Below are 56,659 nucleotides of genomic sequence, written 5' to 3'. Positions count from 1 at the left end.
GCCGACGGAAATATTCAGGATATTCGCCACGCGTTTCGCAATCAGCTCAATATCGAACGCGGCAGCGGACGCTGGGCTGAAATCATAAACGGACTGCTGTGAGGCGTTGGCTTCGGCCACGCTTTCGTCGCGATGCACCACGCCCAGCAGGCTATCGCCCAGACGCTGCTGCATAAAGGCGGTGACGTCGCGGCTGATATTGCGGCGGTTATCGCTCTGATTCAGCACAAAATAGTGCCCAAGCTGATGGTTGAGCGGCTGGCCAATCATGCGGTTATTTTCAATTTGCGGCAGCAGTGAGACCGAGGCGGTGTCGGCCAGCATCACCACCAGGTGCATTTCCGCCAGCGCACTCATCGCCTTCAGCGCCGGACCTGGGCCGGGGGGAAAGTCCGCGACGATCACCAGGCCGGGATAGTTCAGCACCGTGTCCAGCCCGCGCCGCAGGAAGTGGGGATCTTTCGCCAGATTCTCTTCGAAGCGCTCGCGCTGCGGTTCGCTCACCTCGCCGTAGGGCAGCACGAAGATATTGCCGCCGGTGGTGAGGATCGACTGGCTCCAGTCCGCCTGCTCTTCCGAGCGCGCGACAAAGCCGCGTCCATCGTTCAACGGCACGCCGAAATGGAGACGCAGCGCGTTCTGCACGTCAAAGTCGATCGCTAATACCTTGCTGCCCGCCCGCGCCAGACTCCAGGCCAGATTGGCCGCCAGCGTGGTCTTTCCGACTCCCCCTTTCGGCGAGCACACACAAACTAACGGCATAACGCGATCTTCTCCAGTAACGGTTTGAGTAAGGTTTCTTTCGGCAGGCTGGCCGGTTCGCTGTGGCGCGCGCGGAACAGGCCACTGAAGCGGCGTTCGGGCGCGGCGCGCGGCGCGGACGCGGAGGAAGGCGCGCTGACGGCCGGAGCGGGCAAGGCGGAAGCGGGCGCCGGTTCGACTGGCGCTAGCATGGGTTCAGGCGGCGGCGGGAAGAGCGACGGGCGAGCAGGTGCCGCCGCCGCAGGTGCGCTCCCTGTCAGGCTGTCAAGCAGGGTGCTGCGCGCGGCGGCCGGCGCCACGGCGAGCGGCTGACGCAGCGCCGGCGCGGCGGCGCGCGCGTGGAATTCATCGCCGCGCAAAGGCTGCGGCTGCGGCAGATCTATTCGCTGGCTGCCGCTGAAGGGCGTCGACGTCTCTTCGTTATTCGCCAGCTGGCGGATCAGCGTCCACTGGCTATTTTCGGCAGGTTCCTGCAGCTGGCCTGACATATCTTTAAAGGCGATATCGAGCGTTTGCGTTTTTTCCTTAAAACGCTGCAAATCGTCATAGTTTTTCATCGGGCCGTGGTCTGCATTCAGGGATAAATTTGCCGGAAATATATCACATCCATTTAGGCCCGGTGAGAAAAATCTGATTATAAAAAACGCACATTCAACAAAAGAGTTTTATCTTTAAGATTCATTTAAAGCCTTCATAAGCCTTTTTTGCCGGTTTTATCGATAAATTAATTAATTGGTCTTAAGTAAAATAGTTAAGGCGTCAATTAATAGCTTTACGCGCTACGCCTGGTTTAATCGCTGATGGCACAGCCAGTTATGGCTAAATGCTTTTATGCGTTTTTTCTTAACACCAGGCTGACGGGAGATTTACACATTAATGAAAGCGTGACGGCGATCGCTTACGTCAGCGGCGATAATCTATTGCGGCGGATTTTTTAGCAGCGGTGCGGAATGGTTCAGACGAGGTAAAGAGTGTCGCATAAAAAGGCTCCTGACGGAGCCTTTATACGTTAGCGTATTCCTTCCGCTTCTCCGACCGGCTGATTTTCATCCTGGTCGACGGCGAAGCAGGCGATCTGCTGGTCGCCATAGCGTTTTAGCTTCGGCTGGAGCTGGACGCAGGTGCCGAAGCGGCGGCGGCAGCGCGCGTTAAAGGCGCAGCCCGGCGGCGGATTCAGCGGGCTCGGCAGCTCGCCGGTCAGCTTGATGCGCTCGCGGCGGTCGTCCGGGTTGAGGCGCGGCGTGGCCGACAGCAGCGCCTGCGTATAGGGATGGCGCGGATTGTTAAAAATCGCCTCTTTGCTGCCCTTCTCCACGCAGCGGCCCAGATACATCACCATCACCTCGTCCGCAATGTGCTCCACCACTGAGAGGTCGTGCGAGATAAAGACGTAGGAGAGGCCCATCTCCTGCTGCAGATCCATCATCAGGTTCAGCACCTGGGCGCGCACCGAAACGTCGAGCGCCGAAACCGGTTCGTCGGCGATCAGCACATCGGGTTCGAGCATCAGCCCGCGCGCGATGGCGATGCGCTGCCGCTGGCCGCCGGAGAACATGTGCGGATAGCGATCGTAATGCTCGGTTTTCAGGCCAACCTTCGCCATCATCTCCAGCGTCTTCTCTTTACGCTCCGCCTTGCTCAGCGCGGTGTTGATCAGCAGCGGCTCTTCGAGGATCTGGCTGACTTTCTTGCGCGGATTGAGCGAGCCGTAGGGGTTCTGAAACACAATCTGGATTTTCTGACGGCGCAGCTTCTGCGCCTGCGGATCGTGCTTCAGCAGATCCTGACCGTGCCAGTAAAGCTGCCCTTCGGTCGGCGTTTCGATCATGGTCAGCAGGCGGCCAAGCGTCGATTTGCCGCAGCCGGACTCGCCCACCACCGCCAGGGTTTTGCCGCGCTCCAGATTAAAGGAGACGCCGTCCAGCGCTTTCACCAGACGCTGCTGGCCGAACATCCCCTTCTTCACCGGGTAGTGTTTTTTCAGGTCAATCGCCTGCAGCAGGTAATCCTGCCTGGTATTATCAAGACTCATAGGTCGGTCTCCCGGCATCATCCAGCGGATAGTGACATTTGGACTGACGCCCCGGAATGTCGCGTAAGGCAGGTTCTTCTTTGCGGCAGCGATCGGTGGCGTACGGACAGCGCGGATTCAGCAGGCAGCCGATCGGGCGGTCATACTTGCCCGGCACCACGCCCGGCAGCGACGCCAGACGCGCTTTGTCGGCGGCAAATTCCGGCAGCGCGCGCAGCAGCGCCTGGGTGTAGGGATGGCGCGGCGCTTTGAAAATATCGCCCGCCTTACCGCTCTCCACTACCTGACCGGCATACATCACGATGATGTGATGCGCGGCTTCCGCCACCAGCGCCAGATCGTGCGTAATCAGGATCAGCGCCATATTCTCCTGCTGCTGCAGCTCCAGCAGCAGCTCGATAATCTGCGCCTGAATGGTCACGTCGAGCGCCGTAGTCGGCTCATCGGCGATCAGCAGCTTAGGCCGACAGGCGATCGCCATGGCGATCATCACGCGCTGGCTCATGCCGCCCGACAGCTGGTGCGGATAGACATCGAGACGCGACGCCGGGTCGGGAATGCCTACCTGCGTCAGCAGATCGATAGCGCGTTGACGGCGCGTGCGCCGGTTGCCGCCCTGATGCACCTTAATCGCTTCCATAATCTGGTAGCCGACGGTGTAGCAGGGGTTCAGGCTGGTCATGGGATCCTGGAAAATCATCGCCACTTCCGCACCCACCAGCTGGCGGCGCTCTTTTTCAGAGATGCGCTTCAGGTCGCGCTGGTTGAACTCCAGCTTCTCCGCCATCACTTTGCCAGGAAAATCGATCAGGCCCATAATCGCCAGCGAGCTGACCGATTTGCCCGAGCCGGACTCGCCGACGATCCCCACGACTTGCCCCTGCTCAACCTGATAGCTGATGCGGTCGACCGCGCGGAACGGTGCCTTATCGTCGCCGAAATGCACCGATAATTTATCTACATTTAATAACGCCATCTCGGTGCCTCTTACTGCTTGAGTTTCGGGTCGAGGGCGTCGCGCAAGCCGTCGCCCATCAGGTTAAACGCCAGCACGGTGAGCAGAATAGTCAGACCGGGAAAGGTCACCACCCACCAGGCGCTTTGCGCATACTGCAACACGTCGGAGAGCATGGTGCCCCACTCCGGCGTCGGCGGCTGCGCACCCATACCGAGAAAGCCCAACGCCGCCATATCGAGAATGGCGTTGGAGAAGCCCAGCGACGCCTGTACGATCAGCGGTGCCAGACAGTTAGGCAGAATATTGACGAACATCTGACGCAGCATGCCCGCGCCCGCCACGCTGGACGCGGTAACGTAGTCGCGGTTGACCTCGACCAGCACCGCGGCGCGGGTGAGACGGATATAGTGCGGCAGCGCGACAAAGGTCAGCGCGATAGAGGCGTTCACGATCGACGGCCCGAATATCGCCACCAGCACCAGCGCCAGCAGCAGGCTCGGCAGCGCCAGCATAATATCCACCACGCGCATAATGGTGGCGTCCACCACGCCGCCGAGGTAGCCCGCCAGCAGGCCGAATACCACGCCGAGGATCAGCGACAGCACCACCACCATACAGCCCACCAGCAGCGACAGGCGCGCGCCGTACATCAGGCGCGACAGCACGTCGCGGCCCACGTCGTCGGTGCCGAGGATATAGCTCCAGCTGCCGCCTTCCTGCCAGACCGGCGGATGCAGCAGCGCGTCGCGGAACTGCTCTGCGGGCGCGTGCGGCGCCAGCGCGCCGGCGAAGATGGCGATCAGCAGCATCAGCACCACATAGACCAGACCAACGACCGCGCCTTTGTTACGTTTAAAATAGTGCCAGAACTCCTGGATGGGGGTCATCGGCTTGGGTGCAGCGGGTACGCTTGCGGGATCAACAACAGACATGACGCCCCCTTATTTCTTGTGTCGTATGCGCGGATTGACCACGCCGTACAGCAGATCAACCAGCAGGTTGACCAGGATAATCAGCACCGCAGTCAGCAGCACGCCGCCCTGCACCACCGGATAGTCGCGGCGCTGCAGCGCTTCAATCAGCCAGCGGCCGAGGCCCGGCCAGGAGAAGATGGTTTCCGTCAGGATGGCGCCCGCCAGCAGCGTGCCGACCTGCAAACCAATCACCGTGACCACCGGCAGCATGGCGTTGCGCAGCGCATGAACCACGATAACGCGCATGCGCGTCAGCCCTTTGGCGCGCGCGGTGCGGATATAATCCTCGCCCAGCACCTCCAGCATCGCCGAGCGCGTCATACGCACAATCACCGCCAGCGGAATGGTGCCGAGCACGATGGCCGGCAGGATCATATGCATCACCGCGTCTTTAAAGTCGCCCGCTTCGCCCCAGAAGAGGGTGTCGATCAGCATAAAGCCGGTGAGCGGATTGCTGTCGTCGAGGAACACGGTGTCGCTGACGCGGCCGGAAACCGGCGTCAGGTTAAGCTGCACCGACACCAGCATAATCAGCATGATGCCCCACCAGAAAATCGGCATCGAATAGCCGGTCAGGGAGATGCCGACCGCGGTGTGGTCGAAGATCGAACCGCGCTTCACCGCCGCGATCACACCGACCGGAATACCGACGGCGACGGCGAAAATCATGGCGCAGATGCCCAACTCCAGCGTGGCTTTAAAGCGCGGCACGAACTCATCCCATACCGGGATGCGGCTCTTGAGCGAAATGCCCAGATCGCCATGCAGCACGCCGTAAATGTAGTGAACGTACTGTTTCCACAGCGGCTGGTCGAGGCCGAAGGCCGCCATCAGCTGGGCGTGACGTTCCGGGGAGATCCCGCGTTCGCCCGCCATGATCAACACCGGATCGCCGGGGATCATATGCACGAACGCGAAGGTCAACAGGGTGATACCGATAAATGTCGGGATGACAAGTCCCAGACGTCGGAGTATGAACTGCAGCATAAGCCGGATTCTCAGTCGTTTCCCGCCGCAACGAGGCGCGGGATCTATTGCTCACAACTCGCGTTCAGGCAAGCGCCTGGACGCGACGCAAAGTGCGTTTCACCGTCATCTTTCACGGTACAGGCGCGGCGACCTCCACCCGACGCTTGCAGCCGCAAACGGCGAAGAGGAGTTGGCTCGCCGCTTTCCTGCAGCGCGAAGATGTTGGGTTTATTCGAAGAAGTTAGCCGAACAAGCGCGTCGTCTGAGCGGGCCAGCGCCCGCTCAGGGGCCGAACGGGCCGGCCCCTGACGCAGGAATTATTCCTGGATATCGACGTTTTCGAAGTGGTGTTTGCCTAACGGATCGACCACGTAGCCAGAGACTTTTTTGCTCACCGGCTCAAAGACGGTGGAGTGCGCGATAATCAGCGCCGGCGCCTGGTCATGCATCACCACCTGCGCCTGCTTATAAAGCTCGATACGTTTATTGTGGTCCGCTTCGGCGCGCGCCGGCTGGATCAGATCTTCAAACGGCTTGTAGCACCAGCGAGAGTAGTTGGAGCCATCTTTTGCCGCCGCGCAGCTAAACAGCGTGGCGAAGAAGTTGTCCGGATCCCCGTTGTCGCCGGTCCAGCCCATCATCACCGACTGATGCTCGCCCGCTTTGGCGCGCTTCAGGTATTCACCCCACTCGTAGGTGACGATTTTGGCTTTCACGCCGATCTTCGCCCAGTCAGCCTGAACCATCTCCGCCATGCGGCGCGCGTTCGGGTTGTAAGGACGCTGAACCGGCATCGCCCACAGGTCGATAGAGAAGCCGTCCGGCAGGCCTGCTTCTTTCAGCAGCGCTTTGGCTTTTTCCGGATCGTAGGCGTAGTCCTGGATCGCGTCGTTGTAGCCCCACATGGTCGGCGGGATCAGGTTTTTCGCGGCCTGGCCTGCGCCCTGATAGACGGCGTCGATAATCGCCTGCTTGTTCACCGCCATGGTCAGCGCCTGACGCACCTTGACGTTATCCATCGGCTTCTTCTCGGTGTTGAACGAGAGGTAGCCGACGTTCAGGCCAGGCTGTTCCATCAGGTTGATTTTGGTGTCTTTCTTCATGCTGGCGATGTCGGCCGGGTTTGGATACGGCATCACCTGGCACTCGCCTTTCTGCAGCTTGGCGTAGCGCACAGAGGCATCTGGGGTAATAGAGAAGACCAGACGATCGATTTTTGGCTTAGTGCCCCAGAAATCCGGGTTGGCCTTATACAGAATGCGGGAGTCTTTCTGATACTGCTGCAGCACGAACGGACCGGTGCCGACCGGGTTCAGATCCAGCTTCTCCGGCGTGCCGGCTTTCTGCATGTTGTCCGCATACTCTTTCGACAGGATCGACGCGAAGTCCATACCGAGGTCGGCGAGGAACGGCGCTTCCGGGCGTGTCAGCGTAAAGCGTACGGTATGGTCGTCAACTTTTTCGACCTTGCCGATCAGCTTCGGCATGTCCATGCCTTCGAAGTATTCGTAGCTGCCGCCAGAGACGCCGTGATAGCTGTTGTTTTTATCCAGCTGACGCTCGAAAGAGAACACCACGTCGTCGGCGTTGAACTCACGCGTCGGTTTGAAATCTTTGGTGGTCTGCCACTTCACGCCCTGACGCAGGTGGAACGTATAGGTTTTGCCGTCTGCGCTGACGTCCCATTTTTCCGCCAGGCCAGGCTGCAGCTCGGTGGTGCCGATTTTGAACTCAACCAGACGGTTATAGATCGGCACAGAGCTGGCGTCATAGGTGGTGCCAGAGGTGAACAGCTGCGGGTTGAAGCCTTCCGGCGAGCCTTCTGAACAGTAAACGAGGGTTTTTGCCTGAACACCTGCGGCGACGGTCATAGCAATCAGGCTCAGACCGACCTTCAGCATCCTGGATTTGGCCAGGGAGTTGATCATGCTTTTGCTCCATTGTGATGTGTTGTTGTGTGTATTGCCCGACCTCTGTTTTTTTTATGCGGTTCAGGCAGACCACTGACATGGTCGAAAGTGCGGAGCGTTCTTGTTGTGTTTTTCCGACGCCGTGGAAACTGCCGGATCACGCCGCTTCTGCAACTTTATTGACGCATCAATTTGTCAACAGTTGCAATGAACGTCAATACAGCCGCGAGTTATTTACACAGAGTGTGAGGAATAGCAAGCAACGGTAAAAAAAAGCCTTTACGCTTAATTGCCGGATATTGCACAGCGCTTTTCGCCGGCAAACCAGATATCCCACTAACCCAGGGGATAATTGACAGTGATTCTCACCGCTAAAAAACAGCGGCGCTTACCCGATAAATGTTGAATAACTGAACGATTTAGCGTGCGTTATCGCGTCCAGGCAGTGGAAAATGCTGGGATACAGGCATAAGCAATCAGCATGACGATAAAAAAGGTCATAAGAAAAACGTGATGCGAAATAAGCGTCTGGGCCTGATGCAGCGCGTGATAGCGCGCGAAAAAGGGGAATAATCGAAGGAAACGCGCTCAGGCGGCGGCAAAGAGGGATTTCGTTGGGTTTCTCATAAAACGGCAGAGAAAAGCAGAAATTATCACCGACGATATTTTGTCGAAAAAGAGGTAACGGAATGGTTCGATACTCGCTGTTAATGCCTCATAAAAACTTATGCGAATGACGCTTTTGGCCGCAACAGTTTTTGTCTAGCAGTAAATTAATGCCGGGCGAGAAAACGTGGAACAAGGGCAAATATAGATAACACGGATAGATGCTGCAGCAGTAATTCAAACAGGCCGCACCGGAGCTTAAACGCGGATGGCATGGACGGAAGAGCAAAGCGTCCCGCGACAAAGCGAAAGAACGCATCTCCAGCGCCGTCATTCAAACAGGCAGCTCTTTAGCTAAAACGCGAATGATATGGGCGGAAGAGCAAAGCGTCCCGCGACAAGGATGTCGCGGGCCGAGCGCGCAGGGATGCGTACAGCGACTTTGCGATCCGCTCATGTCATGCGCGTCGGCACACAGCTCGCAGCCCTCTTTTGCTACAGACGAAAAAAAACCTGCTTTTTCAAGCAGGTTTCTTAAATCTGGTCGGTGAGAGAGGATTCGAACCTCCGACCCCTTCGTCCCGAACGAAGTGCGCTACCAGGCTGCGCCACTCACCGATGGGGGCGCATGTTACTGCGCCCACCTTTCAGCGTCAACCGCTTTTTAGCGGTTTAGCCGCGTTCGCCTGGAAAGCAGCCTGCCCGCCAAAATTCTGGTGCTTCTCAGTCACATCCCGCGCGTCGCTGTGCGACGAAACCGGCGCCTGACACCAGTTATTCGCCGCCTTAATGCCGCCGTTCGGCGAGGTATACCCCAGACAACCGAGAATGGTATCGAACAGCTCAACGTGACGATGCGTCTTGCCGACGCGCTGCTGCGCCTGTAAACGCTCGAAATTCGCGCGGTTGTTGGCATCAGCCAGATACTTATCCGACGCCCACACCATCATCGGCACGCGGAACTGCTCCGGCGGCGCCAGCTCGCGCGGCGTGCCGTGCAGATGGGTATTCTCGCTGATCGACTCACCGTGGTCGGCGGCGTAAAACACAATCGCTTTCTTGTCGCGCAGCTGATCCAGCACGCTGTCCAGCATGGTGTCGACATAGAGAATCGAGTTATCGTAGGCGTTGATCAGCTGCGCCTTACTGCAGGTCTCATCCACGCCCATACACTCCGGCTGATAGCGCGCGAAACTGCGCGGATAGCGCTGCGAATAGAGATAGTGCGAGCCTTTGGTATGCAGCACCACCAGATGCTTGCCGTGCGGATAACGATCCAGCGACGCCTTCAGCTCCGGCACCAGCAGCATATCGTCCACCGACTTGCCTGCGTTGTGCGGCTCCGAGCCAATCTGCTCGCGGAAGGCAAAGTTATTCACTTCCGCGTTATCGTAAAACCACACCTCGCTCTGCATGGCGAACAGCTCGGACGAAAAGCCCAGCTCCTTCATCACGGCGAAAATATTCTTCTCTTTCAGCGTGCGGCCCGGACTCTCCTCGGTGCCGCCCTCGCGCACAAACATACAGCGCAGCGACAGCTTGGTGGCGGTGTCGCACGACTCGCCGCGGAACGCCACCAGATTCTTCTCTTTCGACAGCTTCGGCGTGGTATCGCGGCCGTAGCCCAGCATGCCCATATGATCCCAGCGCGTGGTCTCGCCGATGACGAACACCACGTAGGTGTCGTCGATGCCCGGCGGCGCGACATAGGTAAATTTCTTCGCCGGATCGAGCAGCTCCTGACTATCCAGCGTCTCGTCGATACGCGTCCAGGCAAACAGCCCTACCGCCGCCAGCCAGTTCGACGGCAGATAAGAGTGCGCCACCACGCCGCCGTAGCTCGGCAGATCGATATTGGTGATCTCTTCGTTGGCTTTTTGCAGCTTGTCGAAATAGCGGATCGGCAGCCACACCAGCGCCACGCAAAGCAGCATCATCAGCGCTGGCTTAAGACGCTGGCCGGGCGTACGCAGCTGCTCAATCAGCGTCTGGCTGAGATTGTTACGCCAGATCATCAGCAGCGGCAGCGCGCTGACGGCGACCATCCACAGCACAAAATGCAGGCCGACCACCTCTTTCGACAAATCGACGTCGGTGGTCATCACCGACGCGACGATGCCGTAGCCGATCACCACATTGAAAAAGGCCATGTAGTAGGCAGCAGCGACGGAAATCAGCACCAGCAGCGTCGCCAGCACACGATACAAACGTTTGCCACCCAGCGACAGCAAACGCATCAGGAAAAAGGTCAGCACCACAATGGCCATCACTTCGGTCACTGCGGTCAGCCAGTTGGTCACGGTCGATTTGGTTAAAAAGCCGTCAAAGCGACGGTAAAAAATCGGCAGGTTAAGCAAAATGCCGATGTATAACGCCAGCAGCAGCGACAGCTTTTGCTGGGTTATGGTCTTTATGTAATTCATCTTAAAGGGTTTTCCCGGGGCTGGAGCACGATGTTGAACGCTATTGTGACTACCGCAACGCAGAAGAGTTCGCTTAATTAGCGCAGAGACATGACGATTTCTTGACGAACAGGAAGAATCTGAACGGGATCGGACGGCTCTTTCACGAGGCGGCTCAGTAGAACACAAATTAACCAGACAGGCCAGAAAAGAGGGAGAGAGCGCAGGAAACAGGAGCGGGCCCGCATCGGGGCCCGTACAAACTTAGCGAATGATATTCAGCGTCACGTCGATGTTGTTGCGCGTGGCGTTGGAGTACGGACAAACGATATGCGCCGCGTCCACTAGCTTCTGCGCTTCCGCTTCATCCATCTCCGGCAGGTGAATATTCAGTTTGGCTTCGATGCCGAAACCGTCTGGGATCGGGCCGATGCCGACTTCGCCTTCGATCCACGCATCTTTCGGCATCGCGATTTTATCGCGGCCCGCCACAAACTTCATGGCGCCGAGGAAGCAGGCAGAGTAACCAGCCGCGAACAGCTGCTCCGGGTTGGTGACTTCGCCGCCTGCGCCGCCCATCTCTTTCGGCACGCCCAGCTTCACATCCAGCACGCCGTCAGAAGAGGTTGCACGACCATCACGGCCGCCGGTGGCTTTGGCTTTTGCGGTATAAACAACTTTCTCTAAAGACATAACTTCCTCTCTGTTTTAAACGATTTAATCGCACGCGATTAATATAAGTGTAGCAGCTGTTTTAGCGGGCGCGAGCGCCCGGTAAATCCTCAACGCGACCGGTTCAGATTGTCGCGCAGTAAATCGAGTTCGTTCTTCAGCGCCAGCAGCGTGGCGTCGTCGCAGGCCGTCGCGCACTGTACCGTCTCCGGAATGGCGCTCGCCTGGCTTTGCAGCGCCCGGCCCTGCTCCGTCAGCGTGACCACCACCTGACGCTCATCCTGGCGCGAACGCTGGCGGTTAATCAGCCCGGCGCTCTCCAGCCGCTTCAGCAGCGGCGTCAGCGTGGCGGAGTCGAGAAACAGCTGCTCCCCAATCTCCGACACGGTGAGATCGTCCTGCGCCCACAGCACCAGCATCACCAGATACTGCGGATAGGTGAGATCGAGCTGCGACAGCAGTTGCCGATAGACTTTATTCATCGCCAGATTGGCGGAATAGAGCGCGAAACAGAGCTGTTGATTGACCAACAGTGGCGCTGGCTTCGCTTTTTTGTCATTTTGGTTACTGTTCATGGCAGTAAATATAAATAGCGCGCTAGATAATTGCAAGCAACTTTTTATCACGAGGGCTTTTGCATGCTGGAATCTCTGGAAGAGCAGGCGCGACGCTATGCGACACGCGCCCATGCTGAAGCCGGTCAACGGCGCAAATATACCGACGAGCCTTATATCGTTCATCCCGCCGCTGTGGTTGAGCTGGTGCGCAGCGTCAGCGCGGACGAGGCGCTGCTGGCGGCGGCCTGGCTGCACGATACGGTAGAGGACACCGACACCACGCTGGCGGACATTGCGGCCCATTTTGGCCCGCGCGTGGCGCAGCTGGTAGAGATGCTCACCGACAGCGCCCAGCCGCAGGCGAAAAACCGCGCGGCGCGCAAGCTGGCGCATTTTCGCCACACCGCAGAGGCCTCGCCTGAGGCGCAAACCATCAAGCTGGCCGATATCATCGACAACACGCGCGCTATCGTGCGCTTCGATCCCCACTTCGCGCGGGTCTATCTGGTAGAGAAACGTATTCAGATTGACCTGCTGAAGCAGGGAGACGCGCAGCTATGGCGCCAGGCCAGCGCCAGCATCGAACAGGGCATCGCGCAGCTGGGCGCCCCGCCCTACAACGTGCCGCAAAGCTGGTTCGACAGGCAGGCGGCAAAATACAGTCGCCTGAGCTAAAAAAAAACCCGCCTCTGGCGGGTTCTCTTTTTTTCTTCTTTTTAGTCCAGTAACTGCCGTCCCAGATAGGGGTTGGCATGCAGCAATTTCATCAGTTTCTGCGCCGTGGCAGAAGGACGCGTCCGTCGCGCTTCCCAGCTTTTAACCGAGGAGACGCTGACGCCCATCACTTTGGCAAATTCATCTACTTTCATACCGGTTAATTCACGCAGGCGTTGCGGCTCTGGCATAGCGGGCTGAAGCTGAATTTCAGTTGTGGCAGGTGTTGCATCACGTGTCAGTACAATCTGCTCAAGGCTGCTGAGCAATTCAAAAACAGGATCTTTTACTTCCATAGAGAACTCCTTAAAACTCACTATGAATCACGTGAAAGTAGGGTAAAAACCAAATGGTTCACACACCGATTGTTGCAGGCTGTATCCCGCAAGGGTTTATCATTTTTGTTAGTGAAACCCTTACGGGACACAGCCTGATGCGCAGCGACTGAAAAAGCAGCCGAACACTGCGTCATCTCGTCGGGATTCTAAGTATGGATAGAGACCTGACGATTTGCTGCGTGAATATTGATTATTTTTTTAGCTAAACCTGTCCTTTTTGCTATATGCAAATCAAGCCCTTGATCACAAAAGGCAAACCCGCCGCGCCTCGCTTAAAAAAAGCGCAAAAAATGCAAAAAATGCGCAACGTTTACACTGCTACTGTAAGCCTTTCTGCCTAAAAATCAGGCAAAAATCGCGCCACAATGCAAAGCCTGTGATTTTTTCATATTTCATACCCTGTTCAGATGACGACAGAATGAACTCTGCACCGCGGCGATGCCCCTCTCTGGCGCAGCTGCACCCTGTTAAGGAAACGGAAATGGATTCACGGTTCGATTTTCACGCCAGCTATGCGTCGCATCGCGTGCCGATGATGGGCCGCAACGCCGTCGCCACCTCGCAGCCGCTGGCGGCACAGGCTGGTCTGCGCATCATCCAGCAGGGCGGCAACGCGGTAGACGCGGCGATCGCCAGCGCTATGGCGCTGACGGTGCTGGAGCCGACCGGCAACGGCATCGGCAGCGACGCCTTTGCCCTTGTCTGGGACGGCAGCCAGCTGCATGGCCTGAACGCCTCGGGCCGCGCGCCGGCAGCCTGGACGCCAGAGCGCTTCGTCGGCCGCAGCCGCATGCCGGAGATCGGCTGGGAAGCGGTGACCGTGCCGGGCGCGGTGTCGGCCTGGGTGGCGCTGGCGGCGCGCTTCGGCACGCTGCCGCTGACCACGCTGGCGCAGCCCGCCATCGACTACGCGCGCCACGGCTTTCCGGTTTCGCCGCTGATTGGCGAACTCTGGCAGCGCGGCTTCGATAAGCTTCAGCATCAGCCCGGCTTTCGCCAGTGCTTTGCGCCTGATGGCCGTCCGCCGCGCGTTGGCGAGCTGTTCCGCAACCCGGCGCAGGCCGACACGCTGCAGAAGATTGCCGAAAGCAACGGCGAGAGTTTTTATCGCGGCGAACTGGCGGAGAAAATCGCCGCCTGCGCGCGCCAGCACAACGCCGCCCTGACGCTGGCCGATCTCAACAACCACCGCGCCGACTGGGTTAGCGTGCTGTCGCAGCCGTTTGCCGGGGGTTCGGTGCAGGAGCTGCCGCCTAACGGCCAGGGGATCGCCACGCTGATTGCGCTGGGCATTCTCGAGCAGCTCGATATCGGCCGCTATGCGCCCGATTCCGTGCCCTGGCTGCACCTCTCTATCGAGGCGATGAAGCTGGCGCTGGTGGATCTTGAGCGCTACGTCAGCGATGAGGATCATCTGGAGTTCCCGGCGCAGCGGCTGCTGAGCGAGCCCTATCTGCGCCAGCGCGCGGCGCTGATCGATCCTGAGCGCGCAGGCGACTTCACCTTCGGCGCGCCGCAGCAGAGCGGCACCGTCTATCTCAGCACCGCAGACGCCAGCGGCATGATGGTCTCATTTATTCAGTCGAACTTTATGGGTTTTGGTTCCGGCGTGGTGGTGCCTGACACCGGCATCAGTTTACAGAATCGCGGCGCGGGCTTTTCGCTCGACCCGTCGCATCCCAACGTGGTAGCGGGCGGCAAGCGTCCGTTCCACACCATTATTCCCGCGTTCGCGCTCGACGCGCAGGGCGCGCCGCTGATGTCGTTCGGCGTGATGGGCGGGCCGATGCAGGCGCAGGGCCATCTGCAGCTGGCGCTGCGGATTATGCTGCACAAACAGAACCCGCAGGCGGCGATCGACGCGCCGCGCTGGCGTGTTGAACAGGGCCGACAGGTGGTGTTCGAAGCCGCGCTTGACCGCAACACGCTGGCGGCGCTGCGCCGGCTGGGCCATCAGGTCACGCTGGAGGATCCGCTACAGGGCTATCACTTCGGCGGCGCGCAGGCGATTGTGCGCGATCCGCAGGGGTTTTACATCGCGGCGACCGAGAGCCGCAAGGATGGTCAGGCGGTGGTGTTCTAGCGAAAACCAGGCCGCCTGGCAAACCGCATCAGGCGGCGATAACCGGCCGCACGCCCAGCGTATGGCAGATGGCGTAGCTCATTTCCGCGCGGTTCAGGGTATAGAAGTGGAAATCCTTCACCCCTTCGCGCGACAGGATTTTCACCATATCCATGGCGATATTGGCGCCAACCATTTTGCGCGTCTCAGCATCATCGTCCAGCCCGGCGAACATGGCGTTCATCCAGCCCGGCACGCGCACGTTGGTCATGGTGGCGAAGCGCGTCAGCTGTTTAAAGTTCGACACCGGCAAGATGCCCGGCACGATCTCGACGTCGATGCCGGTGGCGACGCAGCGGTCGCGGAAGCGCAGGTAGCTTTCCACATCAAAGAAGAACTGGGTGATGGCGCGGCTGGCGCCCGCGTCGATTTTGCGCTTCAGGTTAATCAGATCCGCCTGCGCGCTTTTCGCTTCCGGATGCACCTCGGGATAGGCGGCGACAGAGACGTCGAAATCGCCCACCTCTTTCAGCAGAGAAACCAGATCGCAGGCGAACATCTCGGGTTTGCCGCTGTTGGCCGGCAGATCGCCGCGCAGCGCCACGATATGCCGAATGCCGCTGTTCCAGTAATCCTGGGCAATGGCGCGCAGCTCGTCGCGTGAGGCGTCGATGCAGGTCAGATGCGGCGCCGCTTCCAGACCGGTGCGATCCTTAATGCCTTTGATGATGCTGTGGGTGCGGTCGCGCTCGCCGGAGTTGGCGCCGTAGGTGACGGAGACGAACTTCGGCTTCAGGCTGCTGAGACGATCGATGGAGTGCCACAGGGTCTCTTCCATTTCGCTGGTGCGGGGCGGAAAAAATTCGAATGAGACGTTAATGCGCCCGTTCAGCTCTGCCAGGCTCTGATTCAGCGCTTCGCGCTGGTTGGCATGAAAGAAACTCATCCTGCTTACCTCATCAAAAACGTCGGGTTAATTTTTTGCCTGCGAACATCCATACGTTTAGACGTCCAGATGCACAAAATGAACCAATCCAGCAGAGGCGTCAACAGAAAAGTAATAAACAGGTGTGACAAAAATTCAGGCAGGTTGAGGGAATTTCACGCGGGGGTGACAGGCGCCTGTCGCAGGACAGGCGCCTGAAAATTACAGCAGTTGGGCAAGTCGATGAATATCGGACTGAATGGCGCCCGCCGTGACGTCGCGCCCGGCGCCCGGACCGCGGATCACCAGCGGATTATCGCGATACCAGCGGCTTTCGATGGCGAAGACGTTATCGCACGGCAGCAGCGACGCCAGCGGATGCTCTGGCCGTACCGCTTCAACGCCGACGCGCGCTTTGCCGCTGGCGTCGAAACGCGCCACGTAGCGCAGCACCAGCCCCATCTCCTGCGCGGCCTCAAAACGCTGCAGCATCTGCTCGTTAAGCGCCTCGCCATGCTCGAAGAAGTCGTCAATCGATCCCGCCTCGCAGTTCGCGGGCACCAGCGACTCGACGCGCACCTGATCCGGCTCGATGTTGTAGCCCGCCTCGCGCGCGAGGATCACCAGCTTGCGCTTCACGTCCTGACCCGAGAGGTCGACGCGCGGATCTGGCTCGGTTAAGCCCTGCTGCCACGCCTGGTCCACCAGCTCGGTAAAGGGCACCGTGCCGTCAAACTGCAGGAACAGCCACGACAGCGTGCCGGAGAAGATGCCGCTGATCGCCAGAATGGTGTCGCCGCTGTCGCGCAGATCGCGCACCGTGTGGTTAATCGGCAGCCCGGCGCCCACCGTGGCGTTATAGAGCCAGTGTCGGCCGGTTTTGGCGAAGGCGTCGCGGATCTGACGCCAGGTCTGGCTGTCAGAGGCGCCCGCCACTTTATTGGCGCTGATCACGTGGAAACCGTGGCTGGCGAAGTCGAGATACTGCTGCGCCAGCGGCGTGCTGGCGGTGACGTCGAGCACCACCAGATCGTCGAACGGATGCGCGCGCATCCACAGAAACAGCGACTCTTCGTCGCGCGCTTCCGCTTCATCGTCAAAGAAGGCGAGCGCGCGGCTGGCGTCAAGACCTTCATAGCTCAGCAGGCTGCGCTGGCTGTCCGCCACGCCCGCCAGCACATATTCAAAACCGGTGCGCGCCGAGAGCGCTTCCTGCTCGCGCGCGAACAGCTCCAGCCAGCGCGAACCGATATTGCCTTTGCCGAACAGCATCAGGCCGATACGCTTTTCGGCGCGAAACAGCGACTGATGCAGCCCCTGGATCAGCGACTGCGTCGGGCCGACGCGCAGCACCGCCACCAGGCTAATGTGATCTTCCGACTGCCAGACGAACTCGACCGGCTGATCCTGAATCTCCTGCCAGAAGCGGTGGCTGTGCAGCGGATTGCGCGTGACGCCCGCGCCGACCAGCGCCACCAGCGCCAGCCCTTCGCGCAGCTGCAGATGGGCGGGCAGTCCCGCATCCTGCAGCAGCTGGAAGACGCTGTTGACCACTTCCGCGGTATAGCAAAGCTGCAGCAGCTGGCGATCCGGATGGACGCCGGTCGCCAGCGGGCGCAGCTGCGCGCGCTTGAGGTGCAGCTCTACCTCTTTATGCAGCGCCGCGAAGTCGTGCTCATCCGGCACCTGAACGTCAATCAAACAGACGTCGTCATGGCTGGTGACGATGCGCGCGCCGGTGCCGGAGGCGAGCACGCGCTCGATGCGCGTCGAGCCCTGCTCCGGCTGATAGCTGCAGCGCAGCTGAAGGTCGATATCGCTGCCGGAAACCGGCTGCAGCGTGCGGGTATGCAGCACCGGCGCGGCGAGGCGCGCCAGTTCGCTGGCTTCGTCGAGGCGCAGCAGCGGCAGCAGGCAGGCGTCGGAGACTTTGCGCGGATCGGCGCTGTAGACCCCGGCGACGTCGCTCCAGATAGTGACGCGATTGACGCCCGCTAGCGCGCCGATCTGCGTGGCGGAGTAGTCTGAGCCGTTACGGCCCAGCAGCACGGTTTCGCCAGCGTCGTTGCGGCTGATAAATCCGGTCACCACGATGCGCTGATGCGGATGCTGCGCCAGCAGCGTTTGCAGCAGCGGCCAGGATTTGCCTTCGTCTACCTGCGGCTGGGCGGCGCGCTCGGCGCGCAGAAAATCGCGCGCGTCGAGCCAGCAGGCGTCAATGTCGCGCTGGCTCAGCACCGCGGCCATCAGCCGCGCCGACCACACTTCGCCATGGCCGACCACTTCGGCGTAGACCGCGTCAGTGATCGCACCATCCAGCAGCGCGGCGAGCTTTTCCAGATCGCGGATAAAGCTGGCGCTGAGCGGTTCGGCATACTCAGCAGGCAGCAGCCCAGCGATCAGTTCGCTGTGATAACGCCGTAAAGCCTGTTGCACCTGATGCGCGGCCAGGCGATCGCTCTGGCTGAGTTTCAGCCAGCTAATCAGCTGGTTGGTGGTCGAGCCCGCCGCCGACACCACCATCAAATCGCCCGGCTGACTGTAATCCGCCATGATGCTGGCGACGCGCTGGTAACAGCGCGCATCGGCCAGGCTGCTGCCGCCAAATTTATGCAACTGCTTGATATTCGGCGTTGCCGCGCCGGCTGAAATCGTCATTTTTAACCCTCAGACGCCGTCCGGAACGCATTATCCAGATCGGCGATTAAATCTTCATGATCCTCAATGCCCACAGAGACGCGGAGCAAGGTTTCCGAAATGCCCGCCGCCGCGCGCGCTTCCGCCGACATGCCAGCGTGCGTCATGGTCGCGGTGTGGGAAATCAGGCTCTCGACGCCGCCCAGCGACTCCGCCAGCGTAAACAGCTGCAGCGCCTTGAGGAAACGGCGCAGTAGCGCTTCGTCGCCGTCCAGCTCGAAACTCAGCATCGCGCCGAAGCCGCGCTGTTGACGCGCCGCGTATTCGTGCCCGGCGTTTTCCGGCAGCGAAGGATGATACAACTTTTTCACCAGCGGCTGCTGTTGCAGATAGCTCACAATCGCCAGCGCGTTGCGCTGCGCCGCGGCCATGCGCGGCGCCAGGGTGCGCAGACCGCGCAGCAGCAGGTAGCTGTCGAAGGCCGCGCCGGTGACGCCGATATTGTTCGCCCACCAGGCTAGCTCGGTCACTAACGCCGGATCGTTGGCAATCACCGCGCCCGCCACCACGTCGGAGTGGCCGTTGAGGTATTTGGTGCAGGAGTGGATCACCAGATCCGCGCCCAGCGCCAGCGGGTTTTGCAGCGCCGGACTCAGGAACGTGTTGTCGACCACGCTAACGGCACCTGCTTCCCGCGCCGCCCCGCAGATGGCGGCGATATCCACCACGCGCAGCAGCGGATTGCTCGGGCTTTCCACCAGCACCAGCTTCGGTTTTTCCGCCAGCGCTGCATCCAGCGCCGCGCGGTCGCCCTGATCGACGAACTTCACGCGATACGCGCCGCGCTTCGCCATGCTGTCGAACAGGCGATAGCTGCCGCCGTAGCAGTCGTGCGGCGCGACCAGCAGATCGCCTGGCTTCAGGAACACCGTGGTCACCAGATGGATCGCGGACATGCCGGTATTGGTCAGCACCGCGCCCGCGCCGCCTTCCAGCTCTGCCAGCGCGCGCTGCACCACGTCGCGCGTCGGGTTGCCGCGACGCGAGTAGTCATGGGCGCGCGGCTCATTGAAATCGAGAAAGTTATAGGTGCTGGAGAGGTGGATCGGTGGGACAACGCAGCCATATTGCTCGTCATCATTCAAACCGCTGCGGACTGCGATGGTTGCCTGTTTACGCGTCATGGTGCTCTTTGTTCCTGAAGAGAGTAATAAAGAGGCAACAGGATAACATTCCACGATTGGACGTCAATACATCTGGACATCTAAATGTCTTTGCGTATAGATTGAGCGGAATGCCATAACCCGCTAAAATTACCCCTCATTGCCTGCGTTTTGCGTCCGCACCGGCGGCCAGGATGAAGAAACCCCGCAGTTCAAGAGGTCAGGCACGGTAAAATCGGGCATAATCCACGGATTTCCCCACTTTTAACTTTTATTGATTAAGGTAACCCATGGCTGAATGGAACGGCGAATATATCAGCCCCTACGCTGAACACGGTAAGAAGAGTGAGCAGGTTAAGAAAATCACAGTTTCTATCCCGTTGAGCGTGCTGAAGATTTTAACGGATGAGCGTACCCGTCGACAGGTGAACAACCTGCGTCACGCCACAAATAGCGAACTGCTGTGCGAAGCCTTTTTACACGCCTTTACCGGACAGCCGCTGCCGGATGATGTCGACCTGCGTAAAGAGCGCAGCGACGAGATCCCGGAAGAAGCGAAGAAAATTATGCGCGAGATGGGCATCGATCCCGACACCTGGGAATACTGATCCATCAGACATAAAAAAACCCAGCCTTGGCTGGGTTTTTTCTTGCCGTCGAACCCGAGAGGGTCGAATGCCTTTTTAATCTTATTTTTTCGCGCCTGGCACGCTGAAACGCTTGTTAAAGCGGTCAACACGGCCACCAGTTGCAACTTCACGCTGCTTACCGGTGTAGAACGGGTGGCATTTACCACACACGTCCAGGTTCAGATCGTGAGACATAGTAGAGCGAGTGTGGATCACGTTACCGCAGGTGCAAGTGATGGTCACAGCTTCGTATTTCGGGTGAATACCTTGTTTCATGGGAAACCTCATAAAAGGCCGTGTCGCTCTCCGTGCCAGGGAAAAAACCTGCACAGCACCACACGCGGTTGAACATTAATGTTTAGGCTCTGGCGAGAGCTTTCTCACCAAAGGCGGCATACTATACAGAAAATAACCGCTTTTAGCAAATCTTCTGCAAGATACCCGCTGCTCGCGCCAGCTGATACACTACCTCTCCCGCGATGAATCGTTGAACCGGAAAGAGATTGCCATGCCCGTTGTTCAGGTTGCCCTGCCCGTTCCGCTCCCCCGTCTGTTTGACTATCTGCCGCCGCACGGCGCGCAGCCGGTGCTGGGCGGACGCGTCAGCGTGCCGTTCGGCAACCGCAAAATGGTCGGCGTCGTGGTGGGCTTCCGCGAACAGAGCGACCTGCCGGAAGCGCAGCTTAAGCGCGTCGCCGAGGTGCTGGACAACGCGTCGCTCTATCCCCCCTCGCTCTGGCGCCTGCTTAACTGGGCGGCGGGCTACTATCACTCTCCCGTCGGCGAAGTCTTAAGCCATGCGCTACCGGTGCTGCTGCGCCAGGGCAAACCGGCGCAAGAGGCGCCGCTGTGGCAGTGGGTGATTACCGAACAGGGCCAGGCGACTACGCCGGAAAGCCTGAAGCGCGCGCCGAAACAGCAGCAGGCGCTGGCGGCGCTGCGTCATCAGCCGCTCTATCGCCATCAGGTCGCCGAGCAGGATCTCACCGAGACGGCGTTTCAGGCGCTGCGTGCGAAGGGCCTGTGCGACCTGCGCGAACATCAGCCGCAGCGGCGGGACTGGCGCGAACGCTATGCGGTGAAAGGCGAGCGCCTGCGCCTCAATACCGATCAGGCGATGGCGGTCGGCGCCATCCGCAGCGAGGATGAGCACTATGCCGCCTGGCTGCTGGCGGGCATCACTGGCTCTGGCAAAACCGAGGTCTATCTCAGCGTACTGGAGAACGTGCTGGCGCGCGGCAAGCAGGCGCTGGTGCTGGTGCCGGAGATCGGCCTGACGCCGCAAACCATCGCCCGCTTCCGCGAACGCTTCGACGCGCCCGTCGACGTGCTGCACTCTGCCCTTAACGACAGCGAGCGGCTCGCCGTCTGGCTGCGCGCGCGTCAGGGCGAAAACGCCATTATCATCGGCACGCGCTCGGCGCTGTTTACGCCGCTGGCGCGCCCTGGCGTGATCATTATCGATGAAGAGCACGACAGCTCCTATAAACAGCAGGAAGGCTGGCGCTATCAGGCGCGCGACCTGGCGGTGTTTCGCGCGCGCGAAGAGAATATCCCCATCGTGATGGGCTCGGCGACGCCAGCGCTGGAGACGCTGCACAACGTGCGCAGCGGCAAATATCGCCAGCTCGATCTGACCAAGCGCGCCGGCAACGCGAAGCCGGCGCTGCAGCAGCTGGCGGATCTCAAAGGCCAGCAGCTGATCGGCGGACTGGCGCCCGCGCTGATTGGCAAAATGCGCCAGCATCTGCAGGCGGACAATCAGGTGCTGCTGTTCCTTAACCGCCGCGGCTATTCCCCCGCGCTGCTCTGCCACGACTGCGGCTGGATTGCCGAATGCCAGCGCTGCGAGCGCTACTACACGCTGCATCAGCAGCAGCGCCAGCTGCGCTGCCACCACTGCGACAGCCAGCGCCCGCTGCCTAACCAGTGCCCGCAGTGCGGCTCGACGCATCTGCTGCCGGTGGGCGTCGGCACCGAACAGCTGGAGCAGCAGCTCGGCACGCTGTTCCCTGGCGTGCCGGTGTCGCGTATCGACCGCGACACCACCAGCCGCAAGGGCGCGCTGGAGCAGCATCTGGCTGATGTGCATCGCGGCGGCGCGCGCATTCTGGTGGGCACGCAGATGCTGGCGAAAGGCCATCACTTCCCGGACGTGACGCTGGTGTCGCTGCTGGATGTGGACGGCGCGCTCTTTTCCGCCGATTTCCGCGCCGCCGAGCGCTTCGCGCAGCTCTATACCCAGGTCGCCGGCCGCGCCGGCCGCGCCGGCAAGCAGGGCGAAGTGCTGTTACAGACCCATCATCCCGAGCATCCGCTGCTGCAGACGCTGCTGCATCAGGGCTATTTCGCCTTCGCTCAGCAGACACTGCTGGAGCGCCAGTCGGTGATGCTGCCGCCCTGGACCAGCCACGCGCTGTTTCGCGCTGAGGATCACGACAACCAGCAGGCGGCTGAATTTTTGCAGCAGCTGCGCAATCTGCTGGACGCCAGCCCGCTCAAAGACAGCGCCATGTGGCTGATGGGGCCGGTTCCGGCACTGCAGCCGAAGCGCGGCGGACGCTGGCGCTGGCAGCTGCTGGTGCAGCACGCCTCGCGCAAACGCCTGCAGCAGCTGCTCGACGGCTCGCTGCCGCTGATCGCCACGCTGCCCGCCGCGCGCAAAGTCAAATGGACGCTCGATATCGACCCCACCGAGAGCTGAGCCTGCGAGCCAGATCGAAAAAAGTCGCACAAGTCACAATTTTTATGCAAATTAAGTAACAACCCAGCCGCGCAATCGTTAACAATGTGCGCGGCGTGGCTTTTTTCGCCACAACTATCTCAGCAATGCGTCAGGAGTAGAGTGTTGGAGCAGAATCACCAGGCGCCCGCCGCCACCATGAAAGATGTGGCTGAAAAGGCAGGCGTCTCAACCGCAACCGTTTCACGCGCGCTGATGAATCCTGAAAAGGTCTCGGCGGCGACGCGGCAGAAAGTTGAACAGGCGGTGATTGCCGTCGGCTACGCGCCGCACGGCCTGACGCGCAACGCGCGACGCGGCGAGACGCAAACCATTCTGGTGGTTGTGCCCGACATCTGCGATCCCTTTTTTAGCGAAATCATCCGCGGCGTTGAGGTGACGGCGGCGCACGAGGGTTATCTGGTGCTGATTGGCGACTGCGCGCACCAGAATCAGCAGGAGAAGACCTTTCTGGATCTGCTGCTGACGCGCCAGATCGACGGCATGGTGCTGCTCGGCTCGCAGATCCCCTTCGATCCGGCAAACGACGAGCAGCGTAATCTGCCGCCGATGGTGATGGCGAATGAGTTCGCGCCGGAGATGTCGCTGCCTACCGTGCATATCGACAACCTTACCGCCGCCTTCGAGGCGGTGAATCACCTGCTGCAGCTTGGTCATCGCCAGATCGCCTGCATCGGCGGGCCGGAAGAGATGCCGCTGTGCCAGTACCGCACCCAGGGCTATATTCAGGCGCTGCGCCGCAGCAATATCGCCGTCGATCCCACCTATATCGTGCGCGGCGACTTCAGTTTCGAAGCGGGCGCGCAGGCGTTGAAGCAGCTGATGGCCCTGCCGCAGCCGCCGCGCGCCCTGTTCTGCCACAGCGATATGCTGGCGCTCGGCGCGATGAATCAGGCCAAACGCCTCGGCCTGCGCGTGCCGCAGGATCTGTCGATTGTCGGCTTCGACGATATCGAACTTGCCCGCTATTGCGAACCGCCGCTCACCACCGTGACGCAGCCGCGCTATCAGATTGGCCGCGAGGCGATGCTGCTGTTGCTGGATGAGCTGCAGGGCAAGCGCGTCAATAACGGTTCGCGCCTGCTCGACGCGGAACTCACCGTGCGCGGCAGCACGGCGCCAGAGAAGAAGCGCGAGAAATAACCGCTCTTTTCGGTTATTTTCAGTAGATTCTTAAGGCGAACACTGCTGGTCAAAGTTCCAACCCTTAAGTAACATGGCGGACTCCTTGCCGGGCGGTCTTTCCAGGCGTTTTCGCCCCGTTGGCACGATTTTTTGAAGGGTATCAGAACGAGAGTGGCACAGAGAGATTATGTAGGCCGCGGGCGTTCAACAGGGACGCGTCGCAAAAAAAGCAGCACCAGCCGTGGAAAAAAAAGCAAAGGCGGCTCCGGTGTCTCCAAACTGATGATCGGACTGGCCGTTGCGGTGCTGGTGACCTTTGCCGGTGGTTTATGGTTCCTTGCGCATCATAAAAAAGACGATGTGCCGGTGATCCCGGATCATAAAGCCAACGGCAACGGTTTGCCGCCGAAGCCTGAAGAGCGCTGGAAGTACATCAAAGAGCTGGAAAACCGTCAGGTGACGGTGCCGACGCCAACCGAACCTTCGGCGGGCGGCGAGGTGCAGTCGCACACGCAGCTCACCGACGAACAGCGTCAGCTGCTGGAGCAGATGCAGGCGGATATGCGTCAGTCGCCGACCCAGCTGAATGAAGTGCCGTGGAACGAACAGACCCCGGCGCAGCGTCAGCAGACGCTGCAGCTGCAGCGCCAGCAGCAGCAACAGCGCCAGCAGCAACAGCAGCAGCTGCAGATGCAGTCGCGCCAGCAGACGCAGCAAAGCGCCCCGGCGCGTCAGCCGACGCAGCCGAGCCAGCCGGCGCACCAGACGCAGCCGAGCGCGCGTCCGGCGCCGCAGCCGCGGCAGACGCAGCAGCCTGCGCCCGTCACGCGTGAACCCGCGCAGGAAACGGCGAAGAAACCGGCGGAAAAACCGGCCTCTTCCCAGCGCTGGATGGTGCAGTGCGGATCGTTCAAAGGCACCGACCAGGCGGAGTCCGTGCGCGCCGGTCTGGCGTTCGAAGGATTCGAAAGCCGCATCACCACCGGCGGCGGCTGGAATCGCGTGGTGATCGGTCCCTATAAGGATCGCAGCAGCGCCGACAGCACCCTGAAGCGGCTGCGCGGCAACGGCCATTCAAACTGTATTCCGCTCGCCGTCGGGGGTTGAAACCCGACAAACCTGCCCCATATCTGGTTGCATGATGCGCCGCGCCTTGCCGCGCGGCGCTTTTTTTCTACTGCAACAAGGGGTCTGCCCGTGACAACAATAGTAAGCGTACGACGCAACGGACGAGTCGTTATCGGCGGTGATGGCCAGGCAACTCTCGGCAATACCGTGATGAAGGGCAACGTAAAAAAAGTACGTCGTCTTTACAACGATAAGGTAATTGCCGGTTTCGCTGGCGGCACTGCAGATGCCTTCACCCTGTTTGAACTCTTCGAACGTAAACTGGAAATGCACCAAGGCCACCTGGTGAAAGCCGCCGTCGAGCTGGCGAAAGACTGGCGCACCGATCGTATGCTGCGTCGTCTTGAAGCGCTGCTGGCGGTCGCGGACGAAAACGCCTCGCTGATCATCAGCGGCAACGGCGATGTCATCCAGCCGGAAAACGATCTGATCGCCATTGGTTCGGGTGGCCCCTTCGCTCAGGCGGCGGCGCGTGCGCTGCTGGAAAACACTGAGCTGGGCGCGCATGAGATCGTCGCGAAATCCCTGAATATCGCGGGCGACATCTGCATCTACACCAACCACAATGTTAACTTCGAAGAACTGCCGTCCAGGGCGTAAGGATCAAACATGTCTGAGATGACCCCCCGCGAAATCGTCAGCGAACTGAATCGCTTTATCATTGGCCAGGACGGCGCAAAAAAAGCCGTCGCCATCGCGCTGCGTAACCGCTGGCGTCGTATGCAGCTCGACGAAGAGCTGCGCCACGAGGTGACGCCGAAAAACATTCTGATGATCGGCCCGACCGGCGTCGGTAAAACCGAAATCGCCCGTCGTCTGGCGAAGCTCGCCAACGCGCCGTTCATCAAGGTGGAAGCGACCAAATTCACCGAAGTGGGCTACGTCGGTAAAGAGGTGGACTCCATCATTCGCGACCTGACCGACGCCGCCGTGAAAATGGTGCGCAGCCAGGCGATCGAAAAGAACAAATACCGCGCCGAAGAGATGGCGGAAGAGCGCATCCTCGACGTGCTGATCCCGCCAGCCAAGAACAACTGGGGCCAGCCGGAGCAGAGCAGCGAGCCTTCCGCCGCGCGCCAGTCGTTCCGTAAGAAGCTGCGCGAAGGCCAGCTGGACGATAAAGAGATCGAAATCGACCTCGCCGCCGCGCCGGCCGGCGTCGAAATCATGGCGCCTCCGGGCATGGAAGAGATGACCAACCAGCTGCAGTCGATGTTCCAGAACCTGGGCGGTCAGAAGCAAAAGCCGCGCAAGCTGAAGATCAAAGACGCGATGAAGCTGCTGATTGAAGAAGAAGCGGCCAAGCTGGTGAACCCGGAAGAGCTGAAGCAGGATGCGATCGAAGCGGTAGAACAACACGGCATCGTGTTTATCGACGAAATCGACAAAATCTGTAAGCGCGGCCAGTCATCCGGTCCGGACGTCTCGCGCGAAGGCGTCCAGCGCGATCTGCTGCCGCTGGTAGAGGGCTGCACCGTCTCAACCAAGCACGGCATGGTGAAAACCGATCACATTCTGTTTATCGCCTCTGGCGCGTTCCAGGTCGCCAGCCCGTCAGATCTGATCCCGGAACTGCAGGGCCGTCTGCCGATCCGCGTCGAACTGCAGGCGCTGACCGTCAACGATTTCGAGCGCATTCTCACCGAGCCGAACGCGTCGGTGACCGTGCAGTACAAGGCGCTGATGGGCACCGAAGGCGTGAACGTCGAGTTTACCGACGACGGCATCCGTCGTATCGCCGAAGCGGCGTGGCAGGTGAATGAAACCACCGAGAATATCGGCGCGCGTCGTCTGCATACCGTGCTGGAGCGTCTGATGGAAGATATCTCCTATGACGCCAGCGATCGCCACGGCGACTCCGTCACCATTGATGCGGAGTATGTCAGCAAGCATCTGGATGAACTGGTGGCGGACGAAGATCTCAGCCGCTTTATTCTGTAATTCCATTTTTCTATGCGCTTGCGCAAAGCCCGGCCACTGCGCCGGGCTTTTTTTATCTGCATGCTGCTGATGCAGCGCCTTTTTTTCCGCTGATGATTTTGCCAACAATCCGTTTCTGGCGGTATACTTACCGCTCCTGTGGCAAACAGATGGACCCACCATGAAATACGATACTTCTGAACTCTGCGACATCTACCATGAAGAAGTGAACGTTGTTGAACCGCTTTTTTCCAACTTCGGCGGCCGCACCTCATTTGGTGGTCAGATAACCACAGTGAAATGTTTTGAAGACAACGGCCTGCTCTACGATCTGCTGGAAGAGAACGGTCGGGGTCGCGTGCTGGTGATCGACGGCGGCGGTTCGGTGCGGCGCGCGCTGGTTGACGCGCAGCTGGCTCGCCTGGCGATGGATAACGAATGGGAAGGGCTGGTGGTGTACGGCTCCGTGCGTCAGGTAGACGATCTGGAGGAGCTGGAGATCGGCATCCAGGCCATTGCCGCCATTCCGGTTGGCGCGGCGGGCGAAGGCATCGGCGAAAGCGACGTGCGCGTTAACTTCGGTGGCGTCACCTTCTTCTCCGGCGACCATCTCTACGCCGATAATACCGGCATTATCCTCTCTGAAGATCCGCTCGATATCGAGTAGCGCCAGAAACGAAAACGGGAGCACGCCGCTCCCGTTTGCTATTCGGCTGAGGCTGTTACACCTCTTCCATTTTTCCCAGCAGTGCACGCAGGCGATCCTGCCACAGATGCTGCTCTTCCTTTAACTGCTGATTTTCACGCACCAGCGACTCGTGGTTGCCCGCAGCCTGCTGCGCGTCGTTTTTCAGCGAATTGTTCTGCTCTTTCAGCTCTTCGATTTCCATCTGCAGCAGGGTGATGGTATCAATCGCCTGCTGTACTTTCGCTTCCAGTTTCTCGAATACTTCAAATGACATCTTTCTGACCTCTCCTAAATTCTCGCAGGGCGTTGATGATGCCAGCCTTAGCGCGTGACGCCCTGTATCAGCCAGGCCAGCAACAATGTTTCCGATTGTATGTAGCCTGATAGCGCAAGTCCAGCGACGCGGGCCTTGCGGGCGCAGTCTGTAACACTTTTCGGCTTATGCCTGGCGCCTCGACGCCTGAGGCGGCTCAGGCGAAAAACGAGGCGGCGAAGCGAGGCGCATGATGTTTCATGAAAGCCAAAAGGCGCGAAAACGCGCATTTATTTGACTCAGCACACAGATTTCGATTTCGCTATTTCTCGTTTATGCTCGTTAACGATAAATTTACACCAGCCCTACAAGAGAGCTGGGTGACTCATGGAATGAGAACAAAAACTGATAAAATTTAACCTCGCTTCAGGAATACCATTATGAGTCAGACATCGAACACACTGAAAGGTCAGTGCATCGCCGAATTCATCGGCACCGGCTTAATTATCTTTTTTGGCGCCGGCTGTGTGGCCGCGCTGAAAGTGGCTGGTGCCGCCTTCGGTCAATGGGAAATCTGCATTATCTGGGGACTTGCCGTCTCCATGGCCGTCTATCTCACCGCCGGCGTTTCTGGCGCTCACCTTAACCCTGCCGTCACGGTGGCGCTCTGCCTGTTCGCCAACTTTGAAGGGCGCAAGGTGTTGCCGTACGTGCTGGCGCAGGTTGCCGGTGCGTTCTGCGCCGCCGCGCTGGTTTACGGCCTTTATTACAATCTGTTCTTCGATTACGAGCAAAGCCATCAGATGGTGCGCGGCACGGTGCAAAGCCTGGACCTCGCCGGTATCTTCTCAACCTACCCTAACCCGCACATCAGCGTGGGACAGGCGTTCCTGGTGGAGATGGTGATTACTGCGGTGTTGATGGCGGTGATCATGGCGCTGACCGACGATGGCAACGGCGTGCCGCGCGGCCCGCTGGCGCCGCTGCTGATCGGCCTGCTGGTGGCGGTGATCGGCGGCTCTATGGGCCCGCTGACCGGCTTCGCCCTCAATCCGGCGCGTGATTTCGGACCTAAGCTATTCGCCTTCTTTGCCGGCTGGGGTAACGTTGCCTTCACGGGTGGTAAAGATATCCCTTACTTCCTGGTACCGATCTTTGGCCCGTTAGTGGGAGCCTGTCTGGGCGCCTTCGGCTATCGTGCGCTGATTGGTCGCCACCTGCCGGGCGCCGTACTGGCCAGCAGCAAAACAGAAAAACCGGTCGCACGCGCTGAGCAGCGTAAAGCGTAAGTTTCACTTTTTCATCGGGAATGCATTATGACGACTACCACTGATAAAAAATATATTGTTGCGCTCGACCAGGGCACCACCAGCTCGCGCGCCGTTGTGCTGGATCACGACGCCAACATCGTTGCGGTATCACAGCGCGAATTCACCCAGATCTACCCGAAAGCGGGCTGGGTAGAGCACGACCCGATGGATATCTGGGCATCGCAAAGCTCGACGCTGGTCGAAGTGCTGGCGCACGCCGACATCCGCTCTGACGAAATTGCCGCCATCGGCATCACCAACCAGCGCGAAACCGCGATTGTCTGGGACAAAGAGAGCGGCAAGCCGATCTACAACGCTATTGTCTGGCAGGATCCGCGCACCGCTGACTACTGTAACAAGCTGAAAAAAGAGGGGCTGGAAGAGTACATCCAGCACACCACCGGCCTGGTGATTAACCCCTACTTCTCCGGCACCAAGGTGAAGTGGATCCTCGACCATGTAGAAGGGGCGCGCGAACGCGCGAAGCGCGGCGAGCTGCTGTTCGGCACCGTGGACACCTGGCTAATCTGGAAAATGACCCAGGGCCGCGTGCACGTGACCGACCACACCAACGCCTCGCGCACCATGATGTACAACATTCACAAGCTGGAATGGGATCAGCGTATGCTGGAGATCCTCGACATTCCGCGTGAAATGCTGCCGGAAGTGAAAGGCTCTTCTGAGATTTACGGCCAGACCAACATCGGCGGTAAAGGCGGCACCCGTATTCCTATCGCCGGTATCGCAGGCGACCAGCAGGCGGCGCTCTACGGCCAGCTCTGCGTGCAGCCGGGCATGGCGAAAAACACCTACGGCACCGGCTGCTTTATGCTGATGAACACCGGCACCGAAGCGGTGACGTCGTCGCACGGCCTGCTGACCACCATCGCCTGCGGCCCGCGCGGCGAAGTGAACTACGCGCTGGAAGGCGCGGTGTTTATCGGCGGCGCCTCTATTCAGTGGCTGCGCGACGAGATGAAGCTGATCAGCGACTCCACCGACTCGGAATACTTCGCGCTTAAGGTGAAAGATACCAACGGCGTCTATATGGTTCCGGCCTTTACCGGCCTGGGCGCGCCCTACTGGGATCCCTATGCGCGCGGCGCGATTTTCGGCCTGACGCGCGGCGCCAACGCCAACCACATTATTCGCGCTACGCTGGAGTCTATCGCCTACCAGACGCGCGACGTGCTGGAAGCGATGCAGAACGACGCTGATACCCGTCTGCAGTCGCTGCGCGTGGATGGCGGCGCGGTGGCGAACAACTTCCTGATGCAGTTCCAGTCTGACATTCTCGGCACGCGCGTTGAGCGTCCGGAAGTGCGCGAAGTGACCGCGCTGGGCGCCGCCTATCTGGCGGGTCTGGCGGTCGGCTTCTGGAACGATCTGGAAGAGGTGCGCGCCAAGGCGGTAATCGAGCGTGAATTCCGTCCGAGCATCGAAACCACCGAGCGCAACGTTCGCTACGCCGGCTGGCGCAAAGCGGTGGCGCGCGCGCAGGCATGGGAAGATCACGACGAGTAATGGCTTCTCCCGCGCCCACCGGCGCGGGACCTTGTCTCTCTTCTCTGCGCCCGCGACCCTGTCGCGGGCTTTTTTTTGCCCTTCCCCGCTGTGCTACACTGCCCTTTTTGCATCAGGTGCAGGCCATGAAACGAGAACTCGCCATAGAATTTTCCCGCGTGACCGAGGCGGCAGCCTTAGCTGGCTATCGCTGGCTGGGTCGCGGCGACAAGAACAGCGCCGACGGCGCCGCCGTCCACGCCATGCGACACGTCCTTAACACCATCGATATCGACGGCCAGATTGTGATTGGCGAAGGGGAGATCGATGAGGCGCCGATGCTCTATATCGGCGAAAAGGTCGGCAGCGGTCGCGGCGACGCGGTCGATATCGCGGTCGATCCGATCGAGGGCACGCGCATGACCGCCATGGGCCAGGCCAACGCGCTGGCGGTGCTGGCGGTCGGCGACAAGGGCAGCTTTCTGCACGCGCCGGATATGTATATGGAGAAGCTGATTGTCGGTCCGGCGGCGCGCGGGCATATCGATCTCAACCTGCCGCTGGAAACTAACCTGCGTAATATCGCCGCGGCGCTGAATAAACCGCTGACGCAGCTGACGGTCTCTATTCTGGCGAAACCGCGCCACGACGCCGTTATTGCGCAGCTGCAGCAGCTTGGCGTGCGCGTCTTCGCCTTCCCCGACGGCGACGTGGCGGCCTCTATCCTTACCTGTATGCCCGACAGCGAAGTCGACGTGCTCTACGGCATCGGCGGCGCGCCGGAAGGCGTGGTGTCGGCGGCGGTGATCCGCGCGCTGGACGGCGATATGCAGGGCCGTCTGCTGCCGCGTCACGAAGTCAAAGGCGAGAGCGAAGAGAATCGCCGCATCGGCGAGCAGGAGCTGGCGCGCTGCCACGAGATGGGCATTAACGCGGGCGAGGTGCTGCCGCTGGCGCGTATGGCGCGCAACGACAACGTGATTTTCGCCGCCACCGGCATCACCAGCGGCGATTTGCTAAAGGGCATTACGCGTCAGGGCAATATCGCCACCAGCGAAACCCTGCTGATCCGCGGCAAGTCACGCACCATTCGCCGTATCCAGTCGATCCACTATCTGGATCGCAAAGACGCGGCGCTGCATCCGTTTATCCTGTAACCGTGCCGTTTTGCTCCTCTGGCTGGCGCGACAGCGGCAGCCAGCAGAGCAGCATCACCAGTGCGGTGGCGAACATCAGCATCCCCAGGCTGAACTGATCGCGCTGCGGCAGCAGCGCGGACGCCCAGGCGACCACGCCCGATCCCAGATTCTGCAATCCGCCAATCAGCGCGCCGGCGCTGCCTGCCAGCCAGGCGTAAGGCTCCATCGCGCCTGAGGTCGCCAGCGGAAACAGCATGCCCGCGCCGAAGAAGAAGAGCGCGGCGGGCACCAGCAGCGTCCAGATGTTCATCACGCCGAACCACGCCGGGAGCCACATCAGCGCGCCCGCCAGCAGGCAGCTGTTAACGCCGGTCCACATCAGGCTGTGCCACGAGCGCGTTTCGCGGCCGGCGAACCACGCGCCGAAAAAGGCGGCGGGGATCGGCAGAATAAACAGAATGCTCACGGTGAACGCATCCAGCCCGAGCACGCCGCCCAGCAGCACGCCGCAGCTCGCTTCAAACACCGCGATGCCCGCCAGCGCGCCGATCAGCAGCACGATAAAACGCACAAAGCTGGCGTCGCTCAGCAGGCGCTGATAGCGCCGGAAAAAAGGCGTTACCTCGCCACCCTGCGGGCGCGTCTCCGGCAGCCAGCGCGCCATCGCGCCGGTCACTGCGACGCAGAGCAGCAGCAGGAAGGCGAAACAGGCGTGCCAGCCGAACAGCTTCGTCAGCAGCGCGCCGATCACCGGCGCCAGCAGCGGGCTCACCAGCAATCCCATATTCAGCAGGCTGTTGGCCTGACGCAGCGCCACGCCCGCGTAGAGGTCGCGCGGCATGGTGCGCGCCATCACGCCCGCTACGCCAGTGCCTAACCCCTGAATGGCGCTGCCCAGCACCAGCACGTTCAGCGAGGGCGCCAGCATTGAGGTAACGGCGCCGATCATAAAGATCGTCATCCCGGCGAGGATCACCGGACGACGCCCGACGCTGTCGGAGAGCGGACCATAGATCAGCTGGGATCCGCCATAGGTCATCAGATAGGCCGCCATCACGCGCTGCAGCGTGCCGTCATGCACGTTAAGCGCGTCCGCCATCGCAGCCATCGCCGGCACGTAGATTGTCTGCGCCATCTGCCCTACCGCCAGCATTAAAATCAACATCAGCAGCAGCGGCTGATTTTCCATCTTCTTCATCGACATCTCAGTCTGGGAAATAACGTTAATTCAGCAGCAAAACGTGCTGCGTCGGGATAATGGCGGGAAAAATATCAGGAATCCGTGACAAATCGAGAGGCAGCGCCAAAGCTGTCGGCGCGGCGGCGTCAAGTTTTCGTACCACCTTGTCAACAGCGCGCAACGCGTGACGCGGCGTGCGGCACGTTTGTCGATTAGAGCCTAAAAACCGGTGGCCGGGTGGAAAATCCGCCGTGCAGCCGCGATGATATCCTTGTGCCTGAAAAATCAACGACCGGGAGAGTAACCATGGCCGAATGGGTCAATGCGCAAGTAAAGGAAGTGAAAAACTGGACGGACGCGCTGTTCAGCCTGCGGGTGCATGCGCCGATCGACGCGTTTACCGCCGGACAGTTCGCCAAGCTGGCGCTGGAGATTGACGGCGAACGGGTGCAGCGCGCCTACTCCTACGTCAACGCACCCAGCGATCCGCTGCTGGAGTTCTATCTGGTGACGGTACCGGAGGGCAAACTCAGCCCGCGTCTGCAGGCGCTTAAGCCCGGCGACAGCGTGATGGTCACCAAAGAGGCCGCCGGTTTTTTTGTGCTGGATGAGATCCCACCGTGCAACACCCTGTGGATGCTGGCGACCGGCACGGCGATTGGCCCCTACTTATCTATTCTGCAACAGGGCGAAGGCCTCGACCGCTTCGAGCATATCGTGCTGGTGCACGCGGTGCGCTACGCCGCCGATCTGAGCTACCTGCCGCTAATGCAGTCGCTGCAGCAAATCTACAACGGCAAACTGCGTATCCAGACGGTGGTGAGCCGCGAAACCGCCGCCGGCTCGCTGACCGGACGCGTGCCGGCGCTGATTGAGAGCGGCGAGCTGGAGCGTGCGGTGGGCCTACCGATAGAGGCGGAATCGGGCCATATTATGCTGTGCGGCAACCCGCAGATGGTACGCGACACCCAGCAGCTGCTGAAAGAGACGCGCGACATGCGCAAACATCTGAAGCGCAAACCCGGCCATATCACCAGCGAGCACTACTGGTAAGCCGCGCTGCGCGACGATAATTCTTAGCCCGACAAACATTTTGCCCGTCGCGCTTTTGACTTTCACCGGTAAAAACCGTTCTAATTTAGCGCAGAAATTACTGGTCAGAGCCTACAAAATGAAGAATTTGCCTGGCGCGCTGCTGCTGAGCCTTGCGCTGACGGCTCCGGCATTTGCCGCCGATCTCCCGCCGCGCGAGCGCAGCGAATCCGTGCCTGCCGCGCCCTATTTGCTGGCGGGCGCGCCGACGTTTGATATGACCATCGGCCAGTTCCGCGAGCAATACAACGCCGCGAATGCCGACCTGCCGCTGATGGAGTATCGCGCCATCGATAGCAAGAATGACAGCAGCCGCCTGACCCGCGCGGCGAGCAAAATCAGCGAAACGCTCTACGCCTCTACCGCGCTCGAGCAGGGAACCGGCAAGGTGAAAACGCTCCAGCTTACCTGGCTGCCGGTGCCGGGTCCGGATGAAAAGGCGTCGCAGGAGAAAGCGATGGCCTATATGACGGCGCTGCTGCGCTTTTTCGTCTCGGGCTTAACGCCGGATGAGGCGCGGCAAAAGCTCAACGCGCTGCTCAGCGAGGGCAAAGGCGCACGCTATTTTTCCCGCAACGAAGGCGCGCTGCGTTTCGTGGTGGCGGACAACGGCGACAAGGGGCTGACCTTCGCTATCGAGCCGTTAAAACTGACGCTGCCGCCCACCGATCAGGACGGCAAAAATGACGAAAAGCAAAGCCATTGACCAGAGAGATCTCTATACTGTCTGGCAGTCTACGCTGCCTGACGGCAGTGCAATTTAATGAATCGCGTAACGCGGAGGATAGAATGCGACATCCATTGGTTATGGGTAACTGGAAACTGAATGGCAGCAAGCAGATGACGAGCGAGCTGATCGAAGGCCTGCGCAAAGCGCTTTCCGGCGTCGACGGTTGCGGCGTCGCTATCGCCCCGCCCGCTATCTATCTCGACCAGGCGAAGCACGCCGTCTCCGGCAGCCATATCGCCCTGGGCGCGCAGAACGTCGACGTTAATCTGTCTGGCGCGTTTACTGGCGAAACCTCCGCAGAGATGCTGAAAGACATCGGCGCGAAATATATCATTATCGGCCACTCTGAACGTCGCACCTACCACAAAGAGAGCGACGAGTTTATCGCGAAGAAATTCGCCGTGCTGAAAGCGGCTGGCCTGGTGCCGGTGCTGTGCATTGGCGAAACCGAAGCGGAAAACGAAGCGGGCCAGACGGAAGAAGTGTGCGCGCGTCAGATCGACGCCGTGCTGGAAACCCAGGGCGCAGAAGCCTTTAACGGCGTGGTTATCGCCTACGAACCGGTCTGGGCGATCGGTACCGGCAAATCTGCCACCCCGGCGCAGGCGCAGGCGGTGCACAAATTTATTCGCCAGCACATCGCGAAGAAAGACGCGGCGGTCGCTGAGCAGGTCATTATTCAGTACGGCGGTTCCGTTAACGATAAAAACGCGGCTGAACTCTTTACCCAGCCGGATATCGACGGCGCGCTGGTCGGTGGCGCCTCGCTGAAAGCTGACGCCTTCGCGGTCATCGTGAAAGCGGCGGCGGAAGCGAAAAAAGCCTAATCCCCGTCAGACGAAAAAAAGCGGCCTTCAGGCCGCTTTTTTTATGGCTGCAAAATCTCACAGCGGTGGTCCTGAATCTCCTCCGCCGATCCGCGATTGAGCAGCAGCCAGTTGCGCGCCAGCGCCATCAGCGCCAGACGCCCGTCCGGCAGCGCCGCCAGCGCCACGCCATAGCTGCCCATTTCGCCACGCGCGTCAGGGATCTCCTGCGCCATGCGGATAAACGGGCTCTGCTGCGTCAGCTCCGGCAGCGTGAGCGTGCGTATCTGGTAGGCGTGGCGCAGCAGCGTGGCCTTCTGCCAGCGGCTGGAGAGACCAGGCGCGAGGCGGTCCAGCGCGTGGCGCACGTCGGGCCGCAGGCAGGAGATGTGAATATGCAGCTGATTCTGGGTGCGGCCATACTCGGCGTTGATCGCCAGCGACAGCGCGCTGTCGGCGATGGGCGCGCCGCGCCGTACCGCCAGCTGCGTGCGCGCCTGCCAGGCGAAGGCGAAAAAGTTGGGCGTGGCGGGCTCCAGCAGCGCCGGGCTTTCCATGCCGGTGATTTTCGCCAGCGGAATCAGCAGATACTGCAGCGGCCCGTTGAGATCTTTAAGCAGCGCATAGCCTTGATCAAGCGCGACGCGCTGGCAGGGTGCAGGCGAACCGCTTGCGCGCTGATTCGGCTCGCACTTTTCGCTGACGATTTGCCACAGCGCATCGCTGTTTTTATGCAGGTGGAAAGCGGCGATCGTCAGGCCGCCGATCAGCAGCAGCAGAGAAAGCGCTATCAGACGCAGCGCACGACGGCTTCCAGGCATAGCAGAATTTCTCTTCGGCTTTTTGCGCATCCTCGCCTGGCGGCTGCGCAATGTCACGCACAAATAAAAACGGCCAGCGCGCTGGCTGGCCGTCTGCTCTCTGGCGAACGATTAAGGCTTCATCACCTGATCGTAGGTGCCGCCATCAGCAAAGTGCGTTTTCTGCGCCTGCGTCCAGCCGCCGAACTTATTGTCGATGGTAAACAGCTTCACCGGCGCAAAGGTGCTGGCGAATTTCTTCGCCACCTCTGCATCGCGTGGACGATAGAAGTTCTGTGCCGCGATAGTCTGGCCTTCCGGCGAGTAGAGGTACTTCAGATAGGCGTCGGCCACGCTACGCGTGCCCTGTGCGTCCGCCACTTTATCCACCACGGCAACGGTCGGCTCCGCCAGAATCGATTCGCTCGGCGTGACGATTTCAAATTTGTCTTTACCCAGCTTGTCGACCGCCAGATAGGCTTCGTTTTCCCAGGCGATCAGCACGTCGCCGATACCGCGCTCAACAAAGGTGTTGGTTGCGCCGCGCGCGCCGGAGTCCTGCACTTCGACGTTTTTGAACAGCGCTTTGACGTAGGCCTGGGCCTTTGCCTGGTCGCCGTTGTTTTGATCCAGCGCCCAGCCCCATGCGGCCAGATAGTTCCAGCGCGCGCCGCCTGAGGTTTTTGGATTCGGGGTGATGACCGATACGCCTGGCTTGATCAGATCCGGCCAGTCGTGAATGCCTTTCGGGTTGCCTTTACGCACCAGGAAGACAATGGTGGAGGTATAGGGCGCGGAGTTGTCCGGCAGACGCTTCTGCCAGTTCTTATCGATGCGGCCGCGCTCGGCGATGGCATCGACATCGGACTGTAACGCCAGGGTCACCACGTCGGCGCGAATGCCGTTAATCACCGAGGTCGCCTGCTTGCCTGAGCCGCCGTGCGACTGACGGATGACCACGTTATCGCCGGTTTCCTGCTTGTAGTGCGCCGCGAAAGCCTTGTTGTACTGCTCATACAGCTCGCGCGTCGGATCGTAAGAGACGTTCAGCAGCTGGTAATCCTTTGCCAAAACGCTGGCAGAGGCCAGCAGAAGGGTAATACCGATACTCCACTTGTTCATTATGCACTCTCCCAAAGTCATCAGGCCGGTAGGGTGACATAAACCATTTTAGAGCTAAAAGAATTAAAAATAAGGATTTATAACCGCGTGGAATATAGACAGCGGAAAGCAGACGCGCCGTTCAGGCGCGTCGCAATAAGACCGGGGATCAGTAGAGTTTTTTCGCGGTTTCCAGCCAGTCGCGTTTAAACGGACGCTTCATATTTTCAATGGCGTCGATGATGTCGTGATGCACCATCTTCTCGTTCTGAATGCCGACGCAGCGGCCGCCGTAGCCCTGCAGCAGCAGCTCAATCGCGTAGGCGCCCATGCGCGACGCCAGAATGCGGTCGTAGGCGCAGGGCGCGCCGCCACGCTGGATATGGCCCAGCACCGTGGCGCGCGTTTCGCGTTTGGTTTCCGCTTCGATGTACTTCGCCAGATCGTCGATATCACAGATATGCTCGGTGATCGCCACGATAGCGTGCTTTTTGCCTTTGGCGATGCCGGCTTTGATCTCCATCACCAGCTCTTCGCGGGTGTAAGGGATTTCCGGCAGAACGATAAATTCACAGCCGCCTGCAATCGCCGCCGCCAGCGTCAGATCGCCGCAGTAGCGCCCCATCACTTCAACAATCGAGATACGCTGGTGCGAGGAAGAGGTGTCGCGCAGGCGGTCGATCGCCTCGACCACGGTTTCCAGCGCGGTAAAGTAGCCGATGGTGTAGTCGGTGCCCGCCACGTCGTTATCGATGGTGCCCGGCAGGCCGATGCAGGGAAAGCCCATTTCGGTCAGACGCTTGGCGCCCATATAGGAGCCGTCGCCGCCGATAACCACCAGCGCGTCGATGCCACGCTTTTTCATATTCTCGATGGCCACCTGACGCACTTCGTCATTGCGGAACTCTGGAAAACGCGCTGAGCCAAGGAAGGTGCCGCCGCGGTTAATCATATCCGACACGCTGTAGCGGTCGAGATTGATCATCCGGTCTTCATACAGTCCCAGATAGCCGTCATAGATACCAAAAACTTCCAGTCCTTCGCTCAGCGCTGATCGCACAACACCGCGAATGGCTGCGTTCATGCCTGGGGCGTCGCCGCCGCTGGTCAATACACCAATTTTTTTGATCATGACAACCTCTGGATTGTGAATACGTAAGTTAATCCTGCCTGTCGTGCGCCGCTTAGCGGCATATCGTTATGCGCGACCCGTGATGGCAGATAGTATATCAAAGGCTTGCTGCTGAATTGATTCAGGTCAGACAAGTTTTCACTAATTTTTTTGCAGGAATGTTAGCGCTTCGTCATTTTAAATAGTTGAAACTGATTCAATCCGGTTAAAAGCCGGGTGAGTTTTGCTGTTCGAGCGGCACCACCGAGCAGGGATCCTGATGAATAATCACGTCCGATCCGGGAAAACGTTGCAGCAGCGCCTTTTCTACCTGATCCGCCACGCGATGCGCCTGCACCAGCGGCAAATTATCGTCCAGCTCCAGATGCAGCTGAATAAATTTAGTCGGCCCTGACTGGCGCGTGCGCACGTCGTGCACGCCCTCTACCCCAGGCCAGTTCAGAGCCAGCTCCAGAATGATAGCGTGCTCTTCCTCAGGCAGCGCGCGGTCCAGCAGCGACTGCACGGCGTCGTAGCCCATACGCAGCGCGCTATAGAGGATATAAACGCCGATGCCTAACGCGAAAAGCGCATCAGCGCGGGCGAAGCCGTAGCTGCTCAGGGCAAGCGCAATCAGGATAGCGCCGTTCATCACCACATCGGACTGGTAGTGCAGCATATCGGCGCGGATCGCCTGGCTGTGCGTATGGCGCACCACCCAGCGCTGAAACGCCACCAGCAGCAGCGTCGAAAAGAGCGCGACCACGGTTACCACCACGCCGACCAGCGGCGCGCGCAGCGTATTGGGCGAGGCGAGATGCTGAATGCCGGTTAAGAACAGGAACAGCGCCGAGCCGGAGATAAACATGCTTTGCGCCAGCGCCGCCAGCGATTCCGCTTTGCCGTGGCCAAAAGTATGATCGGCGTCAGCAGGCTGCAGCGCGTAGCGCACCACCAGCAGATTGGTCAGCGAGGCGGCGATATCCACCAGCGAGTCGACCAGACCCGCCAGCAGGCTCACCGATCCGGTGTACCACCAGGCGAAAATCTTCACGATCAGCAGGCAGGTTGCCAGGGCAGTTGCCGCCAGCGCAGCGCGTTTAACCAGACGAGCATAGGTGGGCTGCATAATGGGCTCCCTGTGCCATTGCTGGCATGCACGCAAAACAAAGGAATGGCTAAAGTTTAACATCCCGCGCGTCGCTGCGCATAAACCCTGCGTCACCAGAAGAGAAAAGCGGATTAAAACCCTGAAAAAACAAACCCCGCCCTCAAAGAGGACGGGGTATCGTTTCCCGGTTGGGAAACGCACGATTACAGCTTAGCTCTAAAACTGTCAGGAAGAGCTGCGGCCGCCGCCGTGGCTGTTCTGACCGCCTTTTTTGCCTGCTTCAGAGGCTTTTTCACGGTCATTTTTGAAGTTACCGCCGCTGTTCTGTCCGCCTTTTTTACCGGCTTCAGAGGCTTTCTGCGGGTTGTCTGCGAAATTGCCTGAACCACCACGATGTTCTGCCATAACTTACTCCGTTAATATATTCAGATTGATTTACGTAATGTGGTTAATGCACTCCATTTAAATTCCCGGGATGTGCGCTTTCCTTGCTGCGACAGAAGTAATTGTAGAAGCAACCGCAGGGAATTCAAGAAAAGATATAAAATAATAAGTATATGATTTTTATTGTAATTAATATATGTCAGCAATATTTGTTTGCTTATTATCATATATTTAAATAGCTCATCGCCTCGCTTTAAATATTTTTAACCGATTCGCTTACGCATATATTAAGCCGGCATAAGATATGCCACTGCTAAAATAACCGAGACGTTGAAAATAAATATTTTGTTAATTCACTGCGGTTTTAAGGGGTTAGTACCCTTCTTAAATGAAGTGTTAATGCCGACGCGCTATCCGGCGGCCAGGGTTGACACCAGCGTCCAGCGCGCGCAAAAAGGGCAAAAAAAACCCCGCCATCATGGCGGGGAAGACAGGGATGGTGTCTATGGCAAGGAAAACAGGGATACTATGTTACTGGTTACTGCTGGTACTACTCACTGCTTGCAGCGATGACGCTGACTGCAAATTTGAGAGCTTGCGTAACTCGGAGAGACGCCGCTCGTAATTCTTTTGCAACGTGGCCTGCTGGGCCGGCGTTAGCAGGTGGTACATCTGGTTGCGAATGCGCGCCATTTCGACATGTTGTTCGATCTGCGCCTGGGCGATCTTTTCAGCCTGGGCACGAATGGCCGCTTCGTTGAATGTCTCTGCCGTAATCAAGCCATGCATGTTTTCGATATCGTTGATGCTGACCGGGGCGCGTTCATGTCGCGCTTGCTGCATCAGGTCACGCATCTGTTGACGCTGCTCTTCCGTCAACTCAATGCCGTCGAACATGTGGCTTTGCGGATTTTGCGTCATACTGCCTGTCGTCAATCCGCCGTGATGCATTTCGTCAATCGTCGTCGTGTCTGCTGCTCCTGCGCTGGCGTGATTGAGAACCATCGCTGAGGCAAGGACGACGGCGGTTACTGTGCGCATCGTTTACTCCAGTTCGTTCCGTTTTGCGATTCAACGAGAGCCAGTGTACGGCGATAGCTGCAAACATCCGTCAGGGGGTGTAAAACTACGTAAAGCGTTGGATTGACAAGTCAGGAACACGGTATTTTGCCTGCGGAGGGCAATAAAAAATGAATAAAATCCTGTTGGTTGACGATGACCGCGAATTGACTTCGCTGCTTAAAGAACTGTTAGAAATGGAAGGGTTTGAAGTGGTGGTCGCCAGCGACGGCGAACAGGCGTTAAGCCTGCTGGACACCTCTATTGATCTACTTTTACTCGATGTGATGATGCCGAAAAAGAACGGCATCGACACGCTGAAAGAGCTACGCCAGCAGCATCAGACGCCTGTCATTATGTTAACCGCGCGCGGCAGCGAGCTGGATCGCGTGCTGGGGCTCGAACTGGGCGCGGACGACTATCTGCCTAAGCCGTTCAACGATCGCGAGCTGGTGGCGCGCATACGCGCGATTCTGCGCCGTTCTAACTGGAGCGAGCAGCAGCAGCAGCACGACAACAGCTCGCCGACGCTGGAAGTGGACTGCCTGCGGCTTAATCCGGGTCGTCAGGAGGCGAGCTTCGACAACCAGACGCTGGATCTTACCGGCACCGAGTTCACCCTGCTCTACCTGCTGGCGCAGCATCTCGGCCAGGTGGTCTCACGCGAGCACCTGAGTCAGGAGGTGCTTGGCAAGCGCCTTACGCCGTTTGACCGCGCCATCGATATGCATATCTCCAATCTGCGCCGCAAGCTGCCCGAGCGTCGTGATGGCCATCCGTGGTTTAAAACCCTGCGCGGACGCGGCTATCTGATGGTCTCGGCGTCATGATCGGCAGCCTCACCACACGCATCTTCGCTATCTTCTGGTTAACCCTGGCGCTGGTGTTGATGCTGGTGTTGATGGTGCCCAAACTGGATTCCCGCCAGATGACCGCGCTGCTCGATAGCGAGCAGCGTCAGGGCACCATGATTGAACAGCACGTGGAAGCCGAGCTGTCGCAGGATCCGCCCAACGATTTAATGTGGTGGCGGCGCCTGTTCCGCGCCATTGACAAGTGGGCGCCGCCAGGCCAGCGCCTGCTGCTGGTGACCAGCGAAGGCCGCGTGATCGGCGCGCAGCACAATGAGATGCAGGTGATCCGTAACTTTATCGGCCAGTCCGACAACGCCGATCATCCGCAGAAAAAGAAGTATGGCCGCATTGAAATGGTCGGCCCTTTCGCCGTGCGTGACGGGGAAGACAACTATCAGCTCTACCTGATTCGGCCGGCGACCAGCTCGCAGCTCGATTTCGTTAACCTGCTGTTTGACCGCCCGCTGCTGCTGCTGATCGTCACCATGCTGATCAGCTCGCCGCTGCTGCTGTGGCTGGCGTGGAGCCTGGCGCGGCCGGCGCGCAAGCTGAAACACGCGGCGGACGAAGTCGCCAGCGGCAACCTGCGCCAGCATCCGGAACTGGAGTCTGGCCCGCAGGAGTTCCTCGCCGCTGGTTCGAGCTTCAACCAGATGGTGAGCGCGCTGGAGCGCATGATGACGTCGCAGCAGCGCCTGCTCTCCGATATCAGCCACGAGCTGCGCACGCCGCTGACGCGACTGCAGCTGGCTACCGCGCTGCTGCGCCGCCGTCAGGGCGAAGGCAAAGAGCTGCAGCGCATTGAAACCGAAGCCCAGCGTCTGGACGGCATGATTAACGATCTGCTGGTGCTGTCGCGCACCCAGCACAAGAATGCGCTGGTGAGCGAGGCGATGAAGGCGAACCAGCTCTGGAACGGCGTGCTGGAAGATGCGAAGTTTGAAGCCGAGCAGATGGGCAAGCAGCTCGACGTGCCCTATCCGCCCGGCCCCTGGCCGCTCTACGGCAACCCGCATGCGCTGGAGAGCGCGCTGGAGAACATCGTACGCAACGCGCTGCGCTACTCGCACTCGCATATCAGCGTCAGCTTCTCGGTGGATATCAGCGGGCTGACGGTGCACGTCGACGATGACGGCCCAGGCGTCAGCCCGGAAGATCGCGAACAGATTTTCCGTCCGTTTTATCGCACCGATGAGGCGCGCGATCGCGAATCTGGCGGCACCGGACTGGGGCTGGCGATTGTCGAAACCGCGATACAGCAGCATCGCGGCTGGGTAAAAGCGGACGACAGCCCGCTCGGCGGCTTGCGCCTGACGCTCTGGCTGCCGCTCTACTCCTCCAGCCGCCAATAATTTGCTATGCTTCGGCCCCTGTTATCGGGGGCCTTATGCTTAACATCGTCTTATTTGAACCAGAAATCCCGCCGAACACCGGCAATATTATCCGCCTCTGCGCCAACACCGGCTTTCAGCTGCATCTGATTGAGCCGCTCGGCTTCGCCTGGGACGACAAGCGGCTGCGCCGCGCCGGCCTCGACTATCACGAATTCACCGCCATTCAGAAGCATGAGAGCTACGCCGCGTTTCTGCGCGACGAGCAGCCGACGCGACTCTTTGCGCTCACCACCAAAGGCACGCCGGCGCACAGTGCCGTTAGCTACCAGCCGGGCGACTATCTGCTGTTTGGACCGGAGAGCCGCGGGCTGCCCGCCGAGATCCTGGATGCGCTGCCGGCGCAGCAAAAAATCCGCATCCCGATGCGCGCAGAGAGCCGCAGCATGAACCTGTCGAATGCGGTATCGGTGGTGGTGTACGAAGCCTGGCGCCAGCTGGATTACGCCGGCGCCCGTCGCGATTAGATGCCGTCGCCGAACTCGAAGCCCGGCACGGTGCCGTTGAAGTGCTGATCCATATCCATTGAGGGCTTGTCGCTCGCCGGCTTGCCGACGATGCGCGCCGGGACGCCTGCTGCGGTGGTGTGCGGCGGCACTGGCTGCAAAACCACCGAGCCGGCGCCGATCTTCGCGCCGCGCCCCACTTCGATATTGCCGAGTATTTTCGCGCCCGCGCCGATCATCACCCCTTCGCGGATTTTCGGATGGCGATCGCCGCTGGTTTTACCGGTGCCGCCAAGCGTCACCGACTGCAGAATAGAGACGTCGTTCTCTACCACCGCCGTTTCGCCGATCACGATGCCGGTGGCGTGGTCGAGCATAATGCCGTGGCCGATGTTCGCCGCCGGATGGATATCAACGGCGAAAGAGACGGAAATTTCGTTTTGCAGATAGACCGCTAAGGCGCGGCGCCCTTCGTTCCACAGCCAGTGGCCGATGCGATACGCCTGCAGCGCGTGAAAGCCTTTCAGATAGAGCAGCGGCGTGGAGTATTTGTCCACCGCCGGGTCGCGCTGGCGCACCGCCTGGATGTCGAGCGCGGCCGAGGCGATCATCGAAGGATCCTGACGATAGGCCTCTTCGACGATTTCGCGAATGGCGATAGCGGGCATAATGGGATTGGCGAGCTTGTTGGCCAGCATATAGCTCAGGGCGCTGCCGAGATTTTCGTGCTTCAACAACGTCGCATGATAAAAGCTGGCCAGCATCGGCTCGCAATCGGCCAGCGCGCGCGCTTCCGCTTTGATGTTGTTCCAGACCAGTTCTAACTCATCAGACGACATTGCCTTTTTCTCCCGATAAAAAAAGCGCCTGGATGGCGCTACAGGTGACGATGCTGCGCGTCCTGCGTCAGCTTGTGCTGTTTTCGTCCTTCCTTGTACGGCCTAACAGGCTCAATGCTGCCTCTCGCGCCGGTTTTCCGCAATAGAGCACCTGGTAGATTTGCTCGGTAATAGGCATTTCGACGCCGACACGCTCCGCCAACGCCTTGACTTCTTTAGTGTTTCGATAGCCTTCTACAACTTGTCCGATAATGCGCTGCGCGTGGTCGACCGATTCGCCCTGGCCCAGCATCAGGCCAAAGCGGCGGTTGCGCGACTGGTTGTCGGTACAGGTCAGCACCAGATCGCCTAAACCGGCCATGCCCATAAAGGTGGTGGCATCGGCGCCCAGCGCCGCGCCAAGTCGGCTCATCTCCGCCAGCCCGCGGGTGATCAGCGCGGTGCGCGCGTTGGCGCCGAAGCCGATGCCATCGGAGATGCCCGCGCCGATGGCGATAACGTTTTTCACCGCGCCGCCGAGCTGAACGCCGACAAAATCAGGATTGTTGTAAACGCGGAAGCTTTTGCCGCAGTGCAGCTTCTGCTGCAGATCATCGGCGAAGGTCGCGTCGGTCGCCGCCAGCGCAATCGCGGTCGGCAGGCCCGCCGCCAGCTCTTTGGCAAACGTCGGCCCGGAGATGACTGCGAGCGGCGTAGCGTCACCGAGGATGTCGCGTGCCACATCCTGCAGCAGCCGGCCGGTCTCTCGCTCCAGCCCTTTGGTCGCCCAGACGATGCGCGATTCGGGGCGCAGATGCGGTTTAATCTGCGTCAGCACCTCGCCAAAAACGTGGCTCGGCACCACCACCAGCAGATCGCGGCTGGCCGCAATGGCGCGGGCAAGATCGGGCTCAAGCTCAAGGTTGTCGGGAAAGGGCACGTCAGGGAGAAAGGCGCTGTTACTACGGTCGGCCTGCAGCTGCGCAAGATGAGCAGGATTATGTCCCCACAGCAGCACGGGATTGCCATTGCGGGCAAGGGTAATGGCCAGAGCGGTGCCGTACGAGCCGGCACCGATGACGCTAATCGAAGCGTGTGTAGTCATCAGGCATCCTGATGTGGTTCGGCACCTTCGCCTTGCTGCTGCAGGTAGTTCATGAACAGCGCGTCGAAGTTTACCGGCGCCAGGTTAAGCTGCGGGAAGGTACCGCGCGACACCAGGCTGGTGATGCATTCGCGCGCATACGGGAACAGGATGTTCGGGCAGTAAGCGCCCAGGCAGTGCGCCATCTGCGAGCCTTCGATGCCGCTGATGGTAAAGATGCCCGCCTGCTGAACTTCGCACAGGAAAGCGGTCTCTTCGCCGACGCTGGCGGTCACGGTTACGCGCAGCACTACTTCAAACACTTCGTCAGCCAGCTGTGATGACGCAGTATCCAGATCCAGCTTCACTTCCGGCTCCCACTCTTTCTGGAAAACCTGCGGCGCGTTCGGCGCTTCGAAGGAAACGTCTTTGGTGTAAACGCGTTGAATCTGGAATTGCATTTCGTTGGTGTTATGTTCTGACATCTGACTAAGTCCTGTGAGTTGAAAAATCCCGCGCCTTTTACGCCTGCAGTAACGGATCTAAACCTTCACGCCCGTCCAGCGCGTAAAGATCGTCGCAGCCGCCAATGTGCTGCGCATCAATGAAAATCTGAGGAACCGTGGTACGGCCGCTGCGTTTGATCATCTCTTCGCGTTTCGCCGCGTCCCCATCAATAGGGATCTCCTGAAACGCCACGCCTTTTTGACTCAGCAGCGCCTTCGCCCGGTGGCAGAAAGGACAGGTCGCTTTGGTGTAAATCTCGACATTGGCCATGTTGCGTTCCTCAGTAGAAGTTATTTTCCGCGCACCAGCGGAAGATTGTCTCCGCTCCAGCCGCTGATGCCGTCTTTCAGCACGGTCACCTGGCTAAAGCCGGCGGCGCTCAGCTTTTCAGCCGGTTCGCTGGCGCTCTGGCCAGTGGCGCACACCACAATTATGGGCTGGGCTTTATGCTTTTCCAGCTCGCCGAAGCTGCCTTTTTTGATATCCGCCGCCGCAACGTTCAGCGCGCCGGAAATATGTCCTTTGCGGTAATCATCACGCGACCGCACGTCCACCACTACCGCCTCTTCTTTGTTAATCAGGCGGGTCGCTTCGCCGCGGCTGATAACTTTCACCTTAGAAAACATTCCTTTAAAGGTGGTCACAATCACCAGAACCAGTAAAACGACCCATGCCAGACTGAGGATGGTGTGATTGCTTGCAAACTGCATAATTTCTTGCATGAGGGGTAACGACTCCAGACCGGGCTAATTAAGCTAAAAACAAGGGTTCTGAGTATACCTGCGCCACTTCTCATGTACAGACGCTAAGCGGCCAGAGTTACGATTTGTGCGTCATTTTCCAAAAAAAATTGCCGTATCGCAAAAATGGCGTAACGCTTATGCGAGATCGAGATAAATGCGGACATCTTTGGAAAAGGAAATCCCGTGGCGTTGCGCTGGTAAGCGGCTGTTCAACGTGGAATAATCACTGGCCTATGAAGGGAAAAGCGACTTTTTTAGCCACAAGGACCCGTCACAGCGGAAAGAAACGCCCGTTGCCTGCACGCCTGTCCATTCTCTCCTTCAGCCTGCTCTGCGCGGGCGTTCTGTTGTTGCCCGCCGCCGCGCGCAGCGCCGACGACAGCAAGTCACAGCTCAAATCCATTCAGCAAAATATCGCCGAAAAAGAGAAAAGCGTTAAGGCGCAAAAGCTTGCGCGCAGCAAACTGCTCGATCAGCTGCAGAGCCAGGAGAAGGTGATCGCCCAGGCGAGCCGTCAGCTGCGCGAAACCCGCAACAGCCTGAACGCGCTTAACGGCGAAATCAGCCAGCTCACCGCGTCTATCGCGCGGCTTGAAAAACAGCAGACGCAGCAGGAAGCCCTGCTGGCGCAGCAGCTGGACGCCGCGTTCCGCCAGGGCCAGCATAACGGCGTGCAGCTGCTGCTGGGCGGCGAAGAGAGCCAGCGCAGCGAACGTATTCTCGCCTATTTCGGCTATCTCAACGACGCGCGTCGGCAGAGCATCGACGCGCTGCAAAAAACCCGCCAGACGCTGAGCGCGCAAAAGACGTCGCTGGAGCAGAAACAGCAGCAGCAAAAAAACCTGCTGACGCAGCAGCAAGGCCAGCAGGAGAAGCTGCAGCAGGCGAGCGCGGCGCGCAAGAAAACGCTGAGCGCGCTGGAAAACGCGCTGGAGAAAGATCAGGCCGATCTGGTAGAGATGCGCCAGAACGAAAGCCGTCTGCAGGATAAAATCGCCCGGGCCGAGCGTGAAGCGCGCGAACGCGCGGCGCGCGAGGCGCGGGAGGCGGAAAAAGTGCGCCAGCGTCAGGCGCAGGCCAAAGCCAAAGGCTCGACCTACCAGCCAACGCAGAGCGAACGCGAACTGGTGGCGCGCACCGGCGGCCTCGGCCGCGCGGGCGGCCAGGCGCTGTGGCCGGTGCGCGGACGTATCGAACACCGCTTCGGCGAACAGCTACAGGGCGAGCTGCGCTGGAAAGGGCTGGTGATCGACGCGCCGGAAGGCGCCGAAGTCAAAGCGATCGCCGACGGCCGCGTGCTGATGGCCGACTGGCTGCAGGGCTACGGGCTGGTGGTGGTGCTGGAGCACGGCAAAGGGGATATGAGCCTCTACGGCTATAACCAGAGCGCGCTGGTAAGCGTTGGCGCCCAGGTGAAGGCAGGACAGCCTATCGCGCTGGTGGGCACCAGCGGCGGACGCGGTACGCCGTCGCTCTATTTTGAAATCCGACGTCAGGGACAGGCCGTCAATCCACTCCCGTGGTTAGGAAGATAAGTGTTGTTTCAACGTCGCCCTCTCGCCGCCGTTATCGGCGGACTGCTTCTGAGCTGCGCCGCCCATGCGGGCAAGCTCGCCATCGTAATCGACGATTTCGGCTATCGTCCTTCTGAAGAGAACAAGGTCCTGCAGATGCCCGCCGCGATCTCCGTCGCGGTGCTGCCTGACGCGCCCGGCGCGCGTCAAATGGCGACTAAGGCGCATCAGAGCGGTCACGAAGTGTTGATCCATCTGCCGATGGCCCCGCTCAGCAAACAGCCGCTGGAGAAAAACACCCTGACGCCGGAGATGAGCAGCGAAGAGATCGCGCGCATTCTGCGCAGCGCGGTCAATAACGTGCCCTATGCCGTCGGGCTGAATAACCATATGGGCAGCAAGATGACCTCTAGCCTGCCGGGCATGCAGAAAGTGATGCAGGCGCTCAACCAGTACAATTTTTACTTTCTCGACAGCATGACCATCGGCAACAGCCAGTCAGTGCCTGCCGCGCAAGGCACGCGCGTGAAGGTGCTGAAACGCCGCGTCTTTCTCGACGATAGCCAGGATATCAACGCCGTTCGCCAGCAGTTTGCCCGCGCGGTGAAGCTGGCGCAGCGCGACGGCTACGCCATCGCCATCGGCCATCCGCATCCCAACACGGTGCGCGTGCTGCAGCAGATGCTGCCAACCTTGCCTGCGGATATTACGCTGGTGCGTCCGAGCCAGCTGCTGAACGAGCCGCAGCATGGCGCAACCACCGCGCCGGCGAAACCGCAGCCGCGTCCGCAGAAGCCGGGCTTCCAGCCGCCGGGCCTGTGTAAGGTGCAGCCGCAACCGGTTCCGGCGATGAAGGCGCTTGGCGTGGTATGGGAGAGCGTGGCGTCAGGCGCGCTGGCGACGACCCTCAGGCAACTGTTTTGATATCGGCCAGAAAGCGTAATAAACGCCTCGCGTGACTTGTTATTCGTTGCGCATCCCCTATGATGGATGCGCAATTTCAGGCGCCAGGAAGGCTATTCCTTGCTGTTTTTTGTGTGAAGATCACGACGTTTAATCTCAATGAAACCGAAAAAAAAGATATTTTTTATTAATGCTGTTATCGCTTTCTATTCGCTGTTTAACGGACACCGGAATAAAGCGGCGCTGAGCAAGGATCTTGAGTTCAAACGTATCGCTATTTATTCTACTACAGCATTGGGCGATCTTTTATTTAACACGCCAGCAATAAAAGCGATTAAAAAACGCTATCCACAGGCGAAAATACTCTTTGTCACCAGCCAGAAAAACAGCGCGCTGGTTAAAGGCAGCCCTTGGTTTGACGAGGTTGAAGTCTGGGATAATAAAGTCAAAAATATGCATCGCCTGCTGAAAAAGCTGTGGGCGTTTAAGCCGGAAATCACCTTTATCCTGCATGCGAATATTTATTACGATGTGCTGTGCGCTAAGCTTTCAGGCTCGACCTACATTGTGCGGGATAATTTCGCCCAGGATCCCACCCACCTTAACCGCTGGCTGGATCACTACTCCCGCTCTGAAGATACGCATATTATCCAGCGCAAACTCAACACGCTGGCCTGTCTGGGCTGTGATACTACGGATATCAGCATGGCCTTCCCGCTGGCGATCCCGGCGCTGCCGAAACCAGCGGACAGGCGCCGTATCGGTTTTCAGATGGGGGCGTCGAAGCCCGATCGCTGCTGGCCGGTGGAATATTTCGCCGAGCTGGCGACCCTTATTTTAGCGGCGGACCCGCAGACGGAGATCGTGCTGACCGGCGCCGGCCAGGATAGCGGGCTGGCGCGCGATTTTCTTGCCCTGCTGCCTAACGCGCTGCATCCTCAGGTGACCTCGCTGATCGGCAAGACCAGCCTGACGGAACTCATCCAGCAGATTACGACGTTTACGCTGCTGGTCACCGGCGACACCGGCCCGCTGCACCTTGCCATTACCGCGCGCACGCCAACGCTCAGTTTATACGTCGGCGCAAATCCGCGTCACACGGGCCCTTATCAGGATCCGCATCTGCATAAAACCCTGCGCATTGAGCCTGAGGCAGGCGATGACAAAGCGTTGCCGCTGCGCAAGATCAGTGCTGAATCGGTGTTTGCTCAGATCCAGTCGCTGCTCAATCGCTGAATGACGCAGCCCGGACGTTAACCTGCGGCGCAACGCGCCGGCTGGCCATCGCAACCGCCAGCGGCAGCCAAAACAGCATCCAGGCTTCGCTGGGCGACCCGATAACGAACATGCCCTGCGTAATAAAGAACATCAGCGAAAACAGGTAGAGCATCGCTTCCAGCGCCATTGCCTCGTGGAAACGTCGCCAGGCGCAGCCCAGTCCTGCGCTAACGACGCCCGCCAGCAGTATCAGCCCCACCACGCCGCCTTTGAGCAGCGTAGAGAAATAGACGCTGTGCGTGGTGGTGACAACGGCGCCCAGACTGTTTCTGAACGAGAGCGTTTTATCGAATCCCCAGCCGAACCAGGGCCTCTGCTCGACCAGCTCGAGCGTATGCTGCCAGATACCGAAGCGCACATAGCTCTGCTGATAGGCGTCGATCAGCCGCTGCGAATATTCGCTGCCGTAGCCGGTAAAGTAGAAAAAGAGGCCGATAATCACCAGACCGCCCAGGGTCGAGAGAATATGCCGCAGATGGATATGTTTATATTTGGCGAACAGCAGGAAAGAGGAGACGATCAGCGCCAGCAGCGGGCCGCGGCTTTGCGTCAGCAGCAGGCCGATAAACAGCAGCGACGCGGGGAAGTAGATCCAGTGTCTGCCGGACTCGCGCGCGATAATAAAGGCGCTGATAATGCCGACGGCGAAATAGCCGCCCAGATCGATCACGTTGCTCGGCGCGCCAAAGAAGCCGTTTTCCAGCCGGCCAGTCAGCAGCGTGCTTTTATCAACGAAAATAAAGGTCAGGAGCAATAGCGTGAAAGCGGCGGCGAAAATCAGCGAGTGTAGCCTTAATATCCCATAGTTCTTAACAACATGATTAATCATCAGGATAAAAAACAGGATATAAAAACTGTGTTTCAGCGCCGAGGTGAAGGTTCCTTCGCCAGTGCTCCAGAAGGTGCTCAGGCTAAAGTAAAAAAGAAAGGTGGAAATAAACAACAGCGGCGTTTTTGCGTCTTGAATAAAATTTTGCAAACGCTGCCGATCGACCAGAAAAACCACTGCCATTAAAATTAGCGAAAGATAGAAAAAATTATTCACTTTTCCCTGAGACGTGAACAGCGGCATTAAAAACAGAAATATCATAAAAGAGCAGGAGGCGACGGTAACGATGCGTTTTCGGTTATGCTCAGAGATCATTCAGAGACACCTTCTCAAAAATTTCGCTGCCCAGAGCGCTCTCTGGCGATAAATTATATACCACGATATTCTCCTCCTTCATTATCCGACTGGCGTGCGCAAACGAGGGTTTAATCAACGACATAAATTGAGATTCGAGCTGGCTCGGCATAACGTCCGCCTCGCTTTCATAAAAACGCGGCGCTGAAAAGTTCGTCATATCGACCCCGGCGAGCAGAACGGTCTGCGCGCCTAAATAGAACGCAATTTGCAGCGCCCAGTAGGCGACCGTTCCCGCATCGACCACGCCGCAGCGGATATCGCGGCAAAACCCGATGTCACGTCTGTCGGCATCAAGGCTCAGTCCGGCAAGATGTCTGCTTTGAGTAGCGTAACCGGATGGCTCCACCAGGGGTTGATAAACCTTGTGTCTGACATCTTCGATAATCGCGAGACGGCATTTGACGGCGTCGCTGCCCAGCATGCAGAAAATATCGTGCAGGCAGTGAACGGTAATAAACAGCAGCAGATCGCGGTCCTGAATCACCTGACGCACCACTTCTTGCCGGCTTTTCACAAAGTCGCGATCGACAATAACGTAGTAGTGAAAAGCCAGGCGATCGCGCAGGTGGTAGGCGCCGTTGACGCCCAGCGCGCTAAACTGCGCCAGCTTTTGCATGTCGAGCCTGTTGACCGACGGTCCGGTGGCGACAATGGCCAGCGTATCGCGATGCGTGGCGCGCAGCGCCGTTAAATCCTCAATGGCGATCTGGCGGCCTTTCCAGACCAGCGAGCAGATGTGTCCCTCAGGCGCGCGCGCTATCTTCACATGGGGCCACAGGTTTTCACTGTGCCGATAGTCGCGCGGATGGGTATAGCGATAAATCTGTTTCCAGAGCGATCCCATTCAAAGTAGTTCCCTGAGCCTGTTCCAGACCACTTCGGCGCTGGTCGACGCCAAATCGCCGTTGCTGGCTTTGATGGCGTGCTGATTCTGCCCGTAGCCCCCAATCAATCCCGGATCGGTCGGGCCATACAGGGTAATGTTGGGACGATCGAGCGCCGCGGTCAGATGGCTTAAACCGGTGTCCACCGAGACCACCGCCTTTGCGCCCGCCAGCTCGCGCGCCACCGCCTCCAGCGTTAGCTTCGGCAGCACCTCGACGTGATCGAAGCCGTCCGCCAGCCGCTGCGCGCGCTGATGTTCATGCTCGGCGCCCCAGGGCAGCTTGATGCGCAGCCCCGAGGGCTGCAGCAGCGCGATAAGGTCGCGCCAGTGGCCTTCCGGCCAGTGTTTGTTGTCGCGCGTGGTGGCATGCAGAAACACCAGATAAGGCGCGGCATCCTGCGGCACGTCGCGCAGAAAGTGCGCGGCGATGGCGTAGTCGCCCTGGGTCTGCGGCTTCTGATAGCCGAGACTTTTGGCGAACAGCTCGCGCGTGCGCTCTACCGCATGCTGCTTTTTATCGATTTCATGACGTTGATCGTACCACCAGCTGGCGAAAGGTTCGCGCGCGCTGCGGCTGTCCTGACCGTGCTTGACGCCTCTCGCCAGGCGGGTCACCAGCGCGGCGCTTTTGATCAGCCCCTGCGCGTCGATCACCACGTCATACTGGCGCGACTGCAGCTCGCGCTTGAAGAGAACGCGCTCTTCACGCTGCTGGCTGCCGAACCAGTGCTTGCGCCAGCGGCGGATCGCCACCGGCAGCACTTTATCCACCGCTGGATGCCAGCCGGGGATTTGCGCGAAATTCTCTTCCACCACCCAGTCAAAACGGATGCCGGGGATCGCCTGCATGGCGTCGGTTAAAGCGGGAAGCGTATGAAGCACATCGCCCATCGACGACGTTTTGACGATCAGGACCTGCATGCCGTCTCCTGCGGATGCGCCAGCAGCTCGCTCAGTTCCTGATGAACGCGCTGTGGCTGAATGTCGATCAGGCTCTGATGATAGCCCTGCTCGGCCTCGCCTTTGCGGACTTTGTGGTAGCCGGTAATCAGGCGGATAATGCGCACCTGTTTTGACAGCGGCGGCGTGAAGTCGGGGCTGCTCGGCCCGTAGAGCGCCACCAGCGGCCGATTGAGCGCGGCGGCGATATGCATCAGCCCGGAGTCGTTGCTGACGACGGCGTCGCAGCGCGCAATCAGGATCACCGCCTGCTCAAGCTGCGTCTCGCCCGCCAGATTACGGCAGTAGGGACGCGCCTCGGCAGGCAGCGCCGCGATAATCTCGTCGCCGCATTCGCGATCTTTGGCCGAACCAAACAGCACCACCTGCTTGCCCTCGGCGATCAGCTGCTGCGCCAGCGCGGCATAGTGATAGTGCGGCCAGCGTTTCGCCGGGCCGAACTCCGCGCCAGGGCAAAAGCCGATCAGCGGGCGTTCCGCCGACAGTTGAAACTGGGCGGCGGTTTCGATTTTTTCCCGATCCTCAACCTGAAGCTGCGGCCAGAGCAGCGGCTGCGGCAGCTGCTGCGCCGAGGCGACCGGCGTATCCTGAGCCAGGGCGATATAGCGCTCCACCATAAGGGGAAACGCCGCCTTGTCCAGCACGCGCACGTCGTTGAGCAGGCCATAGCGCATCTCGCCGCGCCAGCCGATACGGCGTTTGATGCCGGCGAAGAAAGGCACCAGCGCGGATTTAAAGGAGTTTGGCAGCACGTAGGCGCGATCGTAGCCGCTGGCGCGCAGCGTCTTGCCGATGCGGCGGCGCTCGCCAATCGCCAGCGCGCCGTGGCCGAGCGGCATCGCCAGCGCCTGGTTGACCTCCGGCATGCGCGACAGCAGTGGACGGCACCACGCAGGTGCCATCACGTCGATCACGGCGTCCGGATGCTGAGCCTTGAGGGTGCGATAGAGACTTTGCGACATCATCATATCGCCGACCCACGACGGGCCAATAACCAGAATTTTCATCGCCGGTACGCGTTCCTTATGCGCTGCGGTTCAGCCAGGCCATATACTCAGCCACGCCCTGCGCCACGGTTTTAAACGGTTTGTCATAACCGGCCGCGCGCAGGTTGGTGAGGTCCGCCTGGGTATAAGCCTGATAGCGGCCTTTCAGTTTGTCCGGGAAGGGAATGTACTCAATCTGCCCTTGCTGGTGGAATTTCAGCACCGCGTCCGCCACTTCCTGGAACGATTCTGCGCGACCGGTGCCGCAATTATAGATGCCGGAAATGTTATTTTCCCAACACCACAGATTCACCGCGACCACGTCGTCGACGTGGATAAAATCGCGCTTAAAGCCGTCGCTGCCTTCGAACAGCTTGGGATTTTCGCCGCTGGCGATTTGCGTGTTGAGGTGAAACGCGACGCTCGCCATGCTGCCTTTATGCCCTTCGCGCGGGCCGTAGACGTTGAAATAGCGGAAGCCGCAAACCGGCGAGTCCGCTTCCGGCAGGATCTGGCGCACGTAGTGGTCGAACAGCATCTTAGAGTAGCCGTAGACGTTTAACGGCTGCTCGTACTCACGCTTTTCGATGAAATTGTCGTTGCGGCCGCCGTAGGTGGCGGCGGAGGAGGCGTACAGGAAAGGAATTTCGCGCTCCAGGCAGTAGTGCAGCAGATCTTTGGAGTACTGATAGTTGTTGTCCATCATGTACTTGCCGTCCCACTCGGTGGTAGCGGAACAGGCGCCTTCATGAAACACCGCTTCAATCGGGCCGAAATCTTCGCCCGCGGCGATATAGGTGAGGAATTCCTCTTTATCCATGTAGTCGCTGATATTCAGATCGGCCAGATTGACGAATTTGGTGCCGTCTTTGAGGTTGTCGACGACCAGAATATCGCTAATACCGCGATCGTTGAGCGCCTTGACGATATTGCTGCCAATCATTCCTGCGCCGCCGGTGACGATAATCATGTGCTCTACCTTAAAAGTTGGGGGGTGAAACAGGCGGTTTCACGCGCTAATGCCTCACATCATAACATCTCATCACGGTGCAGACAGCCAGATGACTCTGACACGCCGCCCACCGCCCGCCCCCTGACGTGAACTATGCTGCAAAATTGATATTTTCCTGGTGGATTTATCGTTAGCCTGCTTGCGATTCAGTAAGATGTGCCGAATTTATGCCATCTGAGGAGAACAATGATGCCAGCGCAATTTTATCAGCAGATCCACCAGCAGCTGGATGCGGCGCACCGGGAAGGCTTGTTTAAGCAGGAGCGCATCATTACCTCCGCTCAGCAAACCGCTATTGAAGTGGGCGAGCAGCAGGTGATTAACTTCTGTGCCAACAACTATCTGGGGCTGGCTAACCATCCGGCGCTGATTGAGGCGGCAAAGGCGGGCATGGAGACGCATGGCTTTGGCATGGCGTCGGTACGCTTTATCTGCGGTACTCAGGATACGCATAAGCAGCTGGAGAAAAAGCTGGCGGCGTTTCTCGGCATGGAGGACGCCATCCTCTACTCCTCCTGCTTCGACGCCAATGGTGGCCTGTTCGAAACGCTGCTCGACGCGGAAGACGCGATTATCTCCGACGCGCTGAACCACGCCT

Annotated in this window: 54 protein-coding genes, 1 tRNA gene and 1 pseudogene (2 of these 56 only partly in view); 22 read left to right on the top strand and 34 right to left on the bottom strand. The window is 59.3% G+C overall.

Features of this window, described 5'->3' with window-relative positions; all coding sequences use genetic code 11:
* The 11 genes and pseudogenes from bcsQ to B2J69_RS07440 all read right to left on the bottom strand — a co-directional run.
* Positions 1-762, bottom strand: partial view of a cellulose biosynthesis protein BcsQ gene (gene bcsQ / locus B2J69_RS07490; RefSeq protein ID WP_081137908.1) — the 5' portion only. It extends 42 nt beyond the left edge of the window; the window shows 762 of its 804 coding nt (coding positions 1-762); the start codon lies at positions 760-762; its stop codon lies beyond the left edge, outside the window.
* On the bottom strand, positions 753-1,319 hold the full coding sequence (bcsO, locus tag B2J69_RS07485) for a cellulose biosynthesis protein BcsO (protein WP_081137907.1): 567 nt from the start codon (positions 1,317-1,319) through the stop codon (positions 753-755). The genes bcsQ and bcsO overlap by 10 nt, the downstream gene beginning before the upstream one ends.
* Before the next feature lie 452 nt (positions 1,320-1,771).
* Positions 1,772-2,794 carry a dipeptide ABC transporter ATP-binding subunit DppF gene (gene dppF / locus B2J69_RS07480; protein ID WP_081137906.1) on the bottom strand — a complete coding sequence of 341 codons (1,023 nt, stop codon included), beginning with the start codon at positions 2,792-2,794 and terminating at the stop codon, positions 1,772-1,774.
* Entirely contained in the window at positions 2,784-3,770 is a 987-nt protein-coding gene (gene dppD / locus B2J69_RS07475) for a dipeptide ABC transporter ATP-binding protein (protein WP_081137905.1), read from the bottom strand. Before dppD ends, dppF begins: the two co-directional genes overlap by 11 nt.
* 11 nt (positions 3,771-3,781) lie before the next feature.
* Complete coding sequence (dppC, locus tag B2J69_RS07470; protein ID WP_081137904.1) at positions 3,782-4,684, bottom strand: dipeptide ABC transporter permease DppC; 903 nt, start codon at positions 4,682-4,684, stop codon at positions 3,782-3,784.
* 9 nt (positions 4,685-4,693) lie between these two features.
* Complete coding sequence (gene dppB, locus B2J69_RS07465; protein ID WP_081137903.1) at positions 4,694-5,713, bottom strand: dipeptide ABC transporter permease DppB; 1,020 nt, start codon at positions 5,711-5,713, stop codon at positions 4,694-4,696.
* A 299-nt stretch (positions 5,714-6,012) separates the two neighbouring features.
* Positions 6,013-7,623, bottom strand: a complete 1,611-nt coding sequence (gene dppA, locus B2J69_RS07460) for a dipeptide ABC transporter periplasmic-binding protein DppA (RefSeq protein ID WP_081137902.1) — start codon at positions 7,621-7,623, stop codon at positions 6,013-6,015.
* Between the two features lie 1,129 nt (positions 7,624-8,752).
* Positions 8,753-8,829 (bottom strand) — tRNA-Pro (locus B2J69_RS07455).
* 131 nt (positions 8,830-8,960) lie between these two features.
* Positions 8,961-10,634 (bottom strand): annotated as a pseudogene (eptB, locus tag B2J69_RS07450) (kdo(2)-lipid A phosphoethanolamine 7''-transferase); the annotation flags it as partial.
* Positions 10,635-10,877: 243 nt separating this feature from the next.
* Complete coding sequence (locus tag B2J69_RS07445; protein ID WP_081137898.1) at positions 10,878-11,306, bottom strand: organic hydroperoxide resistance protein; 429 nt, start codon at positions 11,304-11,306, stop codon at positions 10,878-10,880.
* A gap of 89 nt (positions 11,307-11,395) precedes the next feature.
* Positions 11,396-11,860, bottom strand: coding sequence for a MarR family winged helix-turn-helix transcriptional regulator (locus B2J69_RS07440; protein ID WP_081137896.1), 465 nt, complete (start codon positions 11,858-11,860; stop codon positions 11,396-11,398).
* A 63-nt stretch (positions 11,861-11,923) separates the two neighbouring features.
* Between B2J69_RS07440 and B2J69_RS07435 the strand changes: the two genes are divergently transcribed.
* Positions 11,924-12,517 carry an HD domain-containing protein gene (locus B2J69_RS07435; RefSeq protein WP_081137894.1) on the top strand — a complete coding sequence of 198 codons (594 nt, stop codon included), beginning with the start codon at positions 11,924-11,926 and terminating at the stop codon, positions 12,515-12,517.
* Between the two features lie 41 nt (positions 12,518-12,558).
* On the opposite strand, the gene B2J69_RS07430 is transcribed toward B2J69_RS07435, so the two are convergent.
* A complete protein-coding gene (locus B2J69_RS07430) occupies positions 12,559-12,852 on the bottom strand; it encodes an HTH-type transcriptional regulator (protein WP_033754453.1) in 294 nt (97 codons plus the stop codon).
* 523 nt (positions 12,853-13,375) lie between these two features.
* On the opposite strand from B2J69_RS07430, the gene B2J69_RS07425 reads away from it, so the two are divergent.
* Positions 13,376-14,977, top strand: a complete 1,602-nt coding sequence (locus B2J69_RS07425; protein WP_081137892.1) for a gamma-glutamyltransferase family protein — start codon at positions 13,376-13,378, stop codon at positions 14,975-14,977.
* Between the two features lie 28 nt (positions 14,978-15,005).
* On the opposite strand, the gene metF is transcribed toward B2J69_RS07425, so the two are convergent.
* From metF to metB, 3 genes are all read right to left on the bottom strand, one after another.
* Positions 15,006-15,902: a methylenetetrahydrofolate reductase gene (gene metF, locus B2J69_RS07420; protein WP_081137890.1), complete on the bottom strand. Its 897-nt coding sequence runs from the start codon at positions 15,900-15,902 to the stop codon at positions 15,006-15,008.
* Between the two features lie 201 nt (positions 15,903-16,103).
* Entirely contained in the window at positions 16,104-18,539 is a 2,436-nt protein-coding gene (locus B2J69_RS07415; protein ID WP_081137888.1) for a bifunctional aspartate kinase/homoserine dehydrogenase II, read from the bottom strand.
* 2 nt (positions 18,540-18,541) lie between these two features.
* Complete coding sequence (gene metB, locus B2J69_RS07410; RefSeq protein ID WP_081137886.1) at positions 18,542-19,702, bottom strand: cystathionine gamma-synthase; 1,161 nt, start codon at positions 19,700-19,702, stop codon at positions 18,542-18,544.
* Positions 19,703-19,971: 269 nt separating this feature from the next.
* Here metB and metJ point away from each other — a divergent pair, with 269 nt between their 5' ends.
* Complete coding sequence (gene metJ, locus B2J69_RS07405) at positions 19,972-20,289, top strand: met regulon transcriptional regulator MetJ (RefSeq protein WP_081137884.1); 318 nt, start codon at positions 19,972-19,974, stop codon at positions 20,287-20,289.
* A gap of 81 nt (positions 20,290-20,370) precedes the next feature.
* Here metJ and rpmE read toward each other — a convergent pair whose 3' ends face one another.
* Entirely contained in the window at positions 20,371-20,586 is a 216-nt protein-coding gene (gene rpmE, locus B2J69_RS07400; RefSeq protein WP_081137882.1) for a 50S ribosomal protein L31, read from the bottom strand.
* Positions 20,587-20,818: 232 nt separating this feature from the next.
* Here rpmE and priA point away from each other — a divergent pair, with 232 nt between their 5' ends.
* From priA to rraA, 6 genes are all read left to right on the top strand, one after another.
* Entirely contained in the window at positions 20,819-23,014 is a 2,196-nt protein-coding gene (priA, locus tag B2J69_RS07395; RefSeq protein ID WP_081137880.1) for a primosomal protein N', read from the top strand.
* Between the two features lie 144 nt (positions 23,015-23,158).
* On the top strand, positions 23,159-24,196 hold the full coding sequence (gene cytR, locus B2J69_RS07390; RefSeq protein ID WP_081137878.1) for a DNA-binding transcriptional regulator CytR: 1,038 nt from the start codon (positions 23,159-23,161) through the stop codon (positions 24,194-24,196).
* Positions 24,197-24,349: 153 nt separating this feature from the next.
* Positions 24,350-25,285: a cell division protein FtsN gene (ftsN, locus tag B2J69_RS07385; RefSeq protein ID WP_081137876.1), complete on the top strand. Its 936-nt coding sequence runs from the start codon at positions 24,350-24,352 to the stop codon at positions 25,283-25,285.
* A gap of 90 nt (positions 25,286-25,375) precedes the next feature.
* On the top strand, positions 25,376-25,906 hold the full coding sequence (hslV, locus tag B2J69_RS07380; RefSeq protein ID WP_081137874.1) for an ATP-dependent protease subunit HslV: 531 nt from the start codon (positions 25,376-25,378) through the stop codon (positions 25,904-25,906).
* Positions 25,907-25,915: 9 nt separating this feature from the next.
* Positions 25,916-27,247, top strand: a complete 1,332-nt coding sequence (gene hslU, locus B2J69_RS07375) for an HslU--HslV peptidase ATPase subunit (protein ID WP_081137872.1) — start codon at positions 25,916-25,918, stop codon at positions 27,245-27,247.
* A gap of 160 nt (positions 27,248-27,407) precedes the next feature.
* A complete protein-coding gene (gene rraA, locus B2J69_RS07370) occupies positions 27,408-27,893 on the top strand; it encodes a ribonuclease E activity regulator RraA (protein WP_081137870.1) in 486 nt (161 codons plus the stop codon).
* Between the two features lie 55 nt (positions 27,894-27,948).
* Here the strand turns inward: rraA and zapB are convergent, their stop codons facing one another.
* Positions 27,949-28,188 (bottom strand): cell division protein ZapB, encoded by a 240-nt coding sequence (gene zapB / locus B2J69_RS07365; RefSeq protein ID WP_081137868.1) that lies wholly within the window; start codon positions 28,186-28,188, stop codon positions 27,949-27,951.
* Between the two features lie 419 nt (positions 28,189-28,607).
* On the opposite strand from zapB, the gene B2J69_RS07360 reads away from it, so the two are divergent.
* The 3 genes from B2J69_RS07360 (at position 28,608) to glpX (ending at position 32,137) form a co-directional block, all read left to right on the top strand.
* On the top strand, positions 28,608-29,456 hold the full coding sequence (locus B2J69_RS07360) for an MIP/aquaporin family protein (protein ID WP_081137866.1): 849 nt from the start codon (positions 28,608-28,610) through the stop codon (positions 29,454-29,456).
* Positions 29,457-29,483: 27 nt separating this feature from the next.
* Positions 29,484-31,001, top strand: coding sequence for a glycerol kinase GlpK (gene glpK, locus B2J69_RS07355; RefSeq protein ID WP_081137864.1), 1,518 nt, complete (start codon positions 29,484-29,486; stop codon positions 30,999-31,001).
* A gap of 125 nt (positions 31,002-31,126) precedes the next feature.
* The gene (glpX, locus tag B2J69_RS07350) at positions 31,127-32,137 is read left to right on the top strand and encodes a class II fructose-bisphosphatase (RefSeq protein ID WP_081137862.1); all 1,011 of its coding nucleotides are present in this window, start codon (positions 31,127-31,129) and stop codon (positions 32,135-32,137) included.
* On the opposite strand, the gene emrD is transcribed toward glpX, so the two are convergent.
* Complete coding sequence (gene emrD / locus B2J69_RS07345; RefSeq protein ID WP_167376556.1) at positions 32,127-33,317, bottom strand: multidrug efflux MFS transporter EmrD; 1,191 nt, start codon at positions 33,315-33,317, stop codon at positions 32,127-32,129. The genes glpX and emrD overlap by 11 nt on opposite strands.
* Positions 33,318-33,605: 288 nt before the next feature.
* Between emrD and fpr the strand changes: the two genes are divergently transcribed.
* The 3 genes from fpr (at position 33,606) to tpiA (ending at position 35,948) form a co-directional block, all read left to right on the top strand.
* On the top strand, positions 33,606-34,352 hold the full coding sequence (gene fpr, locus B2J69_RS07340; RefSeq protein ID WP_081137859.1) for a ferredoxin--NADP(+) reductase: 747 nt from the start codon (positions 33,606-33,608) through the stop codon (positions 34,350-34,352).
* Positions 34,353-34,470: 118 nt separating this feature from the next.
* Entirely contained in the window at positions 34,471-35,097 is a 627-nt protein-coding gene (locus tag B2J69_RS07335; protein ID WP_081137857.1) for a DUF1454 family protein, read from the top strand.
* A gap of 83 nt (positions 35,098-35,180) precedes the next feature.
* Entirely contained in the window at positions 35,181-35,948 is a 768-nt protein-coding gene (gene tpiA, locus B2J69_RS07330) for a triose-phosphate isomerase (RefSeq protein ID WP_081137855.1), read from the top strand.
* A gap of 41 nt (positions 35,949-35,989) precedes the next feature.
* On the opposite strand, the gene B2J69_RS07325 is transcribed toward tpiA, so the two are convergent.
* The 6 genes from B2J69_RS07325 to cpxP form a co-directional block, all read right to left on the bottom strand.
* Positions 35,990-36,748 carry a CDP-diacylglycerol diphosphatase gene (locus tag B2J69_RS07325; protein WP_081137853.1) on the bottom strand — a complete coding sequence of 253 codons (759 nt, stop codon included), beginning with the start codon at positions 36,746-36,748 and terminating at the stop codon, positions 35,990-35,992.
* 111 nt (positions 36,749-36,859) lie between these two features.
* Entirely contained in the window at positions 36,860-37,849 is a 990-nt protein-coding gene (locus B2J69_RS07320) for a sulfate ABC transporter substrate-binding protein (protein WP_081137851.1), read from the bottom strand.
* A 148-nt stretch (positions 37,850-37,997) separates the two neighbouring features.
* Positions 37,998-38,960 (bottom strand): 6-phosphofructokinase, encoded by a 963-nt coding sequence (pfkA, locus tag B2J69_RS07315; protein WP_033754393.1) that lies wholly within the window; start codon positions 38,958-38,960, stop codon positions 37,998-38,000.
* Positions 38,961-39,165: 205 nt separating this feature from the next.
* On the bottom strand, positions 39,166-40,068 hold the full coding sequence (fieF, locus tag B2J69_RS07310; protein ID WP_081137849.1) for a CDF family cation-efflux transporter FieF: 903 nt from the start codon (positions 40,066-40,068) through the stop codon (positions 39,166-39,168).
* 207 nt (positions 40,069-40,275) lie between these two features.
* Entirely contained in the window at positions 40,276-40,455 is a 180-nt protein-coding gene (locus tag B2J69_RS07305; RefSeq protein ID WP_081137847.1) for a con-10 family general stress protein, read from the bottom strand.
* Positions 40,456-40,965: 510 nt separating this feature from the next.
* On the bottom strand, positions 40,966-41,475 hold the full coding sequence (gene cpxP / locus B2J69_RS07300) for a cell-envelope stress modulator CpxP (protein WP_081137845.1): 510 nt from the start codon (positions 41,473-41,475) through the stop codon (positions 40,966-40,968).
* A 149-nt stretch (positions 41,476-41,624) separates the two neighbouring features.
* Here cpxP and cpxR point away from each other — a divergent pair, with 149 nt between their 5' ends.
* From cpxR to trmL, 3 genes are read left to right on the top strand one after another with little or no spacing between them, the layout of a single operon-like run.
* A complete protein-coding gene (gene cpxR, locus B2J69_RS07295; RefSeq protein WP_081137843.1) occupies positions 41,625-42,323 on the top strand; it encodes an envelope stress response regulator transcription factor CpxR in 699 nt (232 codons plus the stop codon).
* A complete protein-coding gene (cpxA, locus tag B2J69_RS07290; protein ID WP_081137841.1) occupies positions 42,320-43,699 on the top strand; it encodes an envelope stress sensor histidine kinase CpxA in 1,380 nt (459 codons plus the stop codon). The genes cpxR and cpxA overlap by 4 nt, the downstream gene beginning before the upstream one ends.
* Before the next feature lie 35 nt (positions 43,700-43,734).
* The gene (trmL, locus tag B2J69_RS07285; protein ID WP_081137839.1) at positions 43,735-44,205 is read left to right on the top strand and encodes a tRNA (uridine(34)/cytosine(34)/5-carboxymethylaminomethyluridine(34)-2'-O)-methyltransferase TrmL; all 471 of its coding nucleotides are present in this window, start codon (positions 43,735-43,737) and stop codon (positions 44,203-44,205) included.
* Here the strand turns inward: trmL and cysE are convergent.
* The 5 genes from cysE to B2J69_RS07260 form a co-directional block, all read right to left on the bottom strand.
* Entirely contained in the window at positions 44,202-45,023 is an 822-nt protein-coding gene (gene cysE, locus B2J69_RS07280) for a serine O-acetyltransferase (protein WP_033754376.1), read from the bottom strand. The genes trmL and cysE overlap by 4 nt on opposite strands.
* Before the next feature lie 67 nt (positions 45,024-45,090).
* Complete coding sequence (gene gpsA / locus B2J69_RS07275; protein ID WP_407944734.1) at positions 45,091-46,107, bottom strand: NAD(P)H-dependent glycerol-3-phosphate dehydrogenase; 1,017 nt, start codon at positions 46,105-46,107, stop codon at positions 45,091-45,093.
* On the bottom strand, positions 46,107-46,571 hold the full coding sequence (gene secB, locus B2J69_RS07270; RefSeq protein ID WP_081137835.1) for a protein-export chaperone SecB: 465 nt from the start codon (positions 46,569-46,571) through the stop codon (positions 46,107-46,109). The genes gpsA and secB overlap by 1 nt, the downstream gene beginning before the upstream one ends.
* A 37-nt stretch (positions 46,572-46,608) precedes the next feature.
* Positions 46,609-46,863, bottom strand: a complete 255-nt coding sequence (gene grxC, locus B2J69_RS07265) for a glutaredoxin 3 (protein ID WP_081137833.1) — start codon at positions 46,861-46,863, stop codon at positions 46,609-46,611.
* 20 nt (positions 46,864-46,883) lie between these two features.
* Positions 46,884-47,315 carry a rhodanese-like domain-containing protein gene (locus tag B2J69_RS07260; protein ID WP_081137831.1) on the bottom strand — a complete coding sequence of 144 codons (432 nt, stop codon included), beginning with the start codon at positions 47,313-47,315 and terminating at the stop codon, positions 46,884-46,886.
* 254 nt (positions 47,316-47,569) lie between these two features.
* Between B2J69_RS07260 and envC the strand changes: the two genes are divergently transcribed.
* The 3 genes from envC to B2J69_RS07245 all read left to right on the top strand — a co-directional run bounded on the left by envC (position 47,570) and on the right by B2J69_RS07245 (position 50,989).
* The gene (gene envC, locus B2J69_RS07255) at positions 47,570-48,871 is read left to right on the top strand and encodes a murein hydrolase activator EnvC (RefSeq protein WP_081137829.1); all 1,302 of its coding nucleotides are present in this window, start codon (positions 47,570-47,572) and stop codon (positions 48,869-48,871) included.
* Positions 48,872-48,874: 3 nt separating this feature from the next.
* A complete protein-coding gene (locus B2J69_RS07250; RefSeq protein WP_081137827.1) occupies positions 48,875-49,774 on the top strand; it encodes a divergent polysaccharide deacetylase family protein in 900 nt (299 codons plus the stop codon).
* 138 nt (positions 49,775-49,912) lie between these two features.
* A complete protein-coding gene (locus B2J69_RS07245) occupies positions 49,913-50,989 on the top strand; it encodes a glycosyltransferase family 9 protein (RefSeq protein WP_081137825.1) in 1,077 nt (358 codons plus the stop codon).
* Here B2J69_RS07245 and B2J69_RS07240 read toward each other — a convergent pair.
* The 5 genes from B2J69_RS07240 to rfaD form a co-directional block, all read right to left on the bottom strand.
* Complete coding sequence (locus tag B2J69_RS07240; protein ID WP_236722694.1) at positions 50,979-52,043, bottom strand: O-antigen ligase family protein; 1,065 nt, start codon at positions 52,041-52,043, stop codon at positions 50,979-50,981. The two genes, B2J69_RS07245 and B2J69_RS07240, sit on opposite strands and share 11 nt — an antisense overlap.
* 121 nt (positions 52,044-52,164) lie before the next feature.
* Positions 52,165-53,061: a hypothetical protein gene (locus B2J69_RS07235; protein ID WP_081137821.1), complete on the bottom strand. Its 897-nt coding sequence runs from the start codon at positions 53,059-53,061 to the stop codon at positions 52,165-52,167.
* On the bottom strand, positions 53,062-54,024 hold the full coding sequence (gene rfaC / locus B2J69_RS07230; protein WP_081137819.1) for a lipopolysaccharide heptosyltransferase RfaC: 963 nt from the start codon (positions 54,022-54,024) through the stop codon (positions 53,062-53,064).
* Positions 54,012-55,070: an ADP-heptose--LPS heptosyltransferase RfaF gene (gene rfaF / locus B2J69_RS07225; RefSeq protein ID WP_081137817.1), complete on the bottom strand. Its 1,059-nt coding sequence runs from the start codon at positions 55,068-55,070 to the stop codon at positions 54,012-54,014. The genes rfaC and rfaF overlap by 13 nt, the downstream gene beginning before the upstream one ends.
* A gap of 16 nt (positions 55,071-55,086) precedes the next feature.
* Positions 55,087-56,019 carry an ADP-glyceromanno-heptose 6-epimerase gene (rfaD, locus tag B2J69_RS07220; RefSeq protein ID WP_081137816.1) on the bottom strand — a complete coding sequence of 311 codons (933 nt, stop codon included), beginning with the start codon at positions 56,017-56,019 and terminating at the stop codon, positions 55,087-55,089.
* Positions 56,020-56,250: 231 nt separating this feature from the next.
* On the opposite strand from rfaD, the gene B2J69_RS07215 reads away from it, so the two are divergent.
* Positions 56,251-56,659 carry the beginning of a glycine C-acetyltransferase gene (locus B2J69_RS07215; RefSeq protein WP_081137919.1) on the top strand. The gene runs 785 nt beyond the window's last position, so the window shows 409 of its 1,194 coding nt (coding positions 1-409); its start codon is at positions 56,251-56,253; its stop codon lies beyond the right edge, outside the window.

This window comes from Pantoea latae, assembly GCF_002077695.1.
In the GTDB taxonomy this organism is placed as follows: domain Bacteria; phylum Pseudomonadota; class Gammaproteobacteria; order Enterobacterales; family Enterobacteriaceae; genus Pantoea; species Pantoea latae.
This window is presented reverse-complemented; position numbering and strand designations above follow the sequence as displayed.

Coding starts and splice junctions, on each gene's coding strand:
- glpX (WP_081137862.1), top strand. CDS start 31,127: ATGAAACGAGAACTCGCCATAGAATTTTCCCGCGTGACCGAGGCGGCA.
- B2J69_RS07235 (WP_081137821.1), bottom strand. CDS start 53,061: ATGGGATCGCTCTGGAAACAGATTTATCGCTATACCCATCCGCGCGAC.
- dppF (WP_081137906.1), bottom strand. CDS start 2,794: ATGAGTCTTGATAATACCAGGCAGGATTACCTGCTGCAGGCGATTGAC.
- B2J69_RS07325 (WP_081137853.1), bottom strand. CDS start 36,748: ATGCCTGGAAGCCGTCGTGCGCTGCGTCTGATAGCGCTTTCTCTGCTG.
- rpmE (WP_081137882.1), bottom strand. CDS start 20,586: ATGAAACAAGGTATTCACCCGAAATACGAAGCTGTGACCATCACTTGC.
- grxC (WP_081137833.1), bottom strand. CDS start 46,863: ATGGCCAATGTCGAGATTTACACCAAAGCGACCTGTCCTTTCTGCCAC.
- B2J69_RS07445 (WP_081137898.1), bottom strand. CDS start 11,306: ATGTCTTTAGAGAAAGTTGTTTATACCGCAAAAGCCAAAGCCACCGGC.
- gpsA (WP_407944734.1), bottom strand. CDS start 46,107: ATGACTACACACGCTTCGATTAGCGTCATCGGTGCCGGCTCGTACGGC.
- rfaD (WP_081137816.1), bottom strand. CDS start 56,019: ATGATTATCGTCACCGGCGGCGCAGGAATGATTGGCAGCAATATCGTC.
- trmL (WP_081137839.1), top strand. CDS start 43,735: ATGCTTAACATCGTCTTATTTGAACCAGAAATCCCGCCGAACACCGGC.
- B2J69_RS07240 (WP_236722694.1), bottom strand. CDS start 52,043: ATGGCAGTGGTTTTTCTGGTCGATCGGCAGCGTTTGCAAAATTTTATT.
- B2J69_RS07435 (WP_081137894.1), top strand. CDS start 11,924: ATGCTGGAATCTCTGGAAGAGCAGGCGCGACGCTATGCGACACGCGCC.
- hslU (WP_081137872.1), top strand. CDS start 25,916: ATGTCTGAGATGACCCCCCGCGAAATCGTCAGCGAACTGAATCGCTTT.
- priA (WP_081137880.1), top strand. CDS start 20,819: ATGCCCGTTGTTCAGGTTGCCCTGCCCGTTCCGCTCCCCCGTCTGTTT.
- glpK (WP_081137864.1), top strand. CDS start 29,484: ATGACGACTACCACTGATAAAAAATATATTGTTGCGCTCGACCAGGGC.
- cpxP (WP_081137845.1), bottom strand. CDS start 41,475: ATGCGCACAGTAACCGCCGTCGTCCTTGCCTCAGCGATGGTTCTCAAT.
- bcsO (WP_081137907.1), bottom strand. CDS start 1,319: ATGAAAAACTATGACGATTTGCAGCGTTTTAAGGAAAAAACGCAAACG.
- metB (WP_081137886.1), bottom strand. CDS start 19,702: ATGACGCGTAAACAGGCAACCATCGCAGTCCGCAGCGGTTTGAATGAT.
- zapB (WP_081137868.1), bottom strand. CDS start 28,188: ATGTCATTTGAAGTATTCGAGAAACTGGAAGCGAAAGTACAGCAGGCG.
- pfkA (WP_033754393.1), bottom strand. CDS start 38,960: ATGATCAAAAAAATTGGTGTATTGACCAGCGGCGGCGACGCCCCAGGC.
- B2J69_RS07305 (WP_081137847.1), bottom strand. CDS start 40,455: ATGGCAGAACATCGTGGTGGTTCAGGCAATTTCGCAGACAACCCGCAG.
- rfaC (WP_081137819.1), bottom strand. CDS start 54,024: ATGCAGGTCCTGATCGTCAAAACGTCGTCGATGGGCGATGTGCTTCAT.
- envC (WP_081137829.1), top strand. CDS start 47,570: ATGAAGGGAAAAGCGACTTTTTTAGCCACAAGGACCCGTCACAGCGGA.
- dppA (WP_081137902.1), bottom strand. CDS start 7,623: ATGATCAACTCCCTGGCCAAATCCAGGATGCTGAAGGTCGGTCTGAGC.
- tpiA (WP_081137855.1), top strand. CDS start 35,181: ATGCGACATCCATTGGTTATGGGTAACTGGAAACTGAATGGCAGCAAG.
- B2J69_RS07430 (WP_033754453.1), bottom strand. CDS start 12,852: ATGGAAGTAAAAGATCCTGTTTTTGAATTGCTCAGCAGCCTTGAGCAG.
- B2J69_RS07260 (WP_081137831.1), bottom strand. CDS start 47,315: ATGCAAGAAATTATGCAGTTTGCAAGCAATCACACCATCCTCAGTCTG.
- dppC (WP_081137904.1), bottom strand. CDS start 4,684: ATGTCTGTTGTTGATCCCGCAAGCGTACCCGCTGCACCCAAGCCGATG.
- cpxA (WP_081137841.1), top strand. CDS start 42,320: ATGATCGGCAGCCTCACCACACGCATCTTCGCTATCTTCTGGTTAACC.
- cpxR (WP_081137843.1), top strand. CDS start 41,625: ATGAATAAAATCCTGTTGGTTGACGATGACCGCGAATTGACTTCGCTG.
- emrD (WP_167376556.1), bottom strand. CDS start 33,317: ATGAAGAAGATGGAAAATCAGCCGCTGCTGCTGATGTTGATTTTAATG.
- metJ (WP_081137884.1), top strand. CDS start 19,972: ATGGCTGAATGGAACGGCGAATATATCAGCCCCTACGCTGAACACGGT.
- secB (WP_081137835.1), bottom strand. CDS start 46,571: ATGTCAGAACATAACACCAACGAAATGCAATTCCAGATTCAACGCGTT.
- B2J69_RS07440 (WP_081137896.1), bottom strand. CDS start 11,860: ATGAACAGTAACCAAAATGACAAAAAAGCGAAGCCAGCGCCACTGTTG.
- B2J69_RS07320 (WP_081137851.1), bottom strand. CDS start 37,849: ATGAACAAGTGGAGTATCGGTATTACCCTTCTGCTGGCCTCTGCCAGC.
- B2J69_RS07245 (WP_081137825.1), top strand. CDS start 49,913: ATGAAACCGAAAAAAAAGATATTTTTTATTAATGCTGTTATCGCTTTC.
- B2J69_RS07425 (WP_081137892.1), top strand. CDS start 13,376: ATGGATTCACGGTTCGATTTTCACGCCAGCTATGCGTCGCATCGCGTG.
- B2J69_RS07335 (WP_081137857.1), top strand. CDS start 34,471: ATGAAGAATTTGCCTGGCGCGCTGCTGCTGAGCCTTGCGCTGACGGCT.
- rraA (WP_081137870.1), top strand. CDS start 27,408: ATGAAATACGATACTTCTGAACTCTGCGACATCTACCATGAAGAAGTG.
- dppD (WP_081137905.1), bottom strand. CDS start 3,770: ATGGCGTTATTAAATGTAGATAAATTATCGGTGCATTTCGGCGACGAT.
- metF (WP_081137890.1), bottom strand. CDS start 15,902: ATGAGTTTCTTTCATGCCAACCAGCGCGAAGCGCTGAATCAGAGCCTG.
- fpr (WP_081137859.1), top strand. CDS start 33,606: ATGGCCGAATGGGTCAATGCGCAAGTAAAGGAAGTGAAAAACTGGACG.
- cysE (WP_033754376.1), bottom strand. CDS start 45,023: ATGTCGTCTGATGAGTTAGAACTGGTCTGGAACAACATCAAAGCGGAA.
- B2J69_RS07415 (WP_081137888.1), bottom strand. CDS start 18,539: ATGACGATTTCAGCCGGCGCGGCAACGCCGAATATCAAGCAGTTGCAT.
- B2J69_RS07360 (WP_081137866.1), top strand. CDS start 28,608: ATGAGTCAGACATCGAACACACTGAAAGGTCAGTGCATCGCCGAATTC.
- fieF (WP_081137849.1), bottom strand. CDS start 40,068: ATGCAGCCCACCTATGCTCGTCTGGTTAAACGCGCTGCGCTGGCGGCA.
- rfaF (WP_081137817.1), bottom strand. CDS start 55,070: ATGAAAATTCTGGTTATTGGCCCGTCGTGGGTCGGCGATATGATGATG.
- dppB (WP_081137903.1), bottom strand. CDS start 5,713: ATGCTGCAGTTCATACTCCGACGTCTGGGACTTGTCATCCCGACATTT.